The sequence below is a fragment of the Paraglaciecola algarum genome (assembly GCF_021532655.1).
GTDB lineage: Bacteria > Pseudomonadota > Gammaproteobacteria > Enterobacterales > Alteromonadaceae > Paraglaciecola > Paraglaciecola algarum.
On sequence record NZ_JAKGAS010000015.1, the window covers coordinates 1 to 57,671 of the forward strand.

Below are 57,671 nucleotides of genomic sequence, written 5' to 3' on the forward strand. Positions count from 1 at the left end.
TCAATGATACCAATTTAACGGACGCGGGAATAACCCCACCGTCCAACAAGGTATTTAACCGTCATTGAACTACACGAGGTTAAAATACTAAGATGTTATATGCTCCAAGGAGGTTGTACATGGTTTCGGAAATGGAGTTTCCATTAGAAACAAAAATCAACGGTAAAGAGGTCAATTCTTATTACCGAGATTCATTTAAAGTTCGTGTTAATAAAACTAATCTTGAAGCTAAAAATGTATATCACAGTATATTTGGTTTTTTACCCAAACCCGTGCAACTCGCTTTATCATTACGTAATTCCATAGTGAAACACTTTGGTTTCTCGGCTAGTAATACTGAAATGAGTCTGCCACTAGATGATATTCAGGCAGGTAAGAAAGCTGGCTTCCTTGTAATCGAGTCAGTAGAAACTACGGAAGTTATTTGTGGTGCGTATGAGCCTAATATGGATATGTGGCTATCTGTTTTAAAATTATCAGAACAAGAGTTTTCTGTTTCTACCTTAGTTAATTTAAAAACTAAAACAGGTAAAGTATATATGGCTTTTATAAAGCCTTTTCATAAATTAGTTGCCAAGTATTGTATTAGACAAGCACTCAAAGCAGGTCGTATATAACAAGTGAATAATGTTGTTCGTAAACTCACTGGGAATTTTACTTGCTGGCCTACGGCCAAAACGCGCTTAAAATCCCCATATTCAAAGCGTTAGGACACACACATTAAGATCGGGATAGATATGAAGTATTTGGTACTACTTGTTATGTGGGCTTTCTCAACCAGCATATATGCTGTAGATGATGAGATAGAAAGCCTTTATAAGGCTAATAATATTAATGGCTCGATACTCATTGAATCAATCGATAGTAAAGTTAAGTATCAATACAATATTAATGATAAAGAAAGCTTCATACCTGCTTCTACCTTCAAAATCCCCAATACACTTATCATATTGGAAGAAGGTTTGATTAAAGATCAATTTGAGGTCATTAAATGGGATGGTAAAGAGAGAGAATATGCACCATGGAATAAAGATCAAACACTTAAGAGTGCATTTCAATATTCGTGTGTGTGGTGTTACCAACGTTACGCAAAGCTAATAGGTGATGGAAAATATCATACCTATTTACGTAAGTTCAATTATGGAAACATATTAACTGGTGATGATGTAACTCGTTTTTGGTTAGATGGTGAACTAAGAATTTCGGTTAAAGATCAAATTAATTTTTTACGCAAAGTACAGGCTGAAGAGTTACCTGTGCAAAAAGAGCATATTAGAACACTAAAAAATATAATGCTGACAGATAATCAGAAACACTACAAAATTTGGTCAAAAACTGGATGGTCTGGGAAAGATGGATGGTATGTAGGCTATTTAGTCACTAGCAATAAAACATGGTTTTTTGCCAATCACATTGAAATAAACAAAAAGTCGGATTTAGGGTTTCGTAAAGAACTAACCATTGAAACATTTAGAGTTTTGGACATTATTCAATAGCAATGGGTATAACAAGCCACTGCACTCGGAAATTTTACTCGCTTCGCTTAAAGTTCCGGTGAGTGGGGCGTAATGTGTCATGGAGGATTAGTGAGTAAATTCCTATCTGAAGAAAGAAAAGATGCTGTAAAGCTGTTATTTGACGCATTTAAACATTTAACTACTTTGTGTACTGGCTCAATAGTTCTTTTAGCCACCTTCTTGAGAGATATTCCTGATACAGGATGGTCTAAATTATTCGCAGTTGGCGCAATTATTTTTTTGCTGATTGCAGTTTTACTTTCCGTAGTCGTTTTGATCCTAATTCCAAAAGTTCTAGCGGAAGATGGTTTAAGAGATGAGAGAGTTAAGAGCCCGTTTATGGTTGCGGCTGTATTCGGAGGAGGCTCCTTCATCTTAGGAATAATAATGCTAGCTGTTTTTGTTGTAATTAATCTAGGAAGTTTTTAAATATCACATAACAAGTTGCCTAAATTCGCCGCAAAAAACGCGGCGAGGACAAAGCGTTATAAGTACCAGGAGATAATGTAGTGCCATCAAACTTAGTAAATCACAATATAAAGTTTATCCAGCATTCATACGTACTGGTTTTAATTGGTTTGATAACTTTTATCATAAATTTAGTGTTTTACTCTGTAGATTATATTGCAATTAGTGTTGGTATTGGGCTAGGCGTATTCTGGGGAGCACTATTGCCGTGGTCATGGAAAAGTAACTCAAACATTTTGAACTTAGTATTTACTTTCGGTTTGCTAATCCCAGCGTCTATTCACTTGAGTAATAAAACAGGAGGCAGTTCGAGTTTTCAAATGTTATCAACACTGCTATTTTTATCTGGAATTATTTGGTTTATGCGTAAGGATAAATTAATAAAACACCTTTCAACGTAAGGTACTTATAGCAAACCGATCAAGTAAAAGGACAAAAAAACAGTTGGTTTTTGCCGCATATCTATATCAATCATTTTTAGCATATTCCCTATATCTTTGTATAGGTTAGGTTAGTTTTCTTTCCTATCAAGGAAAGCACTTCTGTTAATTTGGGTGATTAGAATTTAAAATTAGAACAAACCGGTACCGGCTTAAAAAACTACCGGAATGATGGGGGCTATTCCTCCAGTTTTTTTTTATGGCGCAGCCATGCTTTTAATTTATCCGCGACTACAAATTCCCCATTTAATCATTGGCTTGTCAGATGGGAAGACATGGATGTCTGACCAAGGCAATCTTTTATAGCTGGGAGCGGCTTATTATGAAATACATCCCTATATTTCACCCTATGGGCCAACCTGCGGTTGTTCAAATTCATTCCCTATGAATTTGTGCTGGTTCGACATAAAAGCCAATTATTTGATGAATTAGACAAAAGTTTCTGGAAAATTTTTGAACAGCTTTAGCTGGTTCACGCAGGGCATGGACAGCCCGAAGTAAATTTGTCCGGAGCAGAGACTTTCTTGGTTACTTATTTTGTCGTTTGAAAAGAAGTAATTGGTGCGGCATGGACGCCGTATCAAAAACGTCAGGATGACGGTGAACGAAGTGAATAGCCTTAGTGCGAAGCATAATGTGAACGAAGTGAATGCTTTAAAAACCACCAGTTTACGGTAAATAACTCACAGTCATCCTTCTTTCTGTAGTTTCAGACAATTCACTGGAGACTATCCATTTACCATCAATAAACAAACCAATAATTCTATCGTTTTGCACCAGCTGAATAACTCTGTCACGTTTCCATGGTGGAACTTGCCATACCTTAAACCATTGTTTCAGCGGCTTACTGTGAGGGGCATCTACTGGCTTAAAGCGCTTACCGTAACGGGCTAATTCAATTAAGATGTCGCCAACAGCTAGATTAAACCTAATTCCATTATCAATAGATACTCCCTGTGACTCAAACTGTAAAGCACCTACATTTTGAGGTAATACAACTTGCTCTTGTCCTGTCCATTGAAAGCTAGTGGGTTCAACTTTATCTTGAACCTTAATTACATAAAGTTGTTGATTAAAGCGCCTAAATTGCCAAGTTTGCCATTGTAAAATAGGGTTTGCATCGTCAGCGGCTTTTAAAACGTCTGGCAATAAGCGCTCAAGTACGGCTAAAGAAGGACTCTGAATACCTTGCTGTGCTAGCCAAAAACGCACCACTTGATTGATCCAGGTTACAGACAGTTCTAATAAACCAGCTATATCTAGACTCTTATCTTCATTTTCCAGTCTAGAGAGCTTTTCAGCACAGACTTCGTCTAACATGTCTTGTTGTTGCGCGCACAAGGACGCACTACGAGACACTGACTTAGCCAACTCTGGCCAGCGATTTTGTAAAACCGGCAGTACCTCATGACGCAAGAAATTACGCTCAAAATCTGTGTTTTGATTAGATTCGTCTTCACACCAATTAAGTTGATGCTGCTGAGCATAAGCTAAGATATCTTGCTGAGAAACGGTTAATAAGGGTCTATGGAATGTGACAGCTTTACCGGTTAGGTCATGAGCTTGCCATGTTTGATTCATAGCTGATAAACCTTTGGGCCCAGCTCCACGTTTTAACTGCAATAAAAAGGTTTCGAGTTGGTCGTCTTGATGTTGGCCTAAGAATACATGCGAATGTTCCGGCACAAGTTCAGCTATTTTTTTATATCGTGCGTCTCTAGCTAAAGCCTCAAGACTGGTACGAGATGAATTTTGTAATTCAACTTTAGCGGTTTGAAATTCTACATTGAGTACTTCACACACTTGTTTGCAATGACTTTGCCATACATCAGCGTATTGACTTAAGCCATGATGGATATGAATAGCGTGTAAGTTAAAACCAAACTCAATTCGCAAGTTACTCAAAGCATGCAACAACACATGAGAGTCTACGCCACCACTAAAGGCCACTACTATGTCACGAGTATGTGGTTGTGATTTTGACTTGATATAGGTTTCGAGTGTGTTGAATATTTTCATCTTGCTAGTAAACAAAAAGCCACCTGTTTATGCAACAGATGGCTTTATTTATCTTTAATATTTATTTTTAACAATATCTACTTTTAACAATAGCCAAAAGACATTAAACGCTCATATCTCTGATCTAATAGCTCTTCTTTAGACAAACTAGCTAACTGCGATAACTGTTGTTTTAGGGTGGCTTTTAAATTAGCCGCCATGCTGTCGTGATCTCTATGCGCACCACCTAGAGGCTCATCAACTATAGTATTAATTAAATCTAATTCTTTAATTTGTGGCGCACTTACCCCCATAGCTTCTGCAGCTAATGGCGCTTTTTCAGCACTTTTCCACAAAATAGACGCACAACCTTCCGGTGAAATAACTGAGTAAGTACTGTATTGCAACATGTTCACTCTATCACCCACACCTATAGCTAATGCTCCACCAGAACCACCTTCACCAATAACCGTACAAATGATTGGTACCTTAAGTCCAGCCATCACTTTTAAGTTTTTAGCAATGGCTTCACTTTGTCCACGCTCTTCGGCACCTACGCCAGGATAAGCCCCAGGAGTATCAATAAAGGTAATTATAGGTAAGTTAAAACGTTCAGCCATTTCCATTAAACGTAAGGCTTTACGGTAGCCTTCAGGTTTAGGCATGCCAAAGTTACGTTTGATTTTTTCTTTGGTGTCACGGCCTTTTTGATGACCTATGATCATCACTGCCTGCCCATCAATTTTAGCTAAACCACCTACTATAGCTTTATCGTCGGCATAAGCACGATCACCGGCTAATTCATCAAAATCAGTACAAATACGTTCGATATAATCATATGTATAAGGTCGCATAGGGTGACGGGCTAATTGTGAAACTTGCCACGCACCCAAATTAGCAAATATTTTTTTACTTAACTCTGCACTTTTCTCGCGAAGTTTAGTAATTTCTTCTTCAATACTTACGTCAAACTCGCCCCCTTGATTGACTAGTCTTAACTCTTCAATCTTCGCTTCTAATTCTGCGATGGGTTTTTCGAATTCTAAGAAATTTACGCTCATTTAACACCTAATTATATTTTTGTTTTTGCTTTCACTAGCTTGCCGTTTTATAGAGCTGAACTAATGAAATTCTAAATTAACCTGTGGTTTACCCAATAACTGTTGTAGTTCATACAACAGCTCATCTTCAGGGGTAACATACCACTGCGCGCCCAATGTTAAGTCGGCTTTTGCATCCGGATGTACATAATGTATCTGGACGGGGCAGCTGCCACCTTGGTGAGGCTCTAAAATTGCCTGTAGTTTATCGATTGTAGCAGAATTACACCAGCTTGATTCTAGATGTATTTGTAACCACTTAGCATTTTTTTCTCTTGCTTGGATAATATCCATAGCATCACGAGCCGACATTGTATTGCCACCTGAGAAATCATCAAGTCTGACCTGTCCACTAATCAGCAGTATTTTATCCTCTTCGAGCAACTCTTCATATTGTTCTAACATTTCTGGTGAAAAACGTACGTCGATCCTGGCACTTTTATCATCTAAGGTCACCAAAGCCCAACGCTTACCACGTTTACTCACCATGATCCTTTTGCCAATCACTAAACCAACAGCAAACGCCACTTGGTCGCGGTTGGTTGGTTGTAAGTCAGCTAATCGACATTGGGTATATTGCTTTATTTCATTTAGATATTGATTGATCGGATGGCCGGTCAAATACAAGCCTAAGGTAAGCTTTTCGCCATCTAACCAGACTTTTTCTGGCCAAGGGTTCACATTCGCAAAGGCTTGTTGCACTTGCTCAGGCTCTGTATTTAATAAGCCAAACATATCTGATTGGCCTACAGATTCAGCTTTAGCATGTTGATTAGCAGCATGAATGGCATCGGGCAAAGATGCTTGAATAGAAGCCCTATGGGGACCTAAAGAATCTAAGGCACCAGCTAACACTAACTTTTCTAACACTCTTTTATTGATCCGTTTAATGTCAACTTTGGCACAAAAATCAAATAGGTCGGTGAATTTTCCGTGCTTTTCACGTGCTTCAATAATGGCTTCGATGGGTCCTTCACCTACCCCTTTAATTGCCCCTATCCCGTAAACGATGCGCTCTTGCTCATCTACGGTAAATTTATGGCTACCTGCGTTTACATCGGGCGGCAAAATCGTAATATTCATTCGACTACATTCGTCGACTAGGGTCACTATTTTGTCGGTATTGTCCATATCAGCAGACATAACCGCCGCCATAAACTCAGCTGGGTAATGGGTTTTTAGCCATAAGGTCTGATAGGATACTAAGGCATAGGCCGCCGAGTGAGATTTGTTAAAACCGTAACCTGCAAATTTTTCTACTAGGTCAAAGATTTTTATAGCTAGATCAGGATCTATACCATTATCTTTTGCACCACTTTCAAATGCACCTCGCTGCTTTTCCATCTCCTCAGGCTTTTTCTTACCCATAGCTCGGCGCAGCATGTCTGCGCCACCTAGGCTATACCCTGACATTTCCTGGGCGATTTGCATGACCTGCTCTTGATACAAAATAATGCCGTAGGTGGGCTCAAGTATGGTTTGTAAACATTCGTGCTGGTATTCAGCATCTGGATAAGAAATAGCTTCACGTCCGTGTTTACGGTCGATAAAGTTATCAACCATGCCTGACTGCAAAGGCCCTGGTCGAAATAGAGCAACGAGAGCGATGATATCTTCAAAGGTGTCAGGTTTAAGGCGGCTAATTAACTCCTTCATACCACGGGATTCCAATTGGAATACCGCTGTGGTTTCTGAATTTTGTAAAACCTTAAAACATTTGGGGTCAGTTAAAGAAATGGCAGCAATATCAATGTCTTTGCCTTTACCCTTTTTGATCATATCAATGGCCCATTGAATGATCGTTAAAGTACGCAATCCCAAGAAATCGAATTTAACTAAACCTGCCGTTTCAACATCATTTTTATCAAATTGAGTAACTGGGTTTTTACCTTCATCGTCACAATAAAGTGGCGCAAAATCTGTAATAGTGGTGGGAGAAATCACTACACCACCGGCATGTTTACCGGCATTTCGAGTCACGCCTTCTAGAATACGACACATATCAATCAGATCTTTTACATCTTCATCTTGGGCGTATAACTCAGGTAACCTAGGCTCTTCTACAAATGCTTTTTCGAGTGTCATGCCCGGTGTGGGCGGGATCAACTTAGATATATTATCGACAAAACCGTAGGGGTGGCCTAAAACTCGTCCTACATCGCGCACCACTGCTTTAGCGGCCATAGTTCCAAAAGTGATAATTTGAGACACAGCGTCGCGGCCGTACATTTCAGCCACGTGATCGATCACTTCATCACGTCTATCCATACAAAAATCAACATCGAAATCAGGCATGGATACCCGTTCTGGGTTCAAAAAGCGTTCGAATAGTAGATCATATTCCAGCGGATCAAGATCGGTAATGTCTAGCGCATAAGCCACTAAAGAGCCGGCACCAGACCCTCGCCCAGGGCCCACTGGAATATTGTTATCTTTACTCCATTGAATAAACTCCATTACGATCAAGAAGTAACCAGGAAATCCCATTTGGTTGATGACACCTAACTCGATTTCAAGACGCTCGTCATATTCTGGACGTTTCTCTTTGCGCACGTCTTCATCGGGGAATAAAAATGCTAAGCGACGTTCTAAGCCTTCTCTGGATACCTTGACTAAAAAGTCTTTAATATCCATACCTTCTGTAGGAAAGTCAGGTAAAAAGTAGGTGCCTAACTGGACGGTGACATTACAGCGTTTGGCTATTTCTACGGTATTTTGAATCGCTTCGGGAATATCTTGAAACAAATCAGCCATTTCTTCAGCGGTTCGCAAGTATTGTTGATCGCTATATTTCTTTGGCCGACGGGGATCATTTAGGGTAAATCCATCATGAATAGCCACTCGTATTTCATGGGCGTCGAATCCCTCTTGGTCAACAAAACAAACCTCATTAGTTGCCACCACTGGTAAGTCATTTTGCTGCGCCCATTCTACCGCGCGATGAATATAATTTTCTTCACCTAAACGACCTGTGCGAGTTAATTCAAGATAAAAACAATCTGGGAAATGCTCTTGATAAAAAGCGGTAATATCTTTGGCAACCTCAAGATTGCCTTTGGTCAATACTTGCCCTAAATCTCCAGCAAAGCCACCAGAAATAATGAGCACACCTTCTTTAAACTCGGCTAACCAATCTCGATCTATCACAGCTCTATCTTGAATACTGCCGCGCTCATAGGCTTTAGAGATCAATAAGGTAATATTTTTATAACCTTGATTATTCATGGCTAACAATGTGAGACGAAATAAGCTACCTGCTAGTTGTTCACTTTGTACCCAAAAATCTGCTCCAATTAAAGGTTTAATGCCATTAGCATGAGCTTGGCTATAATATTTAACCAGACCACACATGTTCATTTGGTCGGTTATGGCCACAGCCGGCATATTTAGCTCTTTTACTTTACTGATAATAGGCTTCACTTTATTGAGGCCATCGAGCATAGAAAAATCACTGTGCACACGCAGATGGATAAACTCTGCTGGTTTAGTTTGAACTTCTGCTTGGGTTTGGTTTAGAGCTTGAACTTCGGTCATTGCTCACCAGCCAATTGTCCACCACGCAAACTTAAGGACTTTTGTACAGGTTTAAAACTCATGCGATATTCAGCTAGCGGCCCTAACTCGGCGAGTTTAGCCATATGTAGTTTAGTGGGATAACCTTTATGTTGGGCAAAGCCATATTCAGGGTGACGTTTGTCTAGCTCAGCCATTTCATCATCTCTGGTGACTTTAGCAATAATAGAGGCAGCGGAGATTTCAGCAATTAAGCCATCTCCTTTGACTATCGCTTCACATGAGTAACTCCAATCAGGACAACGATTACCATCCACTTGAACATGATCAGGTTGAATGGATAAACCTTCTACCGCACGCGTCATAGCCAACATAGTGGCGTGAAGAATATTCAGTTGATCAATTTCTTGCGGACTTGCCCTACCGATTGACCAAGCTAAGGCATGTTGTTTGATTTCTTCGGCTAACAGATTGCGTTTTTTTTCGGAGATCTTTTTGGAGTCAGCTAAACCGGCGATGGGATAATTGGGATCTAAAATAACCGCAGCTGTGACAACATCGCCAACCAAAGGTCCACGACCCACTTCGTCAACACCAGCTAGAATTCTACTCATTACTTTTATTCATTAATTATGTTCAGTCATTGATTATGTTTGATCATTTGTTATCTAGTGATTTTTTTAACTATTTCACTAGGCAGCCTGACGCTATTAAATTAGCCACAGCTTTAGCCGCTTGTACGTCAGCATCTTGTTTAAGTGACTGATGTAGTCCCTCAAATTTGCTCACTAGTTGTTGTTGTTGAGCACTATTTTTGTCTGCCAACATAGGTAACAACAAATCGACTATATTCTCGACGTTAACCTCTTCTTGCAATAATTCAGGGATCAATTTTTCATCGGCCAGTACATTTGGTAAAGCAAAATATTTAGCCTTGTATAACCAACGCATTAATTGATATGTGATTGGACTTAATTGATACGCCGTCACCATGTTTTTTTTACATAACATAGCTTCAAGGGTGGCAGTGCCAGAGGCTAGCAATACCGCATCTGAGGCTATCATGACTTCTCTAGCGTGACCAATTACCACTCGGCAATCCAATTCTGGCAAATGTGTTTGCAGATACTCGTCCACTTGTTGTTTACGCTGACGATTAACCACAGGGATCAAGACTTTTAAATCAGGTATATCTTGCCTAATTTTAAGGCTTGATTGGATGAACACATCTAATAGTGTATCCACTTCTCGTTTACGGCTCCCCGGCAGCACTGCCAATACTACATCGTTTTGTTTCAGATTGAGTGCAACACGAGCAGCTACCATATCTGGTTTGATATCGATATCATCAGCCATAGTGTGGCCTACAAAATCACAAGGAATTTGATGTTTGTCATAGACCTTTTTTTCAAAAGGGAAAATACTTAACACTAGGTTAGTGGCTTTAGCGATTTTAAATATACGTTTTTCACGCCACGCCCAAACCGTTGGGCTGACATATTGTACGGTTTTAATCCCGCGTTTCTTTAATTTGGCTTCTAAACTCAAATTAAAATCGGGCGCATCCACACCAATAAATACATCGGGCGGATTCGTCAAAAAATGTTGAGTCAAGGTTTTGCGTACAAACATTAAGCGGCGAATTCGTGACAACACTTCAACTAAGCCCATCACAGACAACTCTTCCATTTCAAACAAAGAGTGACAGCCTTGATTTTGCATCTTAGGCCCAGCTATGCCTTCGAAACTAGCATTGGGGAATTGTTTTTTGAGTTGTTTAATCAGCCCAGCGGCTAAAATATCGCCCGACGCTTCGCCGGCAACAATACCTATTTTGAGTGCTTTGTCGCTCATGGTTTAGCGTACAATTCCTCTAGAAGAGTTTTTAACAAAATCGGCCATCATCTTGATTTCGTCCGATGCGCCTTCCATTTCTAATAACTTCTCGACAGCTTCTTCTGCTCGATTACCGCTACGATACAAAATTTTATAAGCTCGCTTAATTTGTAAGATAGCTTCTGGGTCAAAACCTCTGCGGCGTAATCCTTCAGAGTTTATGCCTTTAGGTGTGGAATCATCTCCTAACATCACAAAAGGAGGGACATCTCTAAACGCAATCACCCCTCCGGCTATAAAACTGTGGGAGCCGATATGACAAAATTGATGAGCCGCAGTCATGCCGCCCATTATCACCCAATCACCAACGTGCACATGTCCGGCCAAGGTTGCATGAGTGGCTAAAATACTATTGTTACCGATGACACAATCATGGGCTATGTGCACATAGGTCATGATTAAATTATTTGACCCTATGCTAGTCACACATTGATCTTGCACTGTACCCCTATGCACAGTAACACCTTCACGAAATATGTTATTGTCACCTATCACTAATTCAGTCGGTTCGCCGGCATATTTTTTATCCTGGCAATCTTCTCCAATAGAACCAAATTGGTAAAAATGGTTATTTTTACCAATAGTCGTTTTACCTTTCACGACAACGTGAGACTCAAACACACAGTTATCGCCAATTGATACATCAGCATCAATTACGCAGAAAGGTCCAATAGAGACATTTTCACCAAGTTTTACCGATGAATGAATTATTGCAGTTGAATGGATCACCTTTTACAATTTCCTCATAGCGCACATAAATTCAGCTTCACAAGCTTCCTTTCCATCCACACTGGCTACACCATGAAATTTCCATATTCCGCGTTTTTCCTTAATTAAGGTCACTTTCATGTCAAGTCTATCACCCGGCACAACTGGCATTTTAAAACGGGCTTTATCTATACCCGCATAAAGATATAGATCATCTGAATTACCTTGGGTTTTAAAACCTAAGACACCAGCAACTTGGGCTAGGGCTTCTAAGATCATGACTCCAGGAAAAATGGGCTTTCCAGGGAAATGCCCAGTAAAACAAGGTTCATTAAAGGTAATGTTTTTATACGCTTCAATGGACTCATTTAAGGTGTAGTCTGTCACTCTATCAACCAATAAAAATGGGTATCTATGCGGCAACAATTCCATGATTTCTTCTACATCTAAACGATTTAAGCTATTCGCCAAGGGGTAACTCCTAAACTAACAAAACGGCAGTCCTACTACTCGTCTTGGGATTTTTCTAATGTTTTCACTCGCTGATTAAGGCTAGTAATATTTCGCATCGCAATCACGTTTTTACGCCATTGCTTGTATGGTTCGGCAGGCATACCTGATGAATACACGCCAGCTTGAGTAATGTTTTTAGTCATCATACTCATACCTGTCATCACCACTCCATCACAAATGGCGATATGACCATTGATCCCAACCAATCCGGCAATGCTACAGTTTTTACCGATTGTGGTGCTACCTGCTACCACTGAGCACGCAGCCATAGCCGTGTTTTCACCAATTTCGACATTATGGGCAATTTGACACTGGTTATCTATGATAACCCCATCTGCTAAAATAGTATTGTCTAATGCACCCCGATCAATAGTGGTGCTTGCACCAATTTCAACCCTATTGCCAATTTCGACACTGCCAAGTTGGGGAATTTTAATCCACTGGCCTTGATCATTAGCATAACCAAAACCATCACTGCCAATCACAGTATTGGCTTGGATTAAACAATCTTCGCCCATTATCACATCATGATAAATACTAACATTGGCCCATAATTTAGTATTTGCGCCAATTTTTGCACCTTTACCAATAAAGCACCCGGCTCCAATTTGTACATTGTCACCAAGGATGACATCACTTTCAATTACAGCAAAAGCACCAATTTTCACACCTTGCCCAAGACTCGCGCTTTTAGCGATCTCTGCTCGGGGTGATATTTCATGGGAAGCTGCGGGGGTATTATCTAATAGTTGCGCGGCTTTGGCATATCCAACGTAAGGGTTTGCCATAACAAGTGCTGTTTTAGAGCAATGTGCTAATTCATCAGGATGCAAAATAACAGCCTGAGCTTGAGTATCCAGAAGCTGGCTACGATACTTGCTATTAGATAAAAATGAAATCTGACCATTACTAGCTTTGGCTAAACTAGCAATACTTTGGACAAGGGCATCTGGACTATCACCATCCGCCAAATGTAATTCTGCACCAATTGCCAAGGCTAAAGACGCTAAACTTAGTGAATGACTCAAAATGTCTCCTACTAGAGAGTGTGGCCCTAGTTAGAACTAAGGCCAGCTAAGTGATTACCAACCAAGCTATTGGATTTTATTAACTTGCTCAATCACTGCTTTAGAAATGTCGTATTCTGGATTGATATAGGTTACGGCTTCTGCATTTAACACTAGGTCATATTTTTCTTTAGCCGCAACAGCTTCGATGCCTTGTCTAATTAAACCTAACAATTTACCTTGCTCTTCTTGAGCACGTTTTTGGATTTCTTGTTGTAAAGGTTTCGCTTTAGCTTCGTAATCAGTTCTAAGTGCAATGATCTTATCTTTCAACTCTTCTTTTTCTTTATCGCTCATAGTCGCAGCATCACGTTGATTTTTTTCAAGGTAATACTTGATGTCTTTTTCTAATCTGCTGACTTCTTCAGTTTTATCTTTAAACTCTGCAGCAATAGTTTGCTGAATAGCAGCGGCTTGAGGTAAAGCTTGGAAAATACCTTGAACGTTAACCGCAGCTATTTTTTGTTCTGCTTGAACTGTCGCACTCACCATGGCACTTGCCATCAAAGCGCCAGTAATTAAACTTTTAGTAAATTGTTTCAAAGGAAACTCCTGTTTTTTATTGTTATGGGCTGGCACACCAGCCGAAAAATTAAAATGTTTGACCAATATTAAAGGTGAAGAACTTAGTATCATCACCTTGACGTTCCTGAATTACTTTAGAGAAACTAAATACCATAGGTCCCATAGGTGACAACCATTGTACAGAAATACCACCAGAAGCTCTATAAAGAGATGGGTCACTGTAGTCAATCAAGGCATCATCTTCATATTGTTGGGTCACAGTTAAGTCTTTATACCTATCGTAATCAAATTCTGTATCCCATACGTTACCCACATCAATAAACATACTGGTTCTTACTGAGTTATCAAAATCTACCTCAACGAACGGTGTAGGTACTATGAGTTCAACTCCACCTAATAACATGGCGTTACCACCTAAAGAGCGTCTAGATATTTGAATACTATCATTCTCAGGATTACCTAAAATGGGCCTACCTGATGGGTCTGTAACGACTGCATTAGGGTTAACATAAACACCTCTTGGGCCTACTGTATTATTTTCAAAACCACGTAAGGTATCGGCACCACCTGCGGTAAAGTGCTGAGTAAATGGCAATATTTGATCTATCCCATCAACATCACCATAACCATTACCGTAACCCATTTTTAATCGGGCTAAGAATGACCAACGTTGATTACGCGATAGTGGAAAATACCACTTAGCATCAATTTCAGATTTAAAATAGTTAACATCTGAATTAGGCGTGGTTACACCAAACGATGCTCTTTGCGATGAACCTGCAGTAGGAAACACACCACGGTTTAAGGTAGACCTAGACCAAGCAACTGAGGCTAAGAAGCTGTAATAATTAATTGCAGCATCTGGATCATTTGGATCGATAAATTGATTATTAAACCTTATGGTCTGTACATAGGGTTGGTTCTGAAACAACTCAACATTTGAGTAGGTTAAACCAAAGTTGATTCGATTGTACTGATCTATCGGATAGCCAATGTTAGTCCCTACAGAGAACTGTTTACTATTATATTGGATCAAATTAGCTGAGCTACCATCAAATTCACTATAAGAAACTGAGCCACCTAAACTGATACCATCAATGGTAAAATATGGGTCCGTATAGGACAATTGCACACTCTTTTGATATGACACAGTACTGACATTAAACGCCACACGTTTACCTGTGCCTAAGAAGTTATCTTGTTGAATACCCGCTTGCAAACTGAGCTTGGTTCTATCACCGTAACCAATACCGGCATTAAATGAACCTGAAGCTTGTTCTTTAACAGTAAAGTTTACATCAACTTTATCTTCTTCACCTGGTAGACGCACAGTTTCAAAATCTACTTTTTCCATGTAGGTTAATCGAGATAAGCTGTTTTTAGATACTTCTAAAGTGTCGTTAGATAACCAAGACCCTTCCATTTGATTGACCGATTGTCTTAATACTTCGTCAGCTGTACTGACGTTTCCTTCGAAATTAATTCTACGTACGTAAATACGTTTACCTGGATCAACAGACAATACCAACTTAACGGTTTTATCTTCTTCATTAATATCGGGAATAGTGGTGACAGTGGGGTAAGCATAACCATATCTGCCTAGATATTTACTAATATATTCTTCGGTATAAGTGACTTGAGCTTGATTGTATAATTGACCTTCTCTGATTGGTAAGACTAACTTTAAATATTCTTCAAACCCTAACAAGTCACCAATTAGCTCTACCTCTGATATATTATATTTTTCACCTTCGTCTACATTTAAAGTAATGTAAATCCCTTCTTTGTCTGGCGTCATTGATACTTGAGTGGAATCAATGTTAAAACGCAAATAACCGCGATCTTTATAATAACTAGTAATAGTTTCCATATCGCCAGTTAAAGTTTGTTTCTGGTAGCGAGTTTCAGATAAAAAATCCCACCAAGGTGTGTCAAATTGTAATTCAACTTGTTCTAATAATTCTTCATCGGTAAAAATCGAGTTACCCACGATATTAATTTGCTCAATACTGGCTGCATCACCTTCTTCAAATAATAATTTCAAATCCACTCGATTTCGAGGTAAAGGTGTGACAATCGCGGTTACATCAGCGTTGTATTTACCGATACTGTAAAAGAAGTCCTTTAGACCATTTTCAACTTGGGTCAGCATGGTTTTATCTAGCGGTTCACCCACCACAATATTATTGCCATCTAAACTTTCTTGTAACTGCTCATCTTTAATATCGTCATTATCTTCAAACTCAATATTGCTGATAGTTGGACGTTCTTGGACTCGCACTAAAAGTACATTACCATCACGTAAAATTTGAATACTTTCAAAATGGGTTGAAGAATACATGGACCGGATCAACTGGGCGATACGGAAACTATTCATCTCATCACCCACATTAACCGGTAAATAGGTTAATGCGGCGCCAAGTGCGACTCTTTGTAACCCTTCGATTTTAATGTCTTTAACCACAAACTCACTATTGGGCGCTGCTTTTGCGAAGCTAGCAATGGATAACATTAATCCGGCAACAACTAACTGTTTAAACTTCATTGATTAGTATTCTTCCTAAACGTATTCGAAAATACGTAAATGGTCATTTCGACCGATAAAAACTATAAACGCGCAATATCGTTAAAAATTGCAACACTCATTAACAGTAGCAGCACAAAGCCACCAATTTTAAAACCTACTTCTTGTACTGAATCTGGGACAGGTCGGCCACTCAAAAGTTCTATAAAATAATAGAGTAAGTGCCCGCCATCAAGTACCGGTAAGGGTAAAAGGTTAATTATGCCTAAATTAACACTAATTAGCGCGAGAAAGCTCAAAAAGTACACTAAACCAGAACTTGCGCTCATGCCTGCACCTTGCGCAATGGCAATGGGCCCACTCAAGTTTTTAACCGATACATCGCCAGTTAATAACTTTCCTAGCATTTCTATGCTCAAAGTCATTAAACGCCAAGTTTTATCTAGCGCTTTTCCTAATGCTTGGGACAAACCATATTGATGAATAAACACCATTCCCTCAGGCCAAGCTTCATATCTTGGGGTAAATCCCATATAACCAACTACAGCTTGGCTACTAACTTCGCTTCCTTGCTCTTTACTACTTAGCTCCCTGCTACCGACTAGCCCCTCTAATCTAACATTTTGATTATTTCTCAACACATCAATTTGAATAGACTCATTGGGTTTAGCCACCACATGACTCACTATTTGTTCCCAATTTTGCATACTAGTTCCATCTATACGCAAAATTTTATCATCCGCTAATAAACCAATCTTTTCAGCAGCCGAGTTTTCTTGCACATATCCCAGTGTATTCGACACTTCTGGCCTAAAAGGGGTTAGGCCTAAACTAGACAATGGCGACTCTTTATCTGGATCAAATTTCCACTGACTAATATCAACCTTGGCAGACTTAACAATCGGATGGTTATTCTCAGTCCATTTAAGTGTTAATTGCTCATTACCAATATGCGACATTAATTCATAATTAACATCTTCCCAATCTGTCACTTTACGCTCGCCAACTTGCACAAGTGTCGCTTTAGCGGGTATTAAAGAGGCACTTAAAATACTCTCTGGTTCAATATTACCCACAACAGGCTTAATGGTCTGTAAACCAATGAGATACATAACAAATAAGGCAAAAATCGCAAAAATGAAGTTAACTAAGGGCCCCGCTGCAATAATAGCTATTCTCTTTAAAACATGTTGACGATTAAACGCATGAGGCAAATCTTCTTCAGCAACTTGTTCTACACGCTCATCCAACATTTTGACATAACCACCAAGGGGAATAACGGCTAATACAAACTCGGTACCATGTTTATCTGTTTTGCGCCAAAACGCCTTACCAAATCCAATGGAAAACTTTTCCACCTTAACGCCACAACGCCGAGCCACCCAAAAGTGTCCCCACTCGTGAACCGCGACTAAAATACCTAAGGCAATGACAAAAGAAGCGACACTCCAAACAAACTCAAACATTTAACTCGCATCCTTTATTGATTGAAAGTTAAAACCCTTAATAATATTTTGCGTACAAGCTCGTGCAGCTTGGTCACTGGCTATAACCGCATCAATACTATCCAAAACATGGCTAGAAGTTTGTTGTAAACATTCTTGATTCACTTGAGCAATTTGAGTAAAGCCAATCTGCCCTTGTAAAAATGCTTGCACAGAAATTTCATTCGCAGCATTTAACACTGTGGTGGCATATTGCCCAGCTTTACTGGCTTGAATGGCTAAATCTAAATTAGGAAAACGTGCTGACTCAGGTTGAGAAAAACTAAAGTTAGCAAGCGTACTAAAATCTAAAGGTTTAACCCCTGACTCAATACGTTCCGGGTAAGCTAAAGCATGTGCAATGGGGGTACGCATATCTGGATTACCCATTTGCGCAATCACTGAACCATCTACATATTGCACCATAGAGTGAATAATACTTTGTGGATGTAACACCACTTCAATATCTTGTGCTTTTAGGCCAAATAAATACCTTGCTTCAATAAATTCTAAGCCTTTATTCATCATAGTAGCGGAGTCTACAGAGATTTTTTTGCCCATATCCCAGTTAGGGTGAGCGCAAGCTTGTTCCGGCGTGACGCTGGATAAATCAGTCAAGGGGGTATTTAAAAACGGACCACCTGAACCGGTCAATAATATTTTACTGATACCAGAACTAGCTAAGTCACCGTATTTATAATCTACTGGCAAACACTGAAAAATCGCATTGTGCTCGCTGTCTATAGGTAACAGTTGCGCGTTATTGTCATTTGCAGCTTGAATAAACAAATCACCAGACATCACCAAAGATTCTTTGTTGGCTAATAATACTTTTTTACCTGATTTAGCCGCAGCCAATGTGGGCAATAAGCCGGCGGCACCGACTATCGCAGCCATGACAATATCAACATCAGTTGCACTGGCAACCTGTATTAATCCCTCCTGCCCTACTAAAACTTCACAGTGTAAATTGGCTTGGGAAAATAATTGTTTGGCTTGTTTATAACAAGTTTCATCTGCCACAACCACATATTCTGGCTGGCAAGCTTTAGCCTGAGCTAACAATAATTCAAGGTTCCGATTAGCAGTTAAGGCAAACACCTTAAATTGCCCTGAATGCCGACTAACCACATCTATGGTACTTTGCCCAATAGAGCCTGTAGCACCCAAAATACTGATTTTTTGAACCTTGTTTTGTGATTCTAAAATTGCCGGCATTAGGCCATCCAAGTGACATAACAAAATGCAAATACAGGGAATGCAGCGGTTAAACTATCAATTCTGTCCATAATGCCGCCATGCCCAGGTAATAAAGTGCCACTGTCTTTTATGCCCGCACAGCGTTTGAACATGCTCTCGTTTAAATCACCTAAGGCTGACACGCCAACGGTTAATGCACCAATTACTACATGTAACCATATTCTTGATGCTTCGAATTGATAGTGGGTCGCAGCGAAGGCAATGATCAAAGATGAAGCAAAAATGCCGCCCATTAATCCTTCTAAAGTTTTACCTGGTGAAACTTTTGGGCGTAGTTTATGTTTGCCAAATTTAACCCCAACAAAAAACGCGCCAATATCTGCCGCCCACACTATGCCTAATACATAAAAAATTAATGACGCACCATAAAAAGGGTCTACGTCGTACAAACTAGTGCGTAACGATACAACCGCTACCCAAGTAGGGATTAGGGTAAAAAAGCCAAAAATGCCGCGAATGGGTTTACTGCAATACCAGATTGAACTGAATCTAGGGTAAGCAATGATCATGGCTAAAGATATTAACCACCAAAGTGACGCTAACGATAAAATGTAATGGTAAACACTATTCAATTTACCCTGATACCAAATCATATCTGTGGGTAAGATATAGGCTAAAACTAAACATGTTACTGTGACTAATACTGCATAGGAAATTTTGGTAAATTTACGGGTAATACCCGACATACTTGACCATTCCCAAGCACCTAAGCCAACAACCAATGCAATCACCACCTGAAAACTAAATAAAGGAAGGAATAGAATGGCCATTAGCGCCAAAGGAGCCAAGATAACGGCGGTGATGATTCGTTGTTTTAACAAAACGCTGTCCTATTTTTAATCAACCACATTTTATTCAACCGCATTTTATTCAACCGCAAAACTCTAAACACTTACTTGCTCTGAGGTTTTACCAAAACGACGTTGACGTTCATTAAAACAGTCAACTGCAAGCTGAAATGATTCTTCACTAAAGTCAGGCCAATAATTGTCACAAAAATATAGTTCTGCGTAAGCCACTTGCCACAGCAAAAAATTACTAATTCGTTGTTCGCCACCGGTACGTATTAATAAATCCACGGCTGGCAACTCTGATGCACAAGTGAAATGATTAAAGACATCTTCATCAATATCGTCAATCGCTAACTCACCTGCTTTTACTTTTTCAGAAAGTATTTTTGCAGCATTCACTATGTCCCATTTACCGCCATAATTAGCCGCAATATTCAGGGTTAATCCATCATTATTTTCGGTCAACTTTTCAGCGTCAGTTACTTTCTTTATCAATTTTGGTTCAAAGCGACTCGTATCGCCAATCACCTTTAATCTTACGTTATTTTTATGTAGTTTCTTAACTTCACTACCTAAAACTAATTTAAACAGCTCCATTAACACACTGACTTCTTCAGCAGGTCGATTCCAATTTTCACTGCTAAAAGCAAACAAGGTTAATGCTTCAATCTTGTTCTTAACCGCAAATGACACTGAGGCACGCACGGCTTTTACACCCGCTTTGTGACCAAAGGTGCGAATTTTTCCTTTTTCTTTAGCCCAACGACCGTTGCCATCCATGATGATGGCTACGTGTTGAGGCATAGGTATTTCCATGTTTTGAGCAGTCGAATTCATCAATTCACAAAGGTCCTGATTATACTTCCATTAAATCTTTTTCTTTGATCACAAGTATTTCATCTACTTGTTTAACGTAGATATCCGTTAACTTTTGGATTGAATCTTCACCACGACGACTATCATCTTCGCTGATTTCTTTCTCTTTAAGTAACTCTTTGATATCACCATTGGCATCGCGGCGAATATTACGGATGGCCACTTTACCTTGCTCGGCTTCAGCTCGCACCACTCGAATCAAATCTTTACGCCTTTCTTCGGTTAGGGCCGGCATAGGAATGCGCATAACAGCACCTGCACTCATAGGGTTAAGCCCTAAGTCTGATTGCATGATGGCTTTTTCAACCGCTTGCGCCGCACTTTGATCAAATACGGTCAAGGCTAAGGTGCGGGCATCTTCGGCCACTATATTGGCTAGCTGTTTTAATGGTGTTGGCGCGCCATAATAAGGCACCATAATACTGTCAAGTAAACTTGGGTGAGCACGACCTGTGCGAATTTTTGATAATTGGCCTTTTAGTGCCGCTACACTTTTTTCCATACGCTGACGCGCATCATCATTTATGTCATCAATCACGTTAATCTTCCTACTAGCAAATTTAATTTATTCTGTATGCGAAATTCTGTTATGTACGGCTAATCTGCTTATTCTGCATGTGTGATAAGCGTTCCGTCATCTTCACCCATAATAACGGCTTTTAAGCAGCCAGGTTTGTTCATATTGAACACTCTGATGGGTACGCTATGATCTCTAGCCAAAGTAAAAGCAGCTAAGTCCATTACTTTTAATTCTTTTTCTAACACTTCGTTATAACTCAGTGTTTTGTATAATGTTGCATCAGGATTTTTAGCTGGGTCTGAGTCATACACACCGTCAACTTTAGTGCCTTTGAGAATGACGTCGGCTTCAATTTCAATGCCCCGCAAACAAGCTGCAGAGTCTGTAGTAAAAAAAGGATTGCCAGTTCCGGCAGAAAAAATCACCACTCGACCTGATTTCAATAAACTAATGGCTTCTGCCCAGTTATAGTTGTCACACACACCATTTAATGGGATTGCAGACATCAAACGAGCATTTACAAAGGCACGATGAAGGGCATCGCGCATGGCTAAACCATTCATCACTGTGGCTAACATGCCCATGTGGTCACCCACAACACGATTCATTCCTGCTTTGGCCAAACCTTCGCCACGGAATAGATTACCACCGCCAATAACCAAGCCGACTTCTACACCCAATTCAAGTAATTCTTTAATTTCATGGGCCATGCGATCTAACACTTTAGGGTCGATGCCGAAGCCTTCTTCTCCCATTAGTGCTTCACCACTTAATTTTAATAATATTCTTCGATAAGCAGATTTAGATACTGTACTCATAGATTGGCATTTCCTTACGATGAAAAAGGCGATGATGGTTTAAAACTTATTTATTTAAAATAACGTACATAAAAAAGCACCTCAATTTGAGGTGCCCGTATTATACCCAAACAAGTTCAAAATGCATGTTTCATGCAATAATTTAAACTGATTTTAGTATTTACAGTTAGGACTGAAGCTATTTCAGCCCAAAACCGTTTATTTTTTAGCCGCAGCCATTTGCGCAGCCACTTCAGCAGCAAAATCTTCTTCTTTTTTCTCGATACCTTCACCTACCTCAAAACGTACGAAGTTAATCACATCCGCACCTTTAGATTTAAGTAAATCAGCAACTAGAATTGAAGGATCTTTTACAAATGGTTGACCTGTAAGACTGATTTCGCCTGTGAATTTCTTCATGCGACCAGCAACCATTTTTTCAGCGATTTCAGCTGGCTTGCCAGATTTAACGGCTATGTCCAATTGAATCTCTTTTTCTTTTGCTACCACTTCTGGAGCAACATCTTCAGGCTTAACAAATTGTGGGTTAGACGCTGCTACATGCATAGCAATATCTTTCGCCAACTCTTCATCACCACCTTGTAAGATTGCGATCACACCGATACGCGCACCATGTACATATGCACCAAGGTTATCACCTTCAACCGTAATAACACGGCGAGGACTGATGTTTTCGCCAATTTTAGCCACTAAAGTATCACGTAAATCGCTTACTTTAACGCCATCAACTTCTGCGTTGTTTAATGTGTCCATATCATTGATTTTGTTTGCAGAAGCAACTTCAATCAATTGAGAACCAAACTTAATGAAACCTTCGTCACGTGCAACAAAGTCAGTTTCACTGTTTACTTCCATCATAGTTGCTACACCATTAGCAACTTTAGTCAAAATCACACCTTCAGCAGCAATACGACCTGCTTTTTTAGCGGCTTTAGCTTGACCATTTTTACGCATATTTTCTATTGCAAGCTCGATATCACCATTGGTTTCTACCAATGCTTTTTTACAATCAAGCATACCTGCGGCTGTACGCTCGCGTAATTCTTTAACTAGGGCTGCAGTCACTGCCATCTTCGTTTCCTCAGCAAAAATTTATTAAACATTTAAAAACAGGGGCTGTCGCCCCTGTTTTATTTTTCGACAATAAACCGGAGAATGATTTTTACAATCTAAACTCGGTTAAAAGCTTGTTGCTTATTCAGCAGCTTCTACGAACTCGCCTTTTTCAGCTGGCACTTCGTTAGTTTGATTACGACCTTCAGTCACGGCTTCAGCAGCGGCATTCAAATATAATTGAATCGCACGGATTGCATCATCGTTACCCGGTACTATGTAATCAACACCATCTGGACTTGAGTTAGTATCAACGATTGAAACTACTGGAATACCAAGGTTACCGGCTTCAGTAATTGCGATATGTTCGTGGTCAGCATCAACAACAAACAATACATCAGGCAATCCGCCCATGTTTTTGATCCCGCCTAAGCTAGTCTCAAGTTTTGTCATTTCACGCTGAAGCATTAACACTTCTTTTTTAGTTAATTTATCGAACGTACCGTCTTGGCTTTGTTGCTCAAGATCTTTTAAACGTTTGATTGACTGACGAACGGTTTTCCAGTTAGTCAACATACCGCCTAACCAGCGTTTGTTAACGTAGAACTGGTCACATTTATCAGCCGCTTCTTTAACTGCATCACTTGCAGCACGTTTAGTTCCAACGAAAAGCACTTTACCTTTTTTGGCAGCAACGCTACCAACAAAGTTCAAAGCTTCGTTGAACAAAGGAACTGTTTTTTCAAGATTGATGATATGAACTTTGTTACGTGCGCCAAAAATGAATGGTTTCATTTTTGGATTCCAGTAACGAGTTTGGTGTCCAAAGTGTACGCCTGCCTGAAGCATGTCGCGCATAGATACATTTGCCATTATATAGATTCCTCAATATGGGGTTAGGCCTCCATACATCCCAGTTTTCGATCTAATTAGAGTAAACTCTGCTTAGACACCCCGAAAAATGTGTCGATGTATGTGTGTTATTTAAGCTAAATTATATAGCCGCATCGCGATAATTAATAAGTGCAATTTGCCTCATTAATTCCAGCGGTGCGCTTTATAGCATGAGATAGGTATAGGTTCAAGAACCTTCTATTAAATTAGCTTAAACAGGCCCTAACCAAAATGGACAATATTTTGAATAAAAAATGGCGTACGCCCTTTACACAGCTCATTTCAATTGCAACCTGCACCAAACTTGCAGATTTGTTAATTTCTGCTTCCACTACTCTACCTTGGTTGCTAACTAGTTTAGGCGCACCAGGCTGGATTATTTCTTTATTAGTCCCTATACGAGAGTCAGGCTCTTTAATCCCTCAATGGTCTATCAAACAAAAAACCCAGGATATTGAAAATCGAGTGGTGTTATGGAGATTTGGTATTCTCGCCCAGACAAGCGCAATATTTTGCATTTTATTGGCAGCATTGTTCACTCGTTCCTTGATGGCGGGGTTACTCATTCTATTTTCATTAATCGCTATGAGCTTAGGACGTTCTCTTACATCATTAAGTATGAAGGACATACAAGGTAGCAATATCGATAAGGGTAAGAGAGGAAAATTAGTCGGTGTCGCTTCTTCAATTTCTGGACTTTTATCAATGCTGACAGCAGGCTTAATGATCATTGCACCACAAGATAAAAGCTCTACCTTAATACAAATACTGCTTGGCTTGTCTGTTTTATTAATGATACTGAGCTTAACCTTGTCGAAGCATTTAACCGCGAATATCAAGGCTTCGCAGCATCAATTAAACAAAACTGCCAGTATATGGAAAACGGTACGCTCCCACCGCGCCCTACAAAATTTAATCATTAGCCGCTGTTTGCTATTACATGGAGCCTTGATCGCTCCTTTTTTTGTGAGTTTTTCAGCGACAAATAGTGAAAGTTTCCAATTACCTTATTTCATTATTGCCAGTGCCCTTGCCACTTTTTTAAGCTCTTATTTATGGGGAACCTTGGCAGACAAAAGTGCAGTGAGGTCGTTGACATGGGCCAGCCTAATATGTGTTGTAACCTCTGTTAGTTTTTATTTTATTCTACCTTGGCAAGTTTGGTATTTAGATATTGGCTTGTTTTTTATACTAAGCCTTGGATACGCTGGTGTACGAACAGGCCGCAAAACGTATTTATTAGACATTGCACAGGGCGAGCAACGCACTCTCTACGTTGCTGCGGCTAATACCACAGTGGGATATATACTTTTGGCTTTGGGCGGTTTTTATGCCGTATTAAGTGTTTGGGTAGGAGAACATCTTATTTTAATAATGAGTACAGCTTTAGCACTTGGGCTAATTCATACCTTTACCTTGAAAGCTGAAAAATAGCCCGCCCTAAACACAGTTAAAGGCAAAAATTTACATGACCATCACATCAAGTTACATAACAAGTTAAAGAAAAACATAACCCCTAGCGAGTTCAAGCTTGAAAAGATACAATATGTAAAACCTTTAATTTGTACTGACTTTAGGAAAACATCTTGTCTGCCATTATAAAAACCGAACAAGAAATTGAGAAAATGCGTGTAGCCGGGCGACTCGCTGCAGATGTGTTGCAAATGATTGGCCAACATGTCAAAAAAGGCGTCACCACCAATGAACTTAATCAGATTTGCCATGATTATATTGTAGATGTGCAAAAGTGTATCCCTGCCCCATTAAATTACGGCAGCCCACCTTTTCCGAAATCAATTTGTACATCAGTTAATCATGTAATTTGTCATGGCATACCTGCTGATAAAAAATTGAAAGATGGCGACTCTGTGAATATAGACGTAACTGTCATCGCTGATGGTTATCACGGCGACACTTCAAAAATGTTTGTAGTGGGAAAACCTTCCATCTTAACCGAACGCTTAATTCGCATTACTCAAGAATGTTTATATTTAGGCATAAAGATGGTCAAGCCAGGTGCTCGCTTAGGCGATATTGGCTACGCAATCCAAAAACACGCAGAAAGTCACGACTATTCAGTCGTAAGGGAATATTGTGGCCATGGTATAGGTGCAAATTTCCATGAAGAACCACAAGTGGTGCATTACGGTAAACCTAATACTGGAGAATCACTACAAGCTGGCATGTGTTTCACCATTGAACCAATGATCAATGCTGGAAAACGTTACTCTAAAGTCATGCCTGATCACTGGACAGTGGTAACCAAAGATAGAAGCTTAAGCGCCCAATGGGAACATACTTTATTAGTCACCGAAACTGGGGTTGAAATTTTAACCTTGCGTGATGATGAAACGATAGACCGAATCATCAATCACTAACATCTACTAAACTGCTGCAACCATCTTATGACATTTAATTATTTGTCATAGGATGGATTTCACGTATTTTAGCTAGTCTAACGCAGTATCAACTCCTTACATAAGGAAAGTCATTTGTCGCTTCATAGTCTACTTAGTCAAATAAAACTCATTAATAATACTGACAATATTAGTGCCTACAAAACTATAGTCGCTAACAGTTATGAGTGGTTAGAAACGGAATTTGGCCAATCAGATATTAAAAGCTTAGTCACTGGCAGAGCGACATTCATTGATAGTTTACTGACACATATATGGAAATTAATGGGATTAGCTGAAGAAAAAAAGTTAGCATTAGTTGCTGTAGGTGGATACGGCAGAGGACAGCTTCAACCCCATTCAGATATAGACCTTTTAATCCTGAGTAGTAAATCATTTTCTAAAGGCCAGCAAGAAAGCATTGGTCAATTTGTTACCTTACTATGGGATATTGGATTAGACGTAGGGCAATCAGTTAGAACCATAAAAGAAACCTTTTTGCAGGCTAAACAAGATGTAACTATTGCCACAAACTTAGTTGAAGCAAGAATTCTAACGGGTAGCAAAGATACATTTGAAGAATTAAACAAAAAACTTCAAGGCCGTGGTTACTGGAGCAGTAAAGACTTTTTCATTGCCAAATATGATGAACAAGTCATCCGCCACGCAAAATGCAAAGACACATCATATAACCTAGAGCCTAATGTCAAAGAAAACCCGGGATGCCTGCGCGATATTCAATCTATCGGTTGGGTTGCAAAAAAACACTTTAAAGCCCTAGACGGATCTGAATTAGTCGCAGCTGACTACATCACCCAGCAAGAATTTGATGAACTAATTGAATGTCGAGATGACTTATGGAAAATACGTTTTGCCTTACATATAGTTGCCGGGCGTAGTGAAAACCGCCTGTTATTCGATTACCAACAAGATGTCGCCACCAAACTAGGCTATGGCGAAGAAAGTAAAGCATCTGTTGAAAAAATGATGAAAGCATTTTTTAGAACAGTGCGACGAGTTAGCGAATTGAACGACATGTTACTGCAACGTTTTCGTCAAGATATCTTAGCCCTTAAAGTAAAAGATGTTATTGATATTGACCAAAATTTTGAATTATTAGATGGCTTGATTGCTCCTAAACATCTTGAAGTATTTAGTCGTCCTGAAGATACTCTACGATTTTTAAAAGTCATTGCTGATACGCCACAAACCATAGGTTTACACAGTAATTCTTTACGTTTATTACGCCAAGCTAGGCGTAAATTTCAAGGTCAATATTTTGCTGAAAATGAAAGTTGTAGAACGCTTTTTATAGAATTAATACAGCACCCTAACTTTTTTGACCTTGCTTGGAACATCATGCATAAACATGGGATCCTTCAAGCTTATATTCCCCAATGGGACCATATTGTTGGCATGATGCAGTTTGATTTATTCCATGCCTATACAGTGGATGAACATACCCATAGGTTAGTCAAAAATATCCATCACTATAGCGTGCCTGAAAATAAAGAATTTCCACGTTGTGGGGCTATTGTTAAGAATCTAGATAAACCAGAGTTATTGTATATAGCAGCCATTTTTCACGACATTGGAAAAGGCAGAAACGGCGATCATTCAAAGCTTGGCGCAGTAGATGTAAAAGAATTTTGTATAACTCACGGTATTAACGAAAAAGATACTGAGCTCATTCGCTGGTTAGTGGAAAGCCATTTATTAATGTCAGTTATTGCTCAGCGCCGTGACATTTATGATCCAGAAGTGATAAACGAATTTGCCCAGGCAGTCCGTACTCACGATAATCTAAATCATTTGTACGTTTTAACCTTAGCTGACATTCGCGCTACCAATGACAACCTTTGGAACGATTGGAAAGCCTCTCTTTTACGAGAGTTGTATTTATTGACTCAAAAAGCTCTAGAAAACGGCTTAGAGTGCAAAGTAGCATTGCAAGACCGAGTACAAGAACATCAACAAAAAGCTCGCCAAATGTTACAAGATGGTGGGATGAACGAAACCCAAATCACCCAGTTTTGGAAACGTTTAAATGATGATTATTTTGCTCGTTTTAAACCCGAACAAATAGCTTGGCATGCCAGTGTTATTTTAGCGTCTCACCCGATGACAGATGACTTTTTGCTGGTTGGTACTAGTGCCAGCACCTCAAAAGCAGGAGCTGAACTAATTGTTTATGGCAAAGACAAACCTAAAATGTTTGCCCAAATTGCCTCTGTACTAGATAGCCGAAACTGTACAATCCACGACGCTCAAATAATGCATACCCATGACGGTTATATATTTGACAGCTTTATTATTTTGGAGCAAAACGCTGACCGTATCACCTCGCCTTCTCGATTAAAGAGTTTGCAAGAAGCCGTAGAAACTCAATTAAATAAACCCGGTGAAGAACACAACAATAAACGCAAAATGTCCCGTCAAATGAAACAACTAGACGTGGCGACTAAAGTAAGGTTTTACCCTTATCAAAATAAGGGCACTATTGTTGAATTAGAGGCACTAGATGCACCTGGTTTGTTAGCCAAAGTCAGTGAGCAGTTTGTTGAATTAAACTTCAAATTACACATGGCCAAAATATCCACCATAGGTGAACGAGCAGAAGATTTATTTATCATTAGCAATGCGGACGACGAACCACTTAATCAAAACGAACAAGTAGAACTAAGAAACCGCCTAAACAAACATTTAGATTAAGGGCTTTGTTACACCAATTAACTTTAGGTAGAGCTAAGCTTGTATTAAAAAAAGTGGGTGAACTTTACACTATAATTGAAAATAGCTTCTAAGCCAGCACCCGCTTTTTGAGTAAGTTTATCACGCTGCATTAATCGTTCTGCCTTTCAACACATCGCTCATTATTTGTTTGGCATTTCGTGCAGAACTGCCACCTTATTCACCTTCAATTAAAGCAGATCTAATAGTCTCGATATCATCAAAAGATTTAACGAAAAACATTTGAACCACAGAGAGCACAAAGAACACAGAGGAAAATATTTAAATCAACGGCTCTGCCCCCGCAGATTTCAATTTCAAAGAACCTGACCCCATTGGTTCCATTGGTTCTTTATATGTACCTTATTTATACATAAAATTATTATGCTTGTTTTGTTTATTTTAGGCTTGGCCTTAAGGAGTTTTATTTTTACGAACCATGTATGCGCACTTTACATGCGTATACTTTAGACTCATAATTAACTTAATCATTCGGGAGAGCTAGCATGTCGGTAAAAGCAGCGTGTAATACCACAATCAATAGAGATTTATTAAGCGAAGCTAAAGCGTTAAATATTAAGCTATCACCTATATTTGAATCCGCATTAGCTGTCGCGGTGCGTGAAGAAAAGAAAAAGAAATGGTTTAAAGAAAACCAGCGAGCAATCCAAGATCACAATCAACAAGTGAGTGAAACTGGCACATTTTCAGAATCCATTGGCCAATTAAAATGATTCATCAATTTGGCGTGTATCAATACTCCACTCAACCAGTAGTGGTGATCACCAACACCATATTTAACGATGTAGAAAGTATTTTAGTCGCCCCACTAAAAGAACAACGTTCAACCTACATCACCAATATACAAATCGCAGTAAAACTAGATAGTAAAGACTACCTTGTAGATTTACTCGACTTAGCCACAGTAACAAAAAGCCGTTTAAAACCAAGTTTTGAACAAAACCTAAAACAATACCGAAATGAAATAAAATCAGGAATAGATTTACTAATAGATGGGTTTTAAATCTTAAACAGATAATCTAAATAGAAATCAACAACTCTTAACTCGTTGATTTTATTAATTTTAAAGCACGACTTCGCCGCTAAAAATGTTGAACCACAGAGCACACTGAGAACACAGAGGAAAAGTTAAAAATCAACAGCTCTGACACCACAAGTTGAAAGATTTTAACCTTAATTCGGATACGCCCCCTTTTATTTATCATAATTGATAAATTCATGCTGGAAAGGTGTAATCATGTCTTAAAAAATTTAGAGATTTAGATTACAATTTCTTTTATAAAACAAAGATTTAAACAAGGATAGCTTGCCATGTATAACTTTCAAGAAAGAGCAACAGGGATTACTGATCAGTCAATTAAGAAGCGATTTAATTCTATACCTGCTTGGAAAATGATCAGTGAGTATGTTTGGAATGGTTTAGATGCAGGCGCTACTTCCATAGAAATATTTATCAGTGATAATGAGCTAGGTGGTATCGAGTCTGTAGAAGTGCACGATAACGGTGATGGAATCGATTTTAACAACCTTCACAAAAACTTTGACAATTTCGATGATTCATCCAAGAAAGCTGTCACTCAAAAGGGTAGTCAAGGTCGAGGACGTTACTCTTTTCATAAATTTGCAACCAAAGCAACTTGGTATACGCGCAATAATAACAAAGATGCTATTTTTGAAATACATGATACTAGACTTAAAGATTACCGTTTCGCGACACTTACTCCAGAGCAACAAAAAACCAAAATTAGGAAAAATGGTAAGGGGACATCAGTTTATTTAACAGATATTCCTAAAAATAAAGGGGCCCAAATACCTGAGGTTAACAGCCTAATTAAAGACCTATCAATTGAACATGGGTGGAAACTAGTTCTATGCAGCGACATTGAGATCAAAGTAAATGGGGTTTCTGTTACCCCACCAAGTAATGAGCTTCATGTACACCCAATTGAAATAGATGGAAATCACTTTAATGCCTCGATTATTCGATGGGATCACAAACCTAACAATGAGAAATCTTACAATTACTTTTTAGATTGCAATGAAGTTGAAAGGCATAGAGCCCTTACAAGTTTCAACAATAAATACAATTATAAATTTTTTATTAGTGGCTATATCAGCTCAGATTGGTTTAATGATTTTCAGCAATCTCATATGGATAACACTGACTTATTTATTACTGAAAGTAAGTCAGATTCATCTTCAGAATTCAAGACCCTCAGCAAACAACTTCGTGACATCTCTAATACCATTTATCACGATTTTCTAAGGAGTAGAGCCAATGATTTGGTAGCGAATTTTGAATCAAATGGTTATTTTCCGCAGTATCAAAATGAATCACCCGATGACAGAAGCTTCAGACTCGAACATACAAAGAGAGTTGTTGTTTCTCTATATATTGCTGATCCTGCTACGTTCACTAATTTAAAACCTAAACAAATTAAAATCCTTATAGCACTACTGGACAAATTAACAGTATCAAGCGAAAATGACAGTCTGTTTGACGTGTTGGAAGGAATTCTTGAATTGGAAAAAGAACAATTAGACGAATTTTCATCACAAATTAAAAAGTCAAAATTAGACCACATCATTAGTACTATTGGCTCATTACAAAAGCGTGATCTCGTAATACAGAAAATGAAGTACCTTTTCCAAGAACATAATAAAGATGTGTTAGAAACCCCTGATCTTCAAGGTATCATTGAAGCTAACACTTGGCTGTTTGGAGCACAGTACACAACTATAGGTGCGGAAGAGGATGACTTTCACAAAACTGCAAAAGCCTTGAGGGATGGTGATCTAGAAATAGCTGATGGTGACAAAATTGAACTATCTGATCTTATTGAAGGAGCTGATATTGAAGGTGCAAAAGGACAAGTCGACCTATTTTTAGCTAGAAAAATGCCAACCGTTGACCATTCAACACAAGAAGAGTTTACCCGTTGCACCATTATTGAAATAAAGCGCCCAAGCGTCGCTTTAAATAAAAAGCACCTAGGGCAAGTCGAAAGGTATGCTGAGGTGTTGCACAAACATCCAGAGTTTAATGACGAGAACATGCGATTTGACGTAATTTTAGTTGGAACTAGGTTGGCTCAAAATGACTACCAGATAAAGAAGCGTTTAAAGGATAATGCCGGTAAGAATGGACAAGGACTTGTTTCAGGAGCTGATGATAGGATTAGAGTCTACGTAAAGACATGGGCTTCTATTTTTAATGATTTTCACATTACACACAGCCATTTACTCCAAAAACTTAAAATTAATAGAAGCAAATTACAGTATAAGAATAAAGACGATTTAGTAAATGAACTACAAGAGAAAGTGGATTGAAAGGACTGGCTTGTTAATTGTGCGTTATTGACGTTTAAATGTCTATCGACCAGATGTTCGAATGGCGAAGCCATACTTTATGAACACAGTGAATACCGGGTGTGCGAAGCACATGCTTTTGACTTTATCGCGAATCAAAGCTCGCCAATTTTGTGATGAATTCAGTAGGTCAATTGGCATGGATAGCCAATTGAGGCTTGGGACGTCGGGAACGTCTCAAGGCGACCTGCTTAATTCGGTACAAATTGGAAGAAGAGCATTGTTGGAGCGCGGCACTTTTTGTTTACTTTTTGCTGCTGTTGGTAAAAAGTAAATCGAGCAGCAAGGATGCTGTTTGAAAAATGGCATGGATGCCATGAGCGCAGCGAATAAGTGACGAAGTCATGCCCTATCGCGCAGCGATGCCCTATTTACGTAGTGAATGCCCTATGCGCACAGCGCATAAAAATAAACAGCAAAGCCTAAATTATGCTGCATTCTCACTTTCAACATCCCAACCTGGAAACACAAGCACTGAGGGGTGGCACTTTAATGCTCTGGCCAGTGATTTTGCTCTTTCAACACCCAAATTAATTCGTTCATTTTCAATGGCCGAAATGGTTGATTGGGGAATATTAGTCAGCTTGGCCAACTCGTTTTGACTAAGTTCTTGCAACTCACGCATGATCCTCACAGACTCACCGCTTGATATTTCTACGCGTTTTTTTGCCACTTTAAAATCATTCATTATGACCTCCTTCGATAGTCATGAGGGGTAACCTCAACCACACTGACAAACAACTGGTTATTGTTGATGGAATAGATTACTCGATATTGTTGGTTCAAACGCGACGACCTATACCCTTGCCAATTACCCGATAGTTTTTCGTCTTTAAAACCTTTGATCATCACCAAGCCCGCTGGCCCAGATATCTCAACCACATCTTTCCATTTTTCATAACGCTTTTGAATTTCGATAGGCGCTTTAGAAAGTTGCTTGTCTAAACGTTTGTGTTCAAATATTTTCCACATACTATAAAGTATATATACCATTTATGGTATGTCAAAAATCAAAACAATAATAACTGCATATTTAGCTTTAAATAGAAAAGAGATTCCGCCTTAAAAGACTACCGGAATGACGAACTCTTTGTATGCGAAGCACATTCTTTTTGCTCTTATCGCGACTACCAATTCCCCATCAAATAATTGGCTTGTCGAATGCCCGAATAGGGACATTTGGGCAAGGCAATCTTTTATAGCTGGGAGCGGCTTATTGCCGTTTCGACATTAAAGACAATTATTTTATGGATTAGGAATTTGTCTGCAGCGCGGCACTTTTTATGAAATACATCCATGTATTTCACCCTACAGGCCATCCTGTGGATGTTCAAATTCATTCCCGATGAATTTGTGTTTACTTTTTGCGGCTGTTGGTAAAAAGTAAGTCGAGCAGCAAAGGTGACGTGTGCGAAGCATATGTATTTGCCCTACCCGCGACTCAAAGCTCGCTAATTTTGTGGTGAATTCAGTAGGTCAATTGGCATGGAAAGCCAATTGAGGCTTGGGACGTCGGGAACGTCTCAAGGCGGCCTGCTTAATTCGGTACAAAATTAGATTAAGAGCATTGTTGGAGCGCGGCCTCTTTCTGGTTACTCTTTCTTGGCTGTTGAAGAAAGAGTTACTAGCTCGAAGGGATTCGAGTTAAAAACGTCATGGATGACGGTGAGCCATGCGAATAAGTGAACGCAGTGAATAAGTGACGAAGTCATGCCTTGTGTGCGAAGCACATGCCCTATCGCGTAGCGATGCTCCGTGTGCCCAGCACATAAATAAGCAAAGCGCATGCTTGGTTCACGCAGTGAATGCTCTTCCTAAAAACAAAAAACCCGCATAACAGCGGGCTTTTAACAATCAAGTAATGTAATTACTTAGAAATTACCAACCGGTAATTTCGCGTAAGCCTTTACCAATATCAGCTAGAGAGCGTACAGTTTTAACACCTGCCGCTTCTAATGCTTTAAACTTCTCGTCAGCAGTACCTTTACCACCAGCGATAATTGCGCCAGCATGACCCATACGCTTACCTTCTGGAGCAGTTACACCAGCAATGTAAGATACAACAGGCTTAGTTACGTTAGCTTTGATAAATTCAGCTGCTTCTTCTTCAGCAGAACCACCAATTTCACCAATCATAACGATTGCTTCTGTTTCTGGATCGTCTTGGAACAATTGTAAGATATCGATGAAGTTAGAACCCGGGATAGGGTCGCCACCAATACCAACACATGTAGACTGACCAAAACCTTCGTCAGTCGTTTGTTTAACCGCTTCGTACGTTAATGTACCAGAGCGAGAAACAATCCCTACTTTACCTGGCTTGTGAATGTGACCAGGCATGATGCCGATTTTACATTCACCAGGCGTGATAACACCTGGGCAGTTTGGACCGATCATGCGAACGCCTTTAACGTTCAAGTATTCTTTAACGAATAACATGTCGATAGTTGGGATACCTTCAGTGATACAGATGATAAGCTCGATACCTGCATCAGCTGCTTCAACAATTGAATCTTTACAAAACGCTGCAGGTACATAAATAACAGATGCTGTTGCGCCTGTTGCTTCAACTGCTTCACGTACTGTGTTAAATACAGGAAGATCTAGATGAGTTGTGCCGCCTTTACCAGGAGTTACACCACCAACCATTTGTGTGCCGTAGGCAATCGCTTGCTCAGAGTGGAAAGTACCTTGACCACCAGTAAAACCCTGACAGATAACTTTAGTGTGCTTATTAATTAATACAGACATTATTTGCCCTCCGCAGCTTTAACAACTAGTTGAGCAGCATCAGTTAGACTGCTTGCAGCTATGATGTCTAGATCAGAGTTAGCAAGAACTTCACGACCTAGTTCTGCGTTAGTACCTTCTAAACGTACAACAACAGGAACTTTAACACCTACTTCTTTAACCGCACCGATAATACCTTCAGCGATCATGTCACAACGTACAATTCCACCAAAGATGTTAACCAATACAGCACTAACGTTGCTGTCAGAAAGGATAATTTTGAATGCTTCTGCAACACGTTCTTTAGTCGCGCCGCCACCAACGTCTAGGAAGTTAGCTGGCTTTCCGCCGTGTAGGTTAACTATATCCATAGTTCCCATTGCAAGGCCTGCACCGTTAACCATACAACCAACGTTTCCGTCTAGTGCTACATAGTTAAGTTCCCACTTAGCCGCTTCAGCTTCACGGGCGTCATCTTGTGATGGATCGTGCATCGCTTTAATTTTAGGTTGACGATATGCTGCGTTACCATCGATTGCCACTTTAGCGTCAAGACAGTGAATATCGCCGTCTTCTTTGATCACTAATGGGTTGATTTCGATAAGGGCGATATCTAGGTCCACAAACATTTTTGCAAGACCTAAGAAAATGTTCACGAATTGCTTAATCTGTACGCCTTTAAGGCCTAACTGGAAAGCCATGTCGCGAGCTTGATAAGGTTGAGCACCAACAATTGGGTCAATCTCAGCTTTTAAGATCTTTTCTGGTGTTTCGTGAGCAACCGTTTCAATTTCAACGCCGCCTTCAGTAGACGCCATGAATACCACGCGACGAGAAGTACGATCAACAACCGCACCTAAATACAATTCGTCAGCGATATCAGTACAAGATTCAACTAAGATCTTGCTAACTGGTTGACCATTTTCGTCTGTTTGGAAAGTAACTAAGTTTTTACCTAACCAGTTTTCAGCGAAGGCTTTAATTTCTTCTTTGCTTTTAACTAATTTTACACCGCCAGCCTTACCACGGCCACCTGCGTGTACTTGGCATTTAACCACCCACTCGCTTCCGCCAATTTTATCAGCTGCTGCTGCAGCTTCTTCAGGAGAATCGGTTGCGATCCCTTCAGAGACTGGTAAGCCGTATTCTTTGAATAACTGCTTACCTTGATATTCATGCAAATTCATGGTTTTTTTACCCGTTTAATTTAAGAAAAAAGCCGCTACTGAGCCGCTTTATTTTGTAAACCGCCAACGTCATTGTGACGGCATTAAGGAGGTGAACAATGACTTATCCACCTCAATTTTTTAATACTTTAAAATCTATCTAACGATCCGCATTTATACATCTAAAAGCAAACGTGTTGGATCTTCTAACATTTCTTTAATGGTCACTAAGAAACCCACTGACTCTTTACCGTCAATGATTCTGTGATCATAAGAAAGGGCTAGGTACATCATAGGCAATATTTCAACTTTACCATTCACTGCCATAGGTCTGTCTTGGATTTTATGCATACCCAAAATAGCGCTCTGTGGAAGGTTTAAGATAGGTGTAGACATTAGTGAACCAAACACACCACCGTTAGTGATAGTGAAGTTACCACCTTGCATGTCTGCCATGCTTAGTTTTCCATCTCGGCCTTTAAGGGCTAGTTCACGAATACCGCCTTCAATACCAGCCATACCAAGTGTGTCTGTATCTTTTAATACAGGTGTCACTAATCCACGAGGAGTAGATACAGCAATCGAGATATCGAAATAATTGTGATAACAAATATCATCACCGTCGATAGAGGCGTTTACTTCAGGGAAACGTTTAAGGGCTTCAGTTACCGCTTTTACGTAGAAAGACATAAAACCAAGGCGAATACCATGGCGTTTTTCAAACTGTTCTTGGTATTGCTTACGTAAATCCATGATTGGCTTCATGTTCACTTCGTTAAACGTAGTTAACATAGCCGTGCTGTTTTTCGCTTCTAATAAACGAGTCGCAATAGTTTTACGTAGACGCGTCATAGGTACACGTTTTTCAGTACGGTTACCACCTAAAGAAACTGCTGCTAGAGCTGCAGTTTCAGCTTTGGCAGCTGGAGCCGCAGGTGCTTGTAAAGATTTCTCTACGTCTTCTTTAGTAACACGTCCGCCTTTTCCTGTACCTTTAATGCTTGCTGCATCAATACCTTTTTCAGTTAATAAACGGCGTACAGACGGGCTTAATGCGTCATTATCACCTGAGCTATCTTCACTTGCAGCTGCAGCAGGTGCCGCGACGGCAGCACCAGCAACAAAGTTAGCAATCACTTGCTCACCTGTTACAGTTTCGCCTTCTGGTGCTAAAATATCACTTAACGAACCATCCGCAGGTGCCACTACTTCAAGCACGACTTTGTCAGTCTCGATATCAACTAAATTTTGATCACGAGAGATGGCTTCACCAGGCTGTACATGCCAAGTTGCGATTGTTGCGTCTGCCACTGATTCTGGCAAAACCGGTACCTTAATTTCCACTGACTCACCTTTATTATCGGAAGTTTGACTAGTTTGCGGGCTGGCTGAAGCAGCAGGTGCTGAGTTAGCTGCACCTGAACCTTCTGAAAAGTTTGCTATGGTTTGTTCACCTAATACAGTGTCTCCTTCAGCAAATAATATTTCGCTGACTACGCCGTCTGCAGGAGCAACCACTTCTAACACTACTTTATCTGTTTCAATATCGACTAGATTTTGATCACGGCTGACTTTATCGCCTACCTTTACATGCCAGGTAGCGATGGATGCATCTGCCACTGATTCTGGCAATACCGGTACTTTAATTTCGATGCTCATACTGGTTCCTTATTTAACTGTTAATGCATCATCAACCAAGTCTTTTTGTTGTTGGTTGTGAACTGAAATATATCCTACTGCAGGTGACGCCGAAGCTTGTCTACCAGCGTAGGTCAATGTTGCGTTTTGAGGTAGTGAAGACCAGAAATGGTGTTGACTACAATACCAAGCACCTTGGTTTTGTGGCTCTTCTTGACACCAAACCCAGTCTTTAGCTGTTTTATATTTACTGGCAATTTGTCCCATCTCTTCATGTGGGAAAGGATAAAGCTGCTCAATACGAACAATAGCTACATCGTCTTGGTCGTTTTTACGTCTTTGTTCTAACAAATCGTAATACACCTTACCTGAACACATCACCACACGTTTTACCTTGCTTGGACTGATGTTATCAATCTCATCAATTACGTTATGGAATACACCTTCGGACAACTCTTCCATACTAGAGGTCGCTAAAGGATGTCTTAATAAGGATTTAGGCGACATTACTATCAAAGGTTTACGCATAGGGCGAACCGTTTGACGACGTAACATATTAAATACTTGTGCTGGCGTAGAAGGTACACATACTTGCCAGTTATGATCCGCACTCATTTGTAAGAAACGTTCTAACCTAGCAGAACTATGTTCAGGACCTTGACCTTCATAACCATGGGGTAACAACATAGTTAAGCCACATAAACGGCCCCATTTAGCTTCACCTGAACTTAAGAATTGGTCGATAACCACTTGAGCACCGTTGGCGAAATCACCAAATTGCGCTTCCCAAATGGTTAAACAACCCGGCTCTGCAGTGGCATAACCAAATTCAAAGGCTAAAACTGCGGCTTCAGATAAAACCGAGTCATAAATTTCCATGGTGCCTTGATCAGGACTAATATGCTGCAAAGGCATGTAGTCAGAACCATCTGTTTGATTATGTAACACAGCGTGACGATGGAAAAACGTACCTCGGCCTGAATCTTGACCTGTCATTCGAATGTTATCACCCGTATCAACTATTGAAGCGTAGGCTAGATTTTCTGCCATTCCCCAATCCAACGCTTTGTCACCGGCAACCATGGCTTTACGATCTTGGTATAACTTAGCCACACGAGAATGAAGCTTATGATCTTCAGGGAAAGCAATTAGTCTTTCGCCTAACTGTTTAATTTTTTCGACACTTATCGACCCGTCATATTTAACGTCCCAATCATGCCCAAGATAAGGTGTCCAATCCACAGAGTGTTCTGTCATTGGGCGCCATTCTTCTACCACACATGCACCGTGATCAAGTGCTGCACGATAGTCAGCCACTAATTTGTCAACCTCGTGGGCATCAATGGTGCCTTGTGCAATTAATTGATCAGCATACAATTTGCGTGGCACTGGATGCTTTTTAATTTTCTGATACATCAAAGGCTGCGTGGCATTTGGCTCATCAGCTTCGTTGTGGCCGTGACGCCTGTAACAAACTAAATCAATCACTACATCACGTTTAAATTGGTTACGGTAATCAAGGGCCAATTTAGTTACAAATAATACCGCTTCTGGATCATCCGCATTCACATGGAAAATTGGCGCCTGAACCATCTTAGCAATATCAGTACAATATTGAGTTGAACGGGTATCTTCAGTTTTAGAGGTAGTAAAACCAACTTGGTTGTTGATAACAATACGAACCGTACCGCCCACTTTAAAGCCACGAGTTTGCGACATATTAAAGGTTTCTTGCACAACACCTTGACCTGCAATCGCTGAATCACCATGAATAGTAATGGGCAGTACCATAGAGCCGTCTTCACAACCGCGACGATCTAAACGCGCACGTACTGACCCTATCACCACTGGATTAACAATTTCTAAATGAGACGGATTGAAAGCTAAAGCTAAGTGTAAGTTTCCACCAGGCGTAGCGTAATCAGATGAATAACCTGCGTGGTATTTCACATCCCCCGCACCTAACGAATCATCATGGTTACCGGCAAATTCATCAAATAATACCGAAGGGTTTTTACCTAATACGTTTACTAATACGTTTAAGCGACCACGGTGAGCCATACCCACCACCACTTCTTTAGCACCTTTGGTCCCTGCGTGACTGATTAGACTCTTAAGCATTGGTACTAGAGAGTCACCACCTTCCAACGAAAAACGTTTAGCTCCTGGGAATTTGGCTCCTAGGTATTTTTCCATTCCGTCTGCTGCAACTAATCCTTGCAACAAACTAATTTTTTCTTCTCGGGAAATTTCTGGTTTGGCTTGAACCGATTCAATTCGCTGTTGTACCCAGCGTTTTTGTTCAGTATCGGTAATGTGCATATACTCGGTACCGATAGAACCACAATATGTGCGATTAAGTGATTTAAATAATTCACCTAATGGCATGGACTCTTTACCAATAGCATAGGAGCCAACATTAAATGTGGTATCAAAATCGCTTTCAGATAAATTATGATGCGATAACTCTAAGTCACGCACTCTTGGTTGTTTCCACAACTCAAGTGGATCTAGGTTGGCATGTTGGTGCCCTCTAAATCTATAAGCGTTAATGAGTTGCAGAACTTTAACCTGTTTTTCGTCACTAACGGATCCAGTTTGAGGTGCGGACGACCCTGCTCTGGCAGCCGGTCCTAACGCAGCTAAAGTTCGAAATTGATCTCTTACGGCACTGTGTTTTGATTCAACCTCAACTCCATCGAGTTTAGGTAGCTTATCAAACACTTCTCTCCATTCTTCAGACACATTTTGTGCATCTTCCAAATATAGCTCATACATCTCTTCTATATATGTAGCGTTTCCACCAGCTAAGTGAGAGGAGTCCCACCATGCTTTCATCACGCGTTGTTGCATTGTCGTCCCTTGGTTGAGTAAGACTTACAATTATGTGTGCATATGCACACGTCAATACCTTATGGCTTACACATTACTAAAACGAGCCAATAAATATATTGGCTCTGAGTTTCTATACCGAACGTTTTAATAACATAGATTTAATTGAGCCAATCGCTTTTGTAGGATTAAGGCCTTTAGGACAAACATTGACACAGTTCATAATACCGTGACATCTGAATACACTAAATGCGTCATCTAAATCATTTAAACGTTGTTCTGTTGCTGTATCTCTACTATCTGCTAAGAATCGATAAGCATGTAACAATCCAGCAGGACCGATAAACTTATCAGGATTCCACCAGAAAGATGGACAAGACGTGGAGCAACATGCACATAAAATACATTCGTACAATCCGTCTAATTTTTCTCTTTCTTCCGGCGCTTGTAAAAACTCACGAGCTGGCGGTTGATTGTCGTCGTTAATCAAAAACGGCTTAATCTTTTCATATTGAGTATAAAATTGCGTCATGTCTGTGACTAAGTCACGCACAACAGGCAAGCCTGGTAATGGGCGCACTACAACTTTCGAACCTTTAAGAGCAGACAAAGGTGTAATACACGCTAGGCCATTTTTGCCATTCATGTTAACACCGTCTGAGCCACACACACCTTCGCGGCATGAACGACGAAAAGACAGAGTTGGGTCCTGCTCTTTAAGAGCAATCAAGGCATCCAATACCATCATGTCTTGGCCTTCATCCACTTCAAGTTTGTAGTCTTGCATACGTGGCGCATTGTCTACGTCAGGGTTGTAACGGTAAACAGAGAAATTCAATTGCATAATCGTTACTCCTTAGTAAGTTCTGGCTTTAGGTGGGAAGGCTTCACGAAGTTTAGGTGACATATTCACTTCACGTTTAATCATTGAGTTATCTTCAGGTAGGTAGACTGAGTGGCATAACCAATTATCATCGTCGCGCTCAGGGAAATCGAAACGACTGTGAGCACCACGACTTTCTGTTCTAAAGTTTGCTGCAACAGCTGTGCTGTAGGCAGTTTCCATTAGGTTGTCTAGTTCTAAACATTCGATACGTTGAGTATTAAAGTCGTTAGACTTATCATCTAAACGAGCATGTTGTAATCTTTCGCGAATTTCACCTAACTCTTTCAAGCCAGTTGCCATCGCGTCACCTTCTCTAAATACTGAGAAGTTAAGTTGCATACACTGTTGTAGATCTTTCTTAATTTGCACTGGATCTTCGCCTTTACCGGCATCTGAGTTTTCCCAGCGGTTAAAGCGAGTCAAGGCTGCATCAACGTCGTCATTAGACGCTTCACGCGCTTCGATTCCATCAATGGCTGAGCCTAGGTGCAAACCAGTAGCTCGACCAAATACCACTAAATCAAGCAGTGAGTTACCGCCTAAGCGGTTAGCACCGTGTACAGACACACAAGCAATCTCACCACAAGCAAATAAACCTTTGATTGGGGTTTCTTTGCCGTTTGCGTCAACGCTCAATGCTTGACCATCTACGTTAGTTGGAATACCACCCATCATATAATGACAAGTTGGAATAACCGGGATCGGTTCTTTTACTGGGTCAACGTGGGCGAAGGTACGAGACAACTCCAAGATACCAGGTAAGCGTGATTCAAGAACTTCTTTACCTAAGTGATCGAGTTTTAATTTACAGTGTGGTCCCCAAGGGCCATCACAACCACGACCTTCGCGGATTTCCGTCATCATTGAACGAGCAACAACATCACGGCCAGCTAAGTCTTTTGCATTAGGTGCATAACGTTCCATGAAACGTTCACCATCTTTATTTAATAAGTAACCACCTTCACCACGGCAACCTTCGGTTACTAGCGTACCAGCACCGGCTATTCCCGTTGGGTGGAACTGCCACATTTCCATATCTTGCATTGGCACACCAGCACGAAGTGCCATGCCAACACCGTCACCTGTGTTAATGTGTGCATTGGTAGTTGAAGCATATATACGCCCTGCTCCACCTGTAGCTAAAACCACAGCTTTAGATTTGAAATAAACTACTTCGCCAGACTCGATATCGATTGCAGTGCAACCAACCACATCACCGTCTTGGTTTTTAACTAAATCTAAGGCATACCATTCGCTGAATACTTTAGTCTTGTTTTTAACATTTTGTTGATATAACAAATGTAGTAAAGCGTGACCGGTTCTATCTGCTGCAGCGGCAGTGCGAGCACCTTGCTCACCACCGAAGTTTTGAGATTGACCACCAAAAGGGCGTTGGTAAATTTTTCCGTTTTCGAAACGAGAAAATGGTAACCCCATGTTTTCCATTTCGATAATAGCTTCTGGGCCAGTTTTACACATGTATTCGATAGCGTCTTGGTCACCGATATAATCAGAACCTTTAACCGTATCGTACATGTGCCATTCCCAGTTATCTTCGTGGGCATTACCTAGAGCAACAGTAATACCACCTTGGGCAGATACCGTATGTGAACGAGTAGGAAAAACTTTTGATAACAAGGCACATGATTTGCCAGATTCAGAAATTTGTAATGCTGCGCGCATACCAGCACCACCAGCACCAATTACAACTGCATCATACTCATGAACAGGAATACTCATTTACACACCCCACAAAACAAATAAACCAATAACCACATAAATAAATGCAATTAGGTTTAGAAAAAACTGTATAGCAGCACTAAGACCTGCCGACTTAACGTAATCCGTTAGTACTTGCCACATACCAATTCGAATGTGCAACATTACTGAAACTAAAGCTGCAAAGGTAAACACTTTCATAGCTAAACCGGAAAATAAATCTTTCCAAACAACATAAGTGACTTCTGGTGTAGTAAGAAAAAACCAGCCGATAAACAAAGAAAAAGCGGTCATAATAATCGCGGTAGCACGTATAGTTACAAAGTCCTGTACACCATTACGTTTTAAACTGGCTTGTTGAGTTACCATAAAACAACCCCCACTAAGATAGTTAAGATAATCCAAAGTGCGATAATTGCTTTAGCACTTAGGTCGCCTGATTCGAGCTCTTCCCAATGCCCCATATCCATAATCATATGTCGAATGCCCCCTAAAATATGATAGATCAGGGCTGAAATTGTGCCTATAGCCACAAACTTACCTAAAGGACCATTCATTTGTTCTTTAACAAAATCGAAACCTTCGATTGAAGAAACCGATACTGCCCATGCCCAAATCACAAACATTAGCGCAAAAAATAATGCGACACCTGTAATACGATGGAGAATAGAAGTAATAGCGGCGGGAGGAAAACTAATAGTGTTGAGTTGTAAATTAACTGGTCTTTGTTTTTTCACGTTTTTCGCTCTTTATACCCGTAGGTCGTTTAAACATTTTATTCGAGCTAACTTCTCGAAAAGCCTCGAATGTTATTAATTTGTTAAAAGCAGCATCTCTTCCATAAGATTGTTAAAGACTTGTAAACTAGAGGTTAAGTAATATCATACTTACTATAGTCAAGCCCTGTAAGCTCAAGAAGTATATCCAGCGTAGCAAATAAATACAATTATTGTTCTATTTTAATGCCTTATAACAAGTATTAAGAATGTAGACTATCCGGATCTAAATTTTTATTTGCCTTTCATCCAGCAAAAAAGTCAATATTAATAGGATTGCTCTATTAAAATTGGCATAATTAAAAATTGTCAGTACAAATGGCGGACACTTTCCGCCCCCAGTAAACAGAATATAAATTCTGTTTATCGAAATAAAACGATTCTGAGGAGAACGACATATGGCAGATAATAAAGCCATTTTGAAAGCAGGTGATGCTGAAATTGAACTACCTATTTTATCTGGAGTTGCAGGTAACGATGTTATAGATATTCGTACATTAGGTAGTAGCGGTTATTTCACCTATGACCCAGGCTTTATGGCTACGGGCTCATGTGAATCCTCGATTACGTTTATCGATGGTGCCAAAGGCGTATTGCTACACCGTGGTTATTCTATTGAAGAGCTAGCTCGTGATGCAGACTACCTAGAAGTTTGCTACATGTTATTACATGACAAAACGCCTAATTCAGAAGAGTATAAAGCTTTTAAAGATACCATCACTCGCCACACTCTTGTGCATGATCAAGTCAATAATTTCTTCCGAGGTTTCAGACGTGATGCCCACCCAATGGCCATGTTATGTGGCACGGTTGGTGCGATGTCTTCGTTTTACCATGACGATTTAGATATAACCGATCCAGAGCAAAGATTACGTAGTGCATACAGGTTAGTGGCAAAAATGCCGACGTTAGTTGCTATGTGTTATAAATACAACATTGGCCAACCATTTGTTTATCCTAGAAACGATTTAACCTACGCTGAGAATTTCTTAAATATGATGTTCTCAGTTCCGGCTGAAGATTATAAAATTACTCCAGCAGTATCAAAAGCAGTAGACAGAATATTCACTTTACATGCAGACCATGAGCAAAATGCATCTACATCAACAGTCCGTTTAGCCGGCTCTTCAGGTGCTAACCCTTATGCCTGTATCGCAGCTGGTGTAGCCTCTCTTTGGGGACCTGCTCATGGTGGTGCAAATGAAGCTTGCTTAACTATGTTGCAAGAGATTGGATCAGTAGATCGCATTCCTGAATTTATCGCTAGAGCTAAAGACAAAGCTGACCCATTTAGATTAATGGGCTTTGGTCATAGGGTTTATAAAAACTTTGATCCTCGTGCCACGGTTATGCGTGAAAGCTGTCATGAAGTATTATCTGAGCTAAACATTGATGATCCATTGTTGAACGTAGCAATGGAACTAGAAAAAATAGCCCTAAGCGACCCATACTTTGCTGAGAAAAAATTATTTCCGAATGTAGATTTCTATTCAGGAATTATCTTAAAAGCAATTGGTATTCCGACTAACATGTTTACTTGTATTTTCGCATTAGCTAGAACAGTAGGATGGGTATCTCATTGGCATGAAATGTTAAGCCAACCTGGACAAAAGATTGGTCGTCCTCGTCAGCTATACACTGGTGAAGCAAAGCGTCCATATAATAAAATTGATAAATAACTGTTGAGTTAAATCCAGTTATCAAACTCAAAAAGCTACCTAAGGTAGCTTTTTTTTTGCTTACTGTCCTTTCCTGCTAGTGTGTGGTTTTGATTACTAGCGGCATAGTGTTGAATCAACAAATCGGTTGTAGGAAGAATTTTTAATTAGCAGTAGAGATAAGTATATTGGCAAGGTAGTATAATTTGTATGAATAACATCACTTATTAAAACTGTATTAAAAACAAGCGATTATATATGCAAGAGTTACCTATTAGAATCACCACCATCAGTCCAATTTATTCACCACTAAGTCTCTCCACAGGCATTAATCATTCGTCTGATACTTTCTTCGAGTTGTTAAACCAACTTACTAAAAACAATGCATACAGTAAGCGCATTCATAGTGAGAAAAAACTGCAAGACTATTTATCAATAGCTAAAGATAATCGTGAAAATCGATTAATGTTATGGCAAGATTCTGAAAACCCAGACTTAAAAATACATGTATTTCCAAATAACGTTGCGGTTGTTGAAATCGCGTTGACGCTAGACTCAAATTTATCGACAAATGAGCTCATGAAACAATGTCGATTAACAACGAATAACCTCATATCCCAATGTTACTCCCGATTTATCCAATCTCTGCAAGAATCTATTAGTAAATTACAATCTCAACGTATTAAATTGAGTAGTGAGCATATTGACAGCCCCTATATTTATTGGACAACTCGCGCCATGTTGCTAACAAAAGAAGAATTACAACTTAGTCCTAAGCAGATTTTAATCAAAAGCTGGTTGAAAGACACTCGACGTTCAGCAGATGCAGACGATATTATTTCAGGTAGTAAAAACTATTCTCTAACCTGGTTAAACTATGTATTAATCGACCCCGCTACAGAAGATGAAGATCCTCGTTTAAGCACTATGGTTTTAGCACAGTATTTTTATACCGCCCAAGAAAACTGTAACAATCAATTAAAACAAGCGATTGATGGTGCATACAACAGCAAGAAATATAGTGAGACTAATAAAAAGCTGGCTAGCAGCCGGGTATTGGCTCGTTTGCTTCAAGTGGAATATCACGAACATATAAATTATCTAAACCCCTTTAAGCGAAATTTACTAAACGAAATTCTTAGTGGATGGGAATTTACATCCTTAAACGCCAATGGCCAACGCATGATTGAAGTATGCTCGAGTCGCTTGCAAGAGGAAGATAACAAAAGGCGTGAGCGCAGTACGGTCATGACAGATTTACTCTTAGTCACACTAAGCTTTTTTACTGTATTTGAATTATCTTTATACTTAACTGAGTTCAGTAGAGAAATGATGTCACGGCCAGCTCTAGATTATAATGATGACAAAACATCCTTCTTTTTACAGTTTATTGCCAACGTCGATGCTGACATTATGTTTGGTTTCGGTTTTATTTTGACTTTGTTATTAGTCATTTTATACAAATTTATAAAGGCTAAATAACGTGCGATTAAAAACTTCATTATGGCTAATTGTTACCAGCTTTGTTATTTGTAACCCCGTTTTTTCCGAAGGCAGTAGTATAGACCCTACTAACACCGCGGAATGTAAACCAATGTTGTTAAATTCCAACAGTGTAGCCCGCATTAACACCGCGGAATGGCAACCTTATATAAATGCAAAAGGTGATCCATTAGGCTCAGCAGCAGAGTTAATCCAATTATTATTTAGTCAGGATAATACTGAAGTTATCTGGCAATATCAGAATTTTGAATTAGCCTATAACCAGGTGAAAAAAAATCAAAAGCTGGCAGCTTATCCTTATTTCAAAACTCCCCTTCGTGAAGCAGAAGTACTATTTTCAGATCCCATATTTAATGTCACGAGCCACATCTACTATAGCCGCCAATTCAATGAAGATATTCAACTAGCCGATTTAAAACGTTTCCGAATTGGTAAAGTAACCGATTACAGTTACGGCACAGAAATAGACAAAATAGTTGCAGATGCAAAAGATATAAATAGTGAAAAACAGGCTCTAATTGAACTATTAAATAATGAAATTGACTATTTACCTATGACTGAAAGTGTCATGAATAACTTGTTAATAGAAACCTTTCCTGAACAAATGTTATTAGTAAAACCCCTGTCTGCTGTCAAGGGTAACGCTAGCTTACATTTAATTGCTTCTAAAACTGCTGAGGGTGAAGCTTTAAAAGCACAATTAAACCGGCTTATTTGTCACGTAAAGGAATTAGACAGTTTACAAACTAATCCGTTAAAATTACCTAATAAATTAGATGTTGCCAGCTTAACCGCTGCAGAGGGCTATCCAGTAATATTAGGCCAAAGTCAAATTGAAGGCTCACCTGACTATTTCACCTTGCCACAAGGTACAAAAGTGTTAGTCATAAAATGGAGTAGTAAAATACAGGCCCCTTCAAAGTCGGATCGACTATATAAGAATATGATGGACTTAAGTAAAGTGGTGGTTCTTAATGGGCCCCATGTAGGTAAAGAGTTATACATTCGTAATATGTATATTGAGCTACAATGATATTTACATTTTTAGGATGGTTTGGCACCATCAGTTATTTGCTCAATCACGCCTACATCTCTTTAATCCAACAGCGTAATGATACCATTTATTATGGCGGCAACCTTTTAGCTGCATCAGCATTAGTTATTAGCTCTATAGCTAGCAATTCGATACAAGCAGCAGTAATAAATGGCTTTTGGGCAATTATTAGTATTTTAATATTAATTAAAGTTGACTTAAATCGACTCCCCTTTAGTCGTAGGATTTTTAGACTAATATTATTGTGCTTTGCATGTGCTCTTTTATATCAAGCATATACCACCAAAGGACTTGATATAGAACTTTTAGGTTGGTCATCAGCATTTGTGTTTTCTGCTAGTTATTTGTTATTTAGCGTAGGTAAAATGCAAATTTTAAATTACTTAATATGTAACACCTATGCCGCATTTGCCATTTTGCCACAAGTCTGGGTCGATCAAAATTGGCCTGTATTTGGACTCGAAATATGCTGGGGATGCATCTCTATTTATGGTGTTACCCGTAAATATAGTGAAATACACTTAATTGATTAAATTTAGTTAACCAGAGCACCTAATAAGCTCTGTTGTTGAAGCCTAATTTGAATATATAACTCAATGATCTACTCATGAATGTCTGAATTGTTTAGCCTTGAAGATTAGTCGGTGACGAAATCTTTCTGAAATAGCTGGCGGATTACCGTACACAATAGCCGGCTATTATTAGACAATCAACGACGCTCGGCTCAAAAATAGCGTTACCAAGAGCTTTGGCTTTCCCAGAGCTCATATAAAAAGTAACAAACACAAAAAAAGACGCCTAAGCGTCTTTTTTTAAGGAAAACATCGATTAACGACGTAGACCTAAACGTTTGATCAAATCTTGATAACGCTCTGTGTTTTTACCTTTAAGGTAATCAAGTAATTTACGACGCTGACTAACCATACGTAAAAGACCACGACGTGAATGGTGATCTTTTTTATGATCTGCAAAGTGCCCTTGTAACTTATTGATGTTAGAAGTTAAAAGTGCAACTTGTACTTCAGGTGAACCAGTATCACCTTCTTTAACGCCATATTCAGCAATAATTGCTGAAGTTTCTTGTGTACTTAGTGACATAGTATTCTCCAATAAATAAGAGGTTAAACACAAACTTGCCGATCACTAATTCAGCAAGTCAAAAAGAGCGCGTATTATAGCCATGAGCTTTAGAATAGCAACTATAAAATGCTCTAAACTATTTTAAGGTTTTATCCAACTTAACCTTTATCCAACTAGCGCTAATAAAATACCCGCAGCAACCGCTGAACCAAGCACACCGGCGACATTTGGTCCCATAGCATGCATTAACAAGAAGTTATGATGGTTTGACTCTAAGCCAACTTTATTCACAACTCTAGCCGCCATAGGCACTGCTGATACTCCAGCCGCTCCAACAAGAGGGTTGATGGGTTCTTTACTAAACTTACTCATAGTTTTAGCCATTAAAATGCCAGCTGCAGTACCGATAGAAAATGCAATTGCTCCTAAAGCAAGGATCCCTAAGGTCTCAACTGTTAAAAACATCTCTGCAGAAAGCTTTGAACCAACCGCTAAACCTAAAAAGATAGTCACTATATTAATTAATTCATTCTGTGCGCTATTACTTAAACGATCAACTACGCCCGACTCTTTCATTAAGTTACCTAAACAGAACATGCCCACTAATGGCGTGGCTGAAGGTAAAAATAAAATTGTTAGTAATAATACCGCTAAAGGAAAAATTATTTTTTCACGTTTAGACACCACGCGTAATTGTGGCATGACTATTTTTCTTTCTTCTTCGTTAGTTAATAAACGCATTATAGGTGGCTGAATTAAGGGTACTAAAGCCATGTAAGAATATGCTGCCACCGCAATTGCACCTAGTAAATCAGGGGCTAACTTTGACGCTAAGAAAATAGCTGTAGGGCCATCTGCACCACCTATGATGGCAATTGCTGCCGCATCTTTAAGGGTAAACTCAAAACCAGGCACTAGATTTAAGGCAATAGCACCGAACAAGGTTGCGAATATGCCTGCCTGTGCGGCCGCGCCCAATAACAACATTCTAGGGTTAGCAATTAACGCACTGAAGTCAGTCATGGCCCCAACGCCCATAAATATGAGCAACGGGAACACCCCAGTATCGATACCAATTTTATAAACATAATACAACACCCCACCTGCTTCACTGAAGCCAGCTAATGGAATGTTAGTTAAAATTGCACCAAATCCTATCGGGAGTAACAGTAAAGGTTCAAATTTTTTGACTATGGCTAGGTACAATAGTAATGCCCCAACTGTCATCATAATTACCTGGCCTAACTCAAAATGAGCTAATGCCGTGCTTTGCCATAATATTTCCAGCTTTTCCATTACCTAGTATTCCTTAACCAATCACTAACAAAGGTTGGCCAGTTTGTACTGAGTCGCCTTCTTTAGTTTGAATACTGGATACCACACCTGATGATGAAGCACGGACTTCAGTTTCCATTTTCATAGCTTCCATAATGATAATTACATCACCAGAATTAACCGCATCACCTTCGCGTACTAATACTTTAAAAATATTACCTGCAAGTGGAGCGTTAAGTGTCTCTCCACCCTTTGAGGCTGCTGGAGCAGCGGCTACTGGAGCCGCTCCTGATGCCGCAGGAGTAATACTAGTTAATGCGCCACTTTGTGCCACTTCAACTTCGAATACTTGACCATCAACACGCACTGAATATGCAGAGCTTTCGCTTGAACCAGCGGTACTAACTTGACTAACTGGGGCTGGTTCATTGCCAGGAGCAGGTTCAAATGCGTCTGGGTTATTACGGTTTTTCAGGAACTTCAAACCAATTTGTGGGAACAAGGCATACGTTAAAACATCGTCAACCGTATCTGTAGCAAGCTCGATTGAATCTTCTTTAGCTAAGCCAGTTAACTCCTGAGTTAACGAGTCTAATTCATCCTCAATCAAATCAGCTGGGCGACAAGTAATAGCTTCTGCACCGTCTAATACACGCTTTTGTAACTCAGCATTGACTGGGGCGGCCGTAGCGCCATACTCGCCTTTTAAAACACCTGCGGTTTCTTTACTAATGTTTTTATAACGCTCACCAGTTAACACATTAATAACTGATTGGGTGCCAACAATTTGCGAAGTTGGAGTCACTAAAGGAATAAAACCTAAATCTTCACGTACTTTTGGAATTTCTTTTAGTACCTCATCCATTTTATCACCAGCACCTTGCTCTTTAAGCTGGCTTTCCATGTTAGTTAACATACCACCTGGCACTTGGGCAATTAGAATACGTGCATCTACTCCTTTCAGACTACCTTCAAATTTCGCGTATTTTTTTCGTACATCACGGAAGTATGCTGCTATGTCGGCTAATTTAGGTAATTCAAGGCCTGTGTCTCGGTCAGTTCCTTCAACAATAGCAGCGATAGTTTCGGTCGCACTATGACCATAGGTCATACTCATAGACGAAATAGAGGTATCTAAAATATCAATGCCTGCGTCAATAGCTTTTTGGTAAGTTGCCGTACTTAGGCCTGTAGTTGCATGGCAGTGCATGGCAATTGGCACTTCAATCGTTTCTTTTAAACGACTAACGAGTTCTTCACAGTCATACGGCTTAAGTAATCCGGCCATATCTTTAATACAAATTGAATGTACACCCATATCTTGTAATTGATTGGCCATGTCTAACCAAGTTTGTAAATTATGTACAGGTGAAACCGTGTAAGACATGGTTCCTTGAGCATGGGCTCCTTGCTTGATGGCTGCTTTAACTGCTGTTTGCAAGTTGCGAATATCATTCATCGCATCAAAGATTCTAAATACATCGACACCATTGGTGTGAGCTCGCTCGACAAATTTTTCAACTACATCGTCAGCGTAATGTCTATAACCTAAAAGATTTTGACCACGCAACAACATTTGTTGTTTGGTTTTAGGCATGGCTTTTTTAAGTTGTCTAATTCTATCCCAAGGATCCTCACCTAAATAACGAATACAAGCGTCAAATGTTGCGCCCCCCCATGTTTCTAATGACCAATACCCCATTTCATCTAATTGACTGGCAATCGGTAACATATCTTCAAGGCGCATTCTGGTGGCCAAAATAGATTGGTGTGCATCACGCAATACAACGTCGGTTATCGCTAAAGGTTTACGCATAGGGATACTTCCTTAAAATATTAGTCTAGTGGTTACGTCTGTATTGACGAACAGCTGTAGTTATAGCGGCAACAATTTTGGGAGAAACTTGTTGAGAGTTTTGAGAAACTTTAGGAGTAAATGACTGGGAGCTTGAGTGGCTTGACTGGTCTTCAGGGAATAATCGATTAGCCCAAGCAATTAAATTAACGGCGCCAATTAGCATAGTCAGAAATAAGAATACGACTCCCATACCTACTAATAATAAATTAGCTGCTTCAAGTAGAGCACTGGCAACATCTGCTTGCATAAAATGAATCCTCATTAATAAAAATATCAATACCGAATAAGTACCATGCAGCCTGATAAAACACAACAAACCAGCAAGAGGAAATGAGCATAAAAAATAAGAAAATATTCACTTAACTAGAATATTTACCCATTAGTATCAGCAATTTAACTGCATGGTTACATTTTGTGCAATAAACTCACCAACAAGCCTTATATGCTGTTATTTTGGTAAATTTAGTTGTTCCTTAACAAGCTTATTAATAACGCCATACATATATCCTAAAGTACGACTCAAAAAAAAACCCCACATAACAGTGAGGCTTTTAATATGGCGCGTGTGGAAGGATTCGAACCTCCGACCGCCTGGTTCGTAGCCAGGTACTCTATCCAGCTGAGCTACACACGCGTAAAACAAGTTACTTTAGAAGAATACAACATTTATTCATCTAAATATAGGAAAGTGGCGCGTGTGGAAGGATTCGAACCTCCGACCGCCTGGTTCGTAGCCAGGTACTCTATCCAGCTGAGCTACACACGCGCAATACAAATTTGCCAATGGCGGAAAGGGAGGGATTCGAACCCTCGGTACGAATTAACGTACGGTTCCTTAGCAGGGAACTGGTTTCAGCCACTCACCCACCTTTCCGTTTTAACGGCAAACATTTATTCGAGCATGATAAAATATCTATGAACACTTAACTAAGAATAATACTAGTATTTCCTTAGTAGAAAGTGCTTGTAGCCACTTGGCCACCTCTCCTAAATGTGGAGCCGAAGTTTACTGATACTCAGCAGTAAGTCAAACATTTTTTATTAAGTTTATGACTGTTTGTTGAGAATTCATACAATGGGAGTTTAACTGCTTAAAAATTGATATCTTTAGCTCAAAATAACAGCAAAATTGGCTACAAAAAGAATCCCTTACAGAAACGTAAAGTGTAAAATTCAGGCATAAAAAAAGCTGGAAAATCCAGCTTTCCTACATATCAAAGTGAATTACTCACTATCACTTCCAGCAACTTGTTCGTTACCGGTAGACTGTGCATTTTTTTCGGCTTGAATACGCATATATATTTCTTCACGGTGCACAGATACTTCTTTAGGTGCGTTTACACCAATTCTGACCTGGTTACCCTTCACCCCTAATACGGTAACAGTGACGTCATCACCAACCATTAGAGTTTCTCCAACACGACGAGTTAAAATTAGCATTCTATTGCTCCTTTATCCGTTAATTAAAATACAAATCCTTGTTTAAAGTTAGAGTAAAAATTTAATTTCGCCAAAATTTTTACGCTTTCGGTTTTATCCCTATCTTTGTTGTCACTACAAAAAATAACCGAAAAATTCTATTTATAATTTATCGTTCAACCAAGCATGTACAGAACTTAAAGCTGAATCTAAGTTTTCTGGCTGAGTTCCACCAGCCTGAGCCATATCAGGACGTCCACCACCCTTACCGCCAACTTGTTGGGCAACAAAGTTTACTAACTCTCCCGCTTTCACTTTTGCGATGAGATCTTTGGTGACACCTACAATAAGACTCACTTTGTTAGTATCAGCTACCGCTAACACAATAATGGCACTAGATAATTGATTTTTAAAGTCATCAACCATAGCTCGTAAAGCTTTAGCTTCAACTCCTTGTAATTGAGTAGACAGCACTTTTATACCATTTATTTCAATCACTTGAGATAAAACATCTGCCCCAGCACTAGCTGCAAGTTGTTGCTTTAATTTATCTAGTTCTTTTTCAGTAGCTTTATTTCGCTCTAACATTTGCTCAATACGTGCGACTAGGCCATCTGGATCTGTTTTTAATAAACCCGCTAACTTTGATATTTGTAGTTCGCGAGACTGCACAAACTCTACAGCCTTTTCTCCAGAAACCGCTTCAATTCTTCGAACGCCTGCGGCAATACCACCCTCTGAAACAATCTTAAATAAACCAATCTCACCTGTACTTGTGACATGAGTGCCACCACATAGTTCCATTGAGAACTCTCCCATGGATACCACTCGTACATCTTCTTCGTACTTTTCACCAAACAAAGCCATGGCCCCAGCAGCTTTTGCTTCTTCCAAGTTCATCAGTTTGGTTTGTAAAGTCTGATTCATTCGGATCTGTTCGTTTACTAAAGTTTCTACCTTTTGTAACTCTTGGGCTGTAACTGCCTCAAAATGTGAAAAATCAAACCTTAATCTTTCATCAGTGACTAAAGAACCTTTTTGATTTACATGTTCACCTAACACTTGTTTTAGGGCGGCATGCATCAAATGCGTAGCACTATGGTTTACTTTTATCGCTTCTCTGCGTTCAACATCAAAAGCTACATTTACTTGCTCATTAAGCTTAAAGTTACCTGTTACAACACCTTTATGAGCAATGGCATTTCCTAGTTTTACCGTATCTTTAACCTCAAAAACACCGGTACTTGAGGTTAATTGCCCAGTGTCACCAATTTGACCACCAGACTCAGCATAAAAAGCACTTTGATCTAATACCACTACACCTTGTTGTCCGTCATTTATTAACTCTACAGACTTGCCTTCGGCAAACAATTCAATCACTTTTGCTTGGTGAGTTATTTTATCATAGCCCAAGAAGTCCGATGAGCAATTAGACTTTAGTTGCTCATTGTAATCTGTATCAAATTGACTTGCCTGTTGCGCTCTTTTTCGCTGTGCATCCATTGCAGCTTTAAAGCCATCTTCATCAATCGTCAGGTTTTTCTCTCTGGCTACGTCATTGGTTAAATCAGCTGGAAATCCATAGGTATCATAAAGTTTAAAGACCACTTCACCTGGGATCACATCAGAGTCTAATTCTTTAATGGCATCGTTAAGAATATTCATGCCTCTTTCTAACGTACGAGAAAACTGCTCTTCCTCGGTTTTAAGTACTTTTTCAATTAACTGACGATTATCTTTTAACTCTGGATAAGCATCGCCCATTTGAGTTTCAAGTGCAGCCACTAGGCGATAGAAAAACACATCGCTAGCACCCAGTTTATTACCATGTCTGACAGCACGCCTAATAATACGTCTAAGTACATATCCACGACCTTCATTTGAAGGTAAGACACCATCAGAAATCAAAAAGCTACAAGAACGAATATGATCAGCAATCACTCTAAGAGATTTATCTTGCTTGTCAGTTGCCCCGACAATTTTAGCCGTATCTTCAATTAAATTTTCAAATATATCGATTTCGTAATTACTATGCACATTTTGAATTATGGCTGAAATACGCTCTAAGCCCATGCCAGTATCGATAGAAGGTTTTGGTAGAGGATCCATAGTGCCATCAGCTTGACGGTTAAACTGCATGAAAACTAAATTCCAGATTTCGATAAATCTGTCACCGTCTTCTTCTGGTGTGCCTGGACGCCCCCCCCAAATATGCTCACCATGATCGTAAAATATTTCTGAACAAGGGCCACACGGACCGGTATCACCCATTGACCAAAAATTATCAGAGGTGCTAATCCGAATAATTTTATCTTCACTTAAACCAATTGTATTAGCCCAAATGTCGAAAGCTTCATCATCTTCATGGTAAATCGTGACTAATAATTTTTCTGCTGGAAGTTTTAATTCTTTGGTTAAAAATTCCCAGGCAAATTGAATGGCTTCAGTTTTAAAATAATCCCCAAAACTGAAGTTACCTAACATTTCAAAGAAAGTATGGTGTCTTGCCGTGTAACCTACATTTTCAAGATCATTGTGTTTACCACCAGCACGAACACAACGTTGTGATGAAGTCGCTCGGTCATAACTGCGAGATTCAGTCCCTAAAAACACATCTTTGAACTGGTTCATCCCCGCATTTGTAAACAACAATGTTGGATCATCTCCTGGGACTAAAGACGAACTAGACACTTTTTGGTGCCCTTTTGAAGCGAAAAAATCTAAAAATGCGCACCGAATCTCGGCGGTAGTCATACTCATCAACAATCCTGAAATATAATAATTATTAGGTTAATAAAAAAGGCGCAATCCATTACCACACCTGCTTGTGGGCGCAACGATATCACGATTACACTGTGCTTGTTAAGTTGTTCACCTGCTATTTTTCAACTGATTCAAGAGCATAGCTAATTTGCTCTTGGCTAAAACCTCGATAATACATAAACCTTTGTTGTTTTTGCCGAGCTTTCCAGTCAGTTCCAGCTTCCTCAGAAAAACGTTTGATAAATACTTTTTTGGCTAGTTCGAACCAATCAATTTGTGCCTCTTTAAACATATTAGCTATGACATCTGGATCGATATCGTGCTCTTTCAACTCTTGCAATATTCTTCTCTGGCCAACCCCTTTGCCTGTGCGAGTTCTGATCAAAGATTCAGTAAACCTTTGATCACTTTGAATATTAGATTCACAAAATTTAGCTATCCACTGCCGACATTCGTCAGGTTCAAAATCACGTTCTATTAGCTTTTTAAAGAGTTCACTTTTACTATGTTCTCGCCTTGCCAATAATCGAGTAATAGTATGTTTGATGATTTTAATGTTATTCTCTGCCATATTATTAAGGGAAATAAACTTAGCTAATTAAATGTTGACTTTAAGGATGCAAAAAATCAGTGTTTAGCGTCAAATTTATCACCTCAATTGAGAAAATAGGACAAAGTGTTTGGGATGACATTGCCCAAGACACTAACCCATTTTGTAAATACACCTTTCTGCACGCCTTAGAAAGCTCTAAGTCCGTTGGTCAAGGGTCAGGTTGGTTCGTGCAACACCTGATCATATATCAAAACCAACAAGCTGTGGGGATTTTACCTTT

General features: G+C 39.6%; 49 protein-coding genes and 3 tRNA genes (1 of these 52 running past the window's edge). 14 read left to right on the forward strand and 38 right to left on the reverse strand.

The genetic code is table 11. From position 1 onward, the window contains the following. Positions 1 to 119: 119 nt before the first annotated feature. From L0668_RS18660 to L0668_RS18670, 3 genes are all read left to right on the forward strand, one after another. Positions 120 to 617, forward strand: a complete 498-nt coding sequence (locus L0668_RS18660) for a DUF2867 domain-containing protein (RefSeq protein ID WP_235314242.1) — start codon at positions 120 to 122, stop codon at positions 615 to 617. Between the two features lie 120 nt (positions 618 to 737). Continuing rightward, on the forward strand, positions 738 to 1,496 hold the full coding sequence (locus tag L0668_RS18665) for a penicillin-binding transpeptidase domain-containing protein (protein WP_235314243.1): 759 nt from the start codon (positions 738 to 740) through the stop codon (positions 1,494 to 1,496). A 90-nt stretch (positions 1,497 to 1,586) separates the two neighbouring features. Continuing rightward, the gene (locus L0668_RS18670; RefSeq protein ID WP_235314244.1) at positions 1,587 to 1,946 is read left to right on the forward strand and encodes a hypothetical protein; all 360 of its coding nucleotides are present in this window, start codon (positions 1,587 to 1,589) and stop codon (positions 1,944 to 1,946) included. Between the two features lie 1,148 nt (positions 1,947 to 3,094). On the opposite strand, the gene tilS is transcribed toward L0668_RS18670, so the two are convergent. The 18 genes from tilS to rpsB all read right to left on the reverse strand — a co-directional run bounded on the left by tilS (position 3,095) and on the right by rpsB (position 23,944). Beyond that, positions 3,095 to 4,459 (reverse strand): tRNA lysidine(34) synthetase TilS, encoded by a 1,365-nt coding sequence (tilS, locus tag L0668_RS18675; protein WP_235314245.1) that lies wholly within the window; start codon positions 4,457 to 4,459, stop codon positions 3,095 to 3,097. Positions 4,460 to 4,527: 68 nt separating this feature from the next. Further along, the gene (accA, locus tag L0668_RS18680; RefSeq protein ID WP_235314246.1) at positions 4,528 to 5,484 is read right to left on the reverse strand and encodes an acetyl-CoA carboxylase carboxyl transferase subunit alpha; all 957 of its coding nucleotides are present in this window, start codon (positions 5,482 to 5,484) and stop codon (positions 4,528 to 4,530) included. Positions 5,485 to 5,544: 60 nt separating this feature from the next. Further along, the gene (gene dnaE, locus L0668_RS18685) at positions 5,545 to 8,964 is read right to left on the reverse strand and encodes a DNA polymerase III subunit alpha (RefSeq protein WP_235314322.1); all 3,420 of its coding nucleotides are present in this window, start codon (positions 8,962 to 8,964) and stop codon (positions 5,545 to 5,547) included. Positions 8,965 to 9,053: 89 nt separating this feature from the next. After that, positions 9,054 to 9,650: a ribonuclease HII gene (gene rnhB / locus L0668_RS18690; protein ID WP_235314247.1), complete on the reverse strand. Its 597-nt coding sequence runs from the start codon at positions 9,648 to 9,650 to the stop codon at positions 9,054 to 9,056. A 70-nt stretch (positions 9,651 to 9,720) separates the two neighbouring features. Then, positions 9,721 to 10,890, reverse strand: coding sequence for a lipid-A-disaccharide synthase (gene lpxB, locus L0668_RS18695; protein WP_235314248.1), 1,170 nt, complete (start codon positions 10,888 to 10,890; stop codon positions 9,721 to 9,723). Positions 10,891 to 10,893: 3 nt separating this feature from the next. Then, complete coding sequence (gene lpxA / locus L0668_RS18700; RefSeq protein ID WP_235314249.1) at positions 10,894 to 11,661, reverse strand: acyl-ACP--UDP-N-acetylglucosamine O-acyltransferase; 768 nt, start codon at positions 11,659 to 11,661, stop codon at positions 10,894 to 10,896. A gap of 3 nt (positions 11,662 to 11,664) precedes the next feature. After that, the gene (gene fabZ, locus L0668_RS18705; protein WP_235314250.1) at positions 11,665 to 12,111 is read right to left on the reverse strand and encodes a 3-hydroxyacyl-ACP dehydratase FabZ; all 447 of its coding nucleotides are present in this window, start codon (positions 12,109 to 12,111) and stop codon (positions 11,665 to 11,667) included. 35 nt (positions 12,112 to 12,146) lie between these two features. Then, entirely contained in the window at positions 12,147 to 13,181 is a 1,035-nt protein-coding gene (gene lpxD / locus L0668_RS18710; RefSeq protein ID WP_235314251.1) for a UDP-3-O-(3-hydroxymyristoyl)glucosamine N-acyltransferase, read from the reverse strand. A 66-nt stretch (positions 13,182 to 13,247) separates the two neighbouring features. Continuing rightward, complete coding sequence (locus L0668_RS18715) at positions 13,248 to 13,763, reverse strand: OmpH/Skp family outer membrane protein (RefSeq protein WP_235314252.1); 516 nt, start codon at positions 13,761 to 13,763, stop codon at positions 13,248 to 13,250. Between the two features lie 49 nt (positions 13,764 to 13,812). Further along, a complete protein-coding gene (gene bamA / locus L0668_RS18720) occupies positions 13,813 to 16,290 on the reverse strand; it encodes an outer membrane protein assembly factor BamA (RefSeq protein ID WP_235314253.1) in 2,478 nt (825 codons plus the stop codon). Between the two features lie 62 nt (positions 16,291 to 16,352). After that, positions 16,353 to 17,735 (reverse strand): sigma E protease regulator RseP, encoded by a 1,383-nt coding sequence (gene rseP, locus L0668_RS18725; protein ID WP_235314254.1) that lies wholly within the window; start codon positions 17,733 to 17,735, stop codon positions 16,353 to 16,355. After that, positions 17,736 to 18,971, reverse strand: coding sequence for a 1-deoxy-D-xylulose-5-phosphate reductoisomerase (gene ispC, locus L0668_RS18730; RefSeq protein ID WP_235314255.1), 1,236 nt, complete (start codon positions 18,969 to 18,971; stop codon positions 17,736 to 17,738). Then, entirely contained in the window at positions 18,971 to 19,834 is an 864-nt protein-coding gene (locus L0668_RS18735; RefSeq protein ID WP_235314256.1) for a phosphatidate cytidylyltransferase, read from the reverse strand. The genes ispC and L0668_RS18735 overlap by 1 nt, the downstream gene beginning before the upstream one ends. 63 nt (positions 19,835 to 19,897) lie before the next feature. Beyond that, positions 19,898 to 20,641 carry a polyprenyl diphosphate synthase gene (gene uppS, locus L0668_RS18740; RefSeq protein WP_235314257.1) on the reverse strand — a complete coding sequence of 248 codons (744 nt, stop codon included), beginning with the start codon at positions 20,639 to 20,641 and terminating at the stop codon, positions 19,898 to 19,900. Positions 20,642 to 20,660: 19 nt separating this feature from the next. Next, the gene (gene frr / locus L0668_RS18745) at positions 20,661 to 21,218 is read right to left on the reverse strand and encodes a ribosome recycling factor (RefSeq protein ID WP_235314258.1); all 558 of its coding nucleotides are present in this window, start codon (positions 21,216 to 21,218) and stop codon (positions 20,661 to 20,663) included. 68 nt (positions 21,219 to 21,286) lie between these two features. After that, positions 21,287 to 22,018, reverse strand: coding sequence for a UMP kinase (gene pyrH, locus L0668_RS18750; RefSeq protein ID WP_235314259.1), 732 nt, complete (start codon positions 22,016 to 22,018; stop codon positions 21,287 to 21,289). A gap of 198 nt (positions 22,019 to 22,216) precedes the next feature. After that, a complete protein-coding gene (gene tsf, locus L0668_RS18755) occupies positions 22,217 to 23,089 on the reverse strand; it encodes a translation elongation factor Ts (RefSeq protein WP_235314260.1) in 873 nt (290 codons plus the stop codon). Between the two features lie 123 nt (positions 23,090 to 23,212). After that, the gene (gene rpsB, locus L0668_RS18760) at positions 23,213 to 23,944 is read right to left on the reverse strand and encodes a 30S ribosomal protein S2 (RefSeq protein ID WP_235314261.1); all 732 of its coding nucleotides are present in this window, start codon (positions 23,942 to 23,944) and stop codon (positions 23,213 to 23,215) included. 264 nt (positions 23,945 to 24,208) lie between these two features. On the opposite strand from rpsB, the gene L0668_RS18765 reads away from it, so the two are divergent. From L0668_RS18765 to L0668_RS18790, 6 genes are all read left to right on the forward strand, one after another. Beyond that, positions 24,209 to 25,399 carry an MFS transporter gene (locus tag L0668_RS18765; RefSeq protein WP_235314262.1) on the forward strand — a complete coding sequence of 397 codons (1,191 nt, stop codon included), beginning with the start codon at positions 24,209 to 24,211 and terminating at the stop codon, positions 25,397 to 25,399. 152 nt (positions 25,400 to 25,551) lie between these two features. Beyond that, a complete protein-coding gene (map, locus tag L0668_RS18770; RefSeq protein WP_235314263.1) occupies positions 25,552 to 26,343 on the forward strand; it encodes a type I methionyl aminopeptidase in 792 nt (263 codons plus the stop codon). A 114-nt stretch (positions 26,344 to 26,457) separates the two neighbouring features. Further along, positions 26,458 to 29,073, forward strand: a complete 2,616-nt coding sequence (glnD, locus tag L0668_RS18775; RefSeq protein WP_235314264.1) for a [protein-PII] uridylyltransferase — start codon at positions 26,458 to 26,460, stop codon at positions 29,071 to 29,073. Positions 29,074 to 29,597: 524 nt separating this feature from the next. Then, complete coding sequence (locus tag L0668_RS18780) at positions 29,598 to 29,825, forward strand: type II toxin-antitoxin system CcdA family antitoxin (RefSeq protein ID WP_235314265.1); 228 nt, start codon at positions 29,598 to 29,600, stop codon at positions 29,823 to 29,825. Next, positions 29,822 to 30,115: a CcdB family protein gene (locus L0668_RS18785; RefSeq protein WP_235314266.1), complete on the forward strand. Its 294-nt coding sequence runs from the start codon at positions 29,822 to 29,824 to the stop codon at positions 30,113 to 30,115. The genes L0668_RS18780 and L0668_RS18785 overlap by 4 nt, the downstream gene beginning before the upstream one ends. Before the next feature lie 308 nt (positions 30,116 to 30,423). Beyond that, positions 30,424 to 32,442 carry an ATP-binding protein gene (locus tag L0668_RS18790; protein WP_235314267.1) on the forward strand — a complete coding sequence of 673 codons (2,019 nt, stop codon included), beginning with the start codon at positions 30,424 to 30,426 and terminating at the stop codon, positions 32,440 to 32,442. A 466-nt stretch (positions 32,443 to 32,908) separates the two neighbouring features. Here the strand turns inward: L0668_RS18790 and L0668_RS18795 are convergent, their stop codons facing one another. The 10 genes from L0668_RS18795 to sdhC all read right to left on the reverse strand — a co-directional run bounded on the left by L0668_RS18795 (position 32,909) and on the right by sdhC (position 44,189). Continuing rightward, the gene (locus L0668_RS18795; protein ID WP_235314268.1) at positions 32,909 to 33,169 is read right to left on the reverse strand and encodes a helix-turn-helix domain-containing protein; all 261 of its coding nucleotides are present in this window, start codon (positions 33,167 to 33,169) and stop codon (positions 32,909 to 32,911) included. Next, the gene (locus tag L0668_RS18800) at positions 33,169 to 33,453 is read right to left on the reverse strand and encodes a type II toxin-antitoxin system RelE/ParE family toxin (RefSeq protein ID WP_235314269.1); all 285 of its coding nucleotides are present in this window, start codon (positions 33,451 to 33,453) and stop codon (positions 33,169 to 33,171) included. The genes L0668_RS18795 and L0668_RS18800 overlap by 1 nt, the downstream gene beginning before the upstream one ends. A 906-nt stretch (positions 33,454 to 34,359) precedes the next feature. Continuing rightward, positions 34,360 to 35,232, reverse strand: a complete 873-nt coding sequence (gene sucD, locus L0668_RS18805; RefSeq protein ID WP_235314270.1) for a succinate--CoA ligase subunit alpha — start codon at positions 35,230 to 35,232, stop codon at positions 34,360 to 34,362. Then, positions 35,232 to 36,398, reverse strand: coding sequence for an ADP-forming succinate--CoA ligase subunit beta (gene sucC, locus L0668_RS18810; RefSeq protein WP_235314271.1), 1,167 nt, complete (start codon positions 36,396 to 36,398; stop codon positions 35,232 to 35,234). Before sucC ends, sucD begins: the two co-directional genes overlap by 1 nt. A 153-nt stretch (positions 36,399 to 36,551) precedes the next feature. Further along, on the reverse strand, positions 36,552 to 38,036 hold the full coding sequence (gene odhB, locus L0668_RS18815; protein ID WP_235314272.1) for a 2-oxoglutarate dehydrogenase complex dihydrolipoyllysine-residue succinyltransferase: 1,485 nt from the start codon (positions 38,034 to 38,036) through the stop codon (positions 36,552 to 36,554). A gap of 9 nt (positions 38,037 to 38,045) precedes the next feature. Then, positions 38,046 to 40,868 carry a 2-oxoglutarate dehydrogenase E1 component gene (locus tag L0668_RS18820; RefSeq protein WP_235314273.1) on the reverse strand — a complete coding sequence of 941 codons (2,823 nt, stop codon included), beginning with the start codon at positions 40,866 to 40,868 and terminating at the stop codon, positions 38,046 to 38,048. A gap of 112 nt (positions 40,869 to 40,980) precedes the next feature. Beyond that, the gene (locus L0668_RS18825) at positions 40,981 to 41,691 is read right to left on the reverse strand and encodes a succinate dehydrogenase iron-sulfur subunit (RefSeq protein WP_235314274.1); all 711 of its coding nucleotides are present in this window, start codon (positions 41,689 to 41,691) and stop codon (positions 40,981 to 40,983) included. 12 nt (positions 41,692 to 41,703) lie between these two features. Then, the gene (gene sdhA, locus L0668_RS18830) at positions 41,704 to 43,473 is read right to left on the reverse strand and encodes a succinate dehydrogenase flavoprotein subunit (protein WP_235314275.1); all 1,770 of its coding nucleotides are present in this window, start codon (positions 43,471 to 43,473) and stop codon (positions 41,704 to 41,706) included. After that, positions 43,474 to 43,821, reverse strand: a complete 348-nt coding sequence (gene sdhD, locus L0668_RS18835) for a succinate dehydrogenase, hydrophobic membrane anchor protein (protein ID WP_235314276.1) — start codon at positions 43,819 to 43,821, stop codon at positions 43,474 to 43,476. It abuts the gene before it with no gap. Continuing rightward, the gene (gene sdhC, locus L0668_RS18840) at positions 43,815 to 44,189 is read right to left on the reverse strand and encodes a succinate dehydrogenase, cytochrome b556 subunit (protein ID WP_235314277.1); all 375 of its coding nucleotides are present in this window, start codon (positions 44,187 to 44,189) and stop codon (positions 43,815 to 43,817) included. The genes sdhD and sdhC overlap by 7 nt, the downstream gene beginning before the upstream one ends. A 437-nt stretch (positions 44,190 to 44,626) precedes the next feature. Here sdhC and gltA point away from each other — a divergent pair, with 437 nt between their 5' ends. The 4 genes from gltA (at position 44,627) to L0668_RS18860 (ending at position 48,976) form a co-directional block, all read left to right on the forward strand. Beyond that, positions 44,627 to 45,907, forward strand: coding sequence for a citrate synthase (gene gltA / locus L0668_RS18845; protein WP_235314278.1), 1,281 nt, complete (start codon positions 44,627 to 44,629; stop codon positions 45,905 to 45,907). 237 nt (positions 45,908 to 46,144) lie between these two features. Beyond that, positions 46,145 to 47,368 (forward strand): hypothetical protein, encoded by a 1,224-nt coding sequence (locus L0668_RS18850; RefSeq protein WP_235314279.1) that lies wholly within the window; start codon positions 46,145 to 46,147, stop codon positions 47,366 to 47,368. Between the two features lie 112 nt (positions 47,369 to 47,480). Next, positions 47,481 to 48,422, forward strand: coding sequence for a substrate-binding periplasmic protein (locus L0668_RS18855; RefSeq protein WP_235314280.1), 942 nt, complete (start codon positions 47,481 to 47,483; stop codon positions 48,420 to 48,422). Next, positions 48,419 to 48,976 (forward strand): CBU_0592 family membrane protein, encoded by a 558-nt coding sequence (locus tag L0668_RS18860; RefSeq protein ID WP_235314281.1) that lies wholly within the window; start codon positions 48,419 to 48,421, stop codon positions 48,974 to 48,976. The genes L0668_RS18855 and L0668_RS18860 overlap by 4 nt, the downstream gene beginning before the upstream one ends. Positions 48,977 to 49,271: 295 nt before the next feature. Here the strand turns inward: L0668_RS18860 and rpsO are convergent, their stop codons facing one another. From rpsO to L0668_RS18910, 10 genes are all read right to left on the reverse strand, one after another. Beyond that, on the reverse strand, positions 49,272 to 49,541 hold the full coding sequence (rpsO, locus tag L0668_RS18865) for a 30S ribosomal protein S15 (RefSeq protein ID WP_235314282.1): 270 nt from the start codon (positions 49,539 to 49,541) through the stop codon (positions 49,272 to 49,274). Positions 49,542 to 49,688: 147 nt separating this feature from the next. Then, on the reverse strand, positions 49,689 to 50,819 hold the full coding sequence (locus L0668_RS18870; RefSeq protein ID WP_235314283.1) for a sodium ion-translocating decarboxylase subunit beta: 1,131 nt from the start codon (positions 50,817 to 50,819) through the stop codon (positions 49,689 to 49,691). Between the two features lie 13 nt (positions 50,820 to 50,832). Continuing rightward, on the reverse strand, positions 50,833 to 52,614 hold the full coding sequence (gene oadA / locus L0668_RS18875; RefSeq protein ID WP_235314284.1) for a sodium-extruding oxaloacetate decarboxylase subunit alpha: 1,782 nt from the start codon (positions 52,612 to 52,614) through the stop codon (positions 50,833 to 50,835). 25 nt (positions 52,615 to 52,639) lie between these two features. Then, positions 52,640 to 52,903 (reverse strand): OadG family protein, encoded by a 264-nt coding sequence (locus L0668_RS18880; protein WP_235314285.1) that lies wholly within the window; start codon positions 52,901 to 52,903, stop codon positions 52,640 to 52,642. 310 nt (positions 52,904 to 53,213) lie between these two features. Next, positions 53,214 to 53,290: transfer RNA gene (locus tag L0668_RS18885), tRNA-Arg, on the reverse strand. Between the two features lie 55 nt (positions 53,291 to 53,345). Then, positions 53,346 to 53,422 (reverse strand) — tRNA-Arg (locus L0668_RS18890). A gap of 18 nt (positions 53,423 to 53,440) precedes the next feature. Next, positions 53,441 to 53,530, reverse strand: a tRNA-Ser gene (locus L0668_RS18895). A gap of 350 nt (positions 53,531 to 53,880) precedes the next feature. Next, a complete protein-coding gene (gene csrA / locus L0668_RS18900) occupies positions 53,881 to 54,096 on the reverse strand; it encodes a carbon storage regulator CsrA (RefSeq protein WP_235314286.1) in 216 nt (71 codons plus the stop codon). 141 nt (positions 54,097 to 54,237) lie between these two features. Beyond that, positions 54,238 to 56,835 (reverse strand): alanine--tRNA ligase, encoded by a 2,598-nt coding sequence (gene alaS, locus L0668_RS18905; protein WP_235314287.1) that lies wholly within the window; start codon positions 56,833 to 56,835, stop codon positions 54,238 to 54,240. Positions 56,836 to 56,953: 118 nt separating this feature from the next. Further along, positions 56,954 to 57,409 (reverse strand): regulatory protein RecX, encoded by a 456-nt coding sequence (locus L0668_RS18910; RefSeq protein WP_235314288.1) that lies wholly within the window; start codon positions 57,407 to 57,409, stop codon positions 56,954 to 56,956. 59 nt (positions 57,410 to 57,468) lie between these two features. On the opposite strand from L0668_RS18910, the gene L0668_RS18915 reads away from it, so the two are divergent. Beyond that, a protein-coding gene (locus L0668_RS18915; RefSeq protein WP_235314289.1) for a GNAT family N-acetyltransferase crosses the window boundary here: on the forward strand, positions 57,469 to 57,671 show its 5' end (the start). It continues 946 nt past the right edge of the window; only the first 203 of its 1,149 coding nucleotides appear in the window; the start codon lies at positions 57,469 to 57,471; its stop codon lies off the right edge, out of view.

Coding starts and splice junctions, on each gene's coding strand:
- L0668_RS18665 (WP_235314243.1), top strand. CDS start 738: ATGAAGTATTTGGTACTACTTGTTATGTGGGCTTTCTCAACCAGCATA.
- rpsO (WP_235314282.1), bottom strand. CDS start 49,541: ATGTCACTAAGTACACAAGAAACTTCAGCAATTATTGCTGAATATGGC.
- bamA (WP_235314253.1), bottom strand. CDS start 16,290: ATGAAGTTTAAACAGTTAGTTGTTGCCGGATTAATGTTATCCATTGCT.
- accA (WP_235314246.1), bottom strand. CDS start 5,484: ATGAGCGTAAATTTCTTAGAATTCGAAAAACCCATCGCAGAATTAGAA.
- L0668_RS18855 (WP_235314280.1), top strand. CDS start 47,481: ATGTTGTTAAATTCCAACAGTGTAGCCCGCATTAACACCGCGGAATGG.
- ispC (WP_235314255.1), bottom strand. CDS start 18,971: ATGCCGGCAATTTTAGAATCACAAAACAAGGTTCAAAAAATCAGTATT.
- sdhA (WP_235314275.1), bottom strand. CDS start 43,473: ATGAGTATTCCTGTTCATGAGTATGATGCAGTTGTAATTGGTGCTGGT.
- odhB (WP_235314272.1), bottom strand. CDS start 38,036: ATGAGCATCGAAATTAAAGTACCGGTATTGCCAGAATCAGTGGCAGAT.
- L0668_RS18790 (WP_235314267.1), top strand. CDS start 30,424: ATGTATAACTTTCAAGAAAGAGCAACAGGGATTACTGATCAGTCAATT.
- gltA (WP_235314278.1), top strand. CDS start 44,627: ATGGCAGATAATAAAGCCATTTTGAAAGCAGGTGATGCTGAAATTGAA.
- rnhB (WP_235314247.1), bottom strand. CDS start 9,650: ATGAGTAGAATTCTAGCTGGTGTTGACGAAGTGGGTCGTGGACCTTTG.
- L0668_RS18820 (WP_235314273.1), bottom strand. CDS start 40,868: ATGCAACAACGCGTGATGAAAGCATGGTGGGACTCCTCTCACTTAGCT.
- L0668_RS18850 (WP_235314279.1), top strand. CDS start 46,145: ATGCAAGAGTTACCTATTAGAATCACCACCATCAGTCCAATTTATTCA.
- pyrH (WP_235314259.1), bottom strand. CDS start 22,018: ATGAGTACAGTATCTAAATCTGCTTATCGAAGAATATTATTAAAATTA.
- L0668_RS18785 (WP_235314266.1), top strand. CDS start 29,822: ATGATTCATCAATTTGGCGTGTATCAATACTCCACTCAACCAGTAGTG.
- rseP (WP_235314254.1), bottom strand. CDS start 17,735: ATGTTTGAGTTTGTTTGGAGTGTCGCTTCTTTTGTCATTGCCTTAGGT.
- tsf (WP_235314260.1), bottom strand. CDS start 23,089: ATGGCAGTGACTGCAGCCCTAGTTAAAGAATTACGCGAGCGTACAGCC.
- L0668_RS18910 (WP_235314288.1), bottom strand. CDS start 57,409: ATGGCAGAGAATAACATTAAAATCATCAAACATACTATTACTCGATTA.
- L0668_RS18795 (WP_235314268.1), bottom strand. CDS start 33,169: ATGAATGATTTTAAAGTGGCAAAAAAACGCGTAGAAATATCAAGCGGT.
- lpxB (WP_235314248.1), bottom strand. CDS start 10,890: ATGAGCGACAAAGCACTCAAAATAGGTATTGTTGCCGGCGAAGCGTCG.
- sucD (WP_235314270.1), bottom strand. CDS start 35,232: ATGTCTGTATTAATTAATAAGCACACTAAAGTTATCTGTCAGGGTTTT.
- sucC (WP_235314271.1), bottom strand. CDS start 36,398: ATGAATTTGCATGAATATCAAGGTAAGCAGTTATTCAAAGAATACGGC.
- L0668_RS18660 (WP_235314242.1), top strand. CDS start 120: ATGGTTTCGGAAATGGAGTTTCCATTAGAAACAAAAATCAACGGTAAA.
- alaS (WP_235314287.1), bottom strand. CDS start 56,835: ATGAGTATGACTACCGCCGAGATTCGGTGCGCATTTTTAGATTTTTTC.
- sdhD (WP_235314276.1), bottom strand. CDS start 43,821: ATGGTAACTCAACAAGCCAGTTTAAAACGTAATGGTGTACAGGACTTT.
- csrA (WP_235314286.1), bottom strand. CDS start 54,096: ATGCTAATTTTAACTCGTCGTGTTGGAGAAACTCTAATGGTTGGTGAT.
- rpsB (WP_235314261.1), bottom strand. CDS start 23,944: ATGGCAAATGTATCTATGCGCGACATGCTTCAGGCAGGCGTACACTTT.
- L0668_RS18800 (WP_235314269.1), bottom strand. CDS start 33,453: ATGTGGAAAATATTTGAACACAAACGTTTAGACAAGCAACTTTCTAAA.
- dnaE (WP_235314322.1), bottom strand. CDS start 8,964: ATGCTCGATGGCCTCAATAAAGTGAAGCCTATTATCAGTAAAGTAAAA.
- L0668_RS18860 (WP_235314281.1), top strand. CDS start 48,419: ATGATATTTACATTTTTAGGATGGTTTGGCACCATCAGTTATTTGCTC.
- L0668_RS18880 (WP_235314285.1), bottom strand. CDS start 52,903: ATGCAAGCAGATGTTGCCAGTGCTCTACTTGAAGCAGCTAATTTATTA.
- oadA (WP_235314284.1), bottom strand. CDS start 52,614: ATGCGTAAACCTTTAGCGATAACCGACGTTGTATTGCGTGATGCACAC.
- uppS (WP_235314257.1), bottom strand. CDS start 20,641: ATGAATTCGACTGCTCAAAACATGGAAATACCTATGCCTCAACACGTA.
- L0668_RS18825 (WP_235314274.1), bottom strand. CDS start 41,691: ATGCAATTGAATTTCTCTGTTTACCGTTACAACCCTGACGTAGACAAT.
- L0668_RS18780 (WP_235314265.1), top strand. CDS start 29,598: ATGTCGGTAAAAGCAGCGTGTAATACCACAATCAATAGAGATTTATTA.
- L0668_RS18870 (WP_235314283.1), bottom strand. CDS start 50,819: ATGGAAAAGCTGGAAATATTATGGCAAAGCACGGCATTAGCTCATTTT.